Origin of the sequence: Streptomyces hokutonensis (assembly GCF_042751305.1) — a bacterium.
GTDB lineage: Bacteria > Actinomycetota > Actinomycetes > Streptomycetales > Streptomycetaceae > Streptomyces > Streptomyces hokutonensis_A.
In genome coordinates this window covers 337,420-380,184 of record NZ_JBHYWD010000008.1, presented here as the reverse complement: position 1 = coordinate 380,184, position 42,765 = coordinate 337,420, and the positions used below count along the sequence as shown (strand labels likewise).

Genomic DNA, 42,765 nt, shown 5'->3' with positions numbered 1-42,765 from the left:
CAAACAAAACAAAAACACAACCAACACAACAACACTAAAATACACATTCCCTAGATCTAGTCTTCACAGTGTCTCTCCCACCTCCCCTCCCCCCCCCCCCCCGCGCCGTTGGCGCAATCTCAGGAGACACAGTGAGAGAAGCCAGAGTGGAAGGCCCGGCTGGGTCCGTGCCGGGCGGCACCGAAACGGCGGACGCCGAGGAACCGGACCGGGGCGGGACAACCCTTCCGCGCCAAGGCCTTTCGAAGCCTCCGCCCACCCTCCTGAAGGCGGGAACGAGCGCGGCTGTGGCCCTGTGCCTGGCGACGGCCCTGGCCCACGTTCTCCTGGTGTTTCTGCACGTGGCACCCCCGAACCCCCTCTCCCGGCAGTACAGCCGACAGGTCGACGCCTGGGTCTTCCCGCTGTTCGAGCAGAACTGGCGGCTCTTCGCCCCGGATCCGGAGTCGGTCAACCGGCAGATCTCGGCACGGACCAGGCACACCACCCCGGACGGCAGGGTGCACGTGAGCGGCTGGTTCGATCTGAGCGGCGTCGACGACTCGGCGGTGAGGCACGACGTCTTCCCGAGTCACACCGCGCAGAACATGCTGCGGCGGGCCTGGAGTTCGTACCTCGAAACCCATGGCGGTGACGACCGGCCCCGTTCGCAGCGGGCGCTGATGATGCAGAAGTACCTGACCGACATCGCGGCGGACCGCATGACCGACCAGCGCGGCGGCACGTTCGAGTCCGTCCAGTTGCGGGTGATCACCGTGCCCATCGCCGCGCCGGCCGAGGGACCCGGCCCCGGCTCGTCCGCAGCCGCGCCGAAACCTGTCGAAACGCGGTATCTGCCCTGGTGGAAGGTGACCTCCCGTGGAAACTGAGCAGGCACTCGCTGCGGACCGACGTATCCCACGTATCCCCGACGAGGCGGACGCAGGCCCGCCACGCCACGTACCGGAGCGGATCGGTGCGTTTCTCACGTTCCTGACCGAGCAGCCGGTCTCCCTCTACGCGGCGGCCGTTCTGCGCATCGGCTACGGACTCCTCTACCTCGTCTTCCTCCTGCGCGAGTTTCCGCACCGCGACGAGATCTGGGGACCCGGATCACCCTGGACGCCCGACCTGGCCAGGCAGCTCTTCGACCAGACAGGGTGGGCCAGCATCCTCACCCTGTCCGACAGCCGGCCGTACTTCGAGACCTGCTACGCACTGGCCCTCGTCACGTCCGCGCTGTTCATGCTGGGCTGGCGGACGAGAGCGGTGTCCGTGCTGTTCGCCGTCGTGGTGGCGTCGTTCCACGCCAGGGCGATCTTCATGACCGACGGAGGAGACAACCTCATCCTCCTCATGGCCCTCTACCTGGTCCTCACCGCGTGCGGCCGACGCTGGTCCCTGGACGCGCGCAGAACCCGCCTCCAGGGCTCCACGGGGAAGACGGCGAGCAGTTCGGCGGGCCCGGATGCCGACGAGTTCCGGCACCAACTCGCCTCGTCCCGCCGGACCTTGACGGCCGCGCTGCACAACTGCGGCATGTTCGTCATCGCGGCCCAGGTCTGCTTCCTCTACGGATCGGCGGGCCTCTACAAGGTGCAGGGCGCCTCCTGGGGCAACGGAACCGCCCTCCACTACGTCCTGAACCTCGACCTGTTCCGCCCCTGGCCCGAGCTCTCCCTCATGGTGGACGAACACGCCGCACTGATCGCCATTGCCTGCTACCTGACGGTGCTGCTCCAGGTCGCGTTTCCGTTCGTCCTGTTCGGACGGCTCAAGTACCCGGTCCTGACGATGCTGCTCGGCATGCACCTGGGCATCGCCGTCCTCATGGGGCTGCCGCTCTTCTCCGGTGCGATGGTCGTCGCGGACGCCGTGTTCCTGCCGGACCGCTTCTACCGGTCACTGGGACGACTGTGGCGGCGCACAGGCAGGCAGCTGAATGCCCACAAGTGTCGCCCGGTGACCATCAGGTGACCGCTGTCCGTCAGGGGATGTGCGGGGTCGGAGGAAATGATGGGACCAACTGGACAACAAACAACCCCCGGGCCGCTGACCTGGGGGCGAATTCTGGAGCGGGTGACGAGAATCGAACTCGCACTCTCAGCTTGGGAAGCGACGGCGCTTGCGGAGGCGAATAGCTTCTGACCTGGGTGTATGTGCTGTGACGTGACGTCCTACAGGCACGCGGTCGGCTCGGAGGCGCGGGGAGCGCTTCTCACGGGCTGACGGAAGCCGGCTTCCGGAGACGAGCCTCGGTCGGCGAGGTGTCGTTGCCGGAGCACATGGAATCACCGATGTCCCGGCCGTGCGTGGCGGGTCAGGAGTGGTCGAGAGGTCCGCTACTCCGGCACGACGGCTCCGTTGACCGTCTGCCCGGGCGCAGGCACCGGGATCGCGACGGTGACGGCGGCCAGGTGGGCGGCACAAGTCTCACGCTGGTTCCACGTGAACATCACCGTACGGGAGTTGTTCGCGTTCGCCTTCTCGGCCTCGGCGGTGGCGACGACCAGGGGCGGCAACCTTCTCGTCCTCTGCGGCAACTGTGATCCGGAAGGCCGAGTCGAACTACCGGATGGACGAGCATGAGGGCAACGAAGCACGCCGCGCCGCGACCGTGGCGCGGGCACGGACTGGTCACGGGCATTCCCTCGGGGCTGCTGGTCGTCGGTGTGCCGGCGTCCCGTCCCCCGGGGAGCGGAACCGGTGTCAGGATCACCGACATCCACGGGGAGCGGCTGACCGCCGACGGCACCGCCGTGCAGCCGGACGTCGCGCAGCCGACCGGCGTCCGGTTCGCCCGGCATTGACCAGCCCGCCGGTCAGCCTTCACCGCCCCGCAACCGAGCACGACCGCTCTTCGAATCCCGGGCCGGACACTGTTAGGCTGCGCGCCCCGATGTTGTTAAACGTGCAACCAACGCGCACATCATTGCCACGAGAGGGCGGCCGGGGGATGGTCCTCGATGACGCGTCCGCGGAGTTCCACGAGTTCTTCGAACGCCACTACGCCGAACTCGCCCGTCTGGCTTATCTGCTGACCGGCGAGACCGACGCGGCGGACGACCTCGCGGCGGATGCCCTGGTCGCCCTGTGGCAGCGCTGGGACCGGCTGCGGCAGGCCGACCACCCGCTCGCCTACGCCCGCGGTGTGGTGGCCAACCTGGCGAGGGGACGGATCCGCAGCGCGGTGCGGGAGCGACGTCGGATCGCGCTGTTCTGGTCCCGCAGCCCCGAGAAGGTGGACGGGCCGGACATGGCGGCCGTACTGGACGTCCGCGCGGCGCTCGCCCGGCTGCCGTTCCGCAAGCGGGCCTGCGTGGTGCTGCGGCACGCCTTCGACCTGTCGGAGAAGGACACGGCGGTGGCGCTGGGCATATCGGTCGGCACGGTGAAGAGCCAGACCTCGAAGGGAATGGCCGAGCTGGAAAGGATACTGGGCGCACGAGCGGCCGGGGACCTGGTGGCAGGGAGGAGGAACCGGTGAACGAGGAGATCGCCCGTCAGCTGCGCGAGGCCGCCGAGGCCCACCGGCCCGACCGCGCGAGGATGCTGGCCCGGGTGCAACGAGGCATGGCCGGCCCCGCCGTCCGTCATCGCGCGCGGCCGTTCGCGAGGTCCTGGATCAGGGTCGCGCTCGCCGGGCTCGCGGGGCTCGCCGCCGCTGGCATCCTGGCGACCGGCGGCCTCGCCGTCGCCGCCATCGTCGCCACCTCGTCACCGTCGCCCACCGTGACCACGCCTGCCACCCCGTCCCCGACCGTCAGCTCCCCGCACCCGACATCGGCCCGCCCCACCCCTGTCGCGCCGGCCCCGGTCACCACCCCGGGCAGCTCACGCCCGACTCCGCCGACCGCCAGTCCATCACCATCCGCCGGCGAGAGCCAGAACGGACCGTTGTGGTCGGCCGGCTCGGTGGATCCGCAGAGCACCGTCTACTGGACGCAGAGCAACCTCGTCCTCAAGACGACCCAGCCGCTCACCTCGCTCACGGTCGAGATCCGGATCGTGCAGACCGGCGGGGTGAAGAACACCGGCACCTGGCAGACCCTGCCGAGTGATGACTTCACCGTCACCACCCAGGAGGCCGGCGGCACGCTGGTCTACCGCTGGGTCCTCAAGCCGGGCCTGACCGTGCCGGCCGGGAGCCATGAGTTCGCCGCGCAGTTCAACAACGGCACCGGCGCGCGCAGTGCCGCGGGCGACGGCTACCGCGTCGACGGGCAGGATTCGGGCGGCTCCGCGTCGGTCCGGGGAGGGTTCGTCCCGGCCCGGTGAAGGCCGGTGTGCGGCAGGAGGACAAGGTCCCCCTGCCGCACAAGCTCGATGGGAGAACAAGTACCCGAGCCGCTGGTACGGGGTCCAGTCGGCCGGCCCGGCGTTGGTCCCGTCGGCGCAGGTGGCCTCCATGGTGGCCGGCAGGTCGCCGTGGAACTGGGTGGGGACGGTGACGGCGGCTGTGACAAACCTTCCCCCCATCGCGGCAACCTTTGTGTGCGTGGCGGCAACTGGCGGACAACCGGGGCCGGATCAAGGCTCACCGCCAGAAGGACATGCCCTTGTCAGATCAGAACCGCTCTCATCGCCGCCGTCCGGCTGCCCGCCGCGTGCTCGCCGCCGCCGTGGTCCTCGCCGCCGCGGGTGCTGCTGTACCCCTGGTCGCCCAAGCCGCACGCACGCCGAAGGCCCCCACGCCGGCAGGCGCAGCGGCCGACAGCGGCCGCTACTTCGGCACGGCAGTGGCCTCGGGCAGGCTCGGCGACTCGACGTACTCCGCCATTCTCGACCGGGAATTCAACATGATCACCCCGGAGAACGAGATGAAGTGGGACACCACCGAACCCTCCCGCGTTACTTCCGCTCCTTCACCGCCACCAGCCTGAACGGTGCGTGGACCCCGCAGGCCGCCGGCGAGGACAACCCCTTCGCCGGCAAGGCCAACAGCGGCGCCACCTGGACCGACGACATCAGCCACGGTGACCTGGTCCGCGACAACCCCGACCAGACCATGACCATCGACCCCTGCCACCTGCAGTTCCTCTACCAGGGCAAGTCCCCCACCGCGAGCGGCCCCTACGACCGACTGCCGTGGCGGCCGGGTGTCCTCACCCTGCAGCGCTGACCGCTGCTCACCGCCTCGTCGAGGAACCCCAGCCGTGTGCCGGCTGGGGTTCCCGTCGTTCGGGGATCAGACGGAGGCTCGGCGAGGCTTGTCGGGCTGATGGATGTGCTCCTGATCCTGCGCGGCGTGGGCGCCGGCGTCCCGGGCCGCATTCACCTTCCGCCACAGCGACGCATTCATAGACCGGCACGGCCCGCACTCTCCCGGCCGCGCGGTCGAACTCGGCCTCCCCGCCGTCACCTGTCGACACGATCACTCCTTTCGCCAAGGCCGCCTCGGTCGGCGCCCGCACCGACGGCGGCATGGCCGGCGCCGACCGAGGAGTCCTCAGCCCGACGAAGACGACGAAATGCGCCCCCATCGAAGAGATGGGGGCGCATTTGTCGGCTTCACCTACTTGAGTGGTGTACCACCCGAGTTGTGATAGGCGATCGTCTTGTTGAACAGGTTTCCGCCGTCGGTCTCAGGCGTCGTCTGCTCCGTCCACCCCGCACCGAACAGCAGGCCGGCGATGTGGGCGTCCGCCACCTGGTCCATGTGCGAGAAGAACCAGTCCACCTTGTCGTCCTTGTAGTGGTCGGGCGTGTTGTTCTGCGCCATGTTGCCCACGGGGATCTGCCACAGGACGACCGGCTTGCCCACGGACTCGGCCATCGTCTTCCAGAACTTCAGCGAGGCGGCGGCCTTCTGGTCGTTCCAGAAGTGGTCACTGCCGCCGTGAGCCGGCTGTGCGTACCAGCCCGCGTCGCGGTCCGACACATCGGTGGCCAGGAAGTCGGCGTTCTTCGCCCCGAGGTCCGCGTAGTCCGTGATGCACTTCTGGAGGTTGCTCTCCCAGTCGAAGCAGGAGAGGTGCAGCCCCACGGCGGTGTTCGGCGCGTACTTGTGCGCCATCGAGATCAGGCACTGGGCGAGTCCGGAGGCGCTGTTCTCCTGCGATCCGCAGTCCGTCGGATTCGAGGCCTTGACCTGTGCGGGAACCTGGTGCAGATTGCCGAGCGTCCGGGCGAAGCCCCAGAAGTCGGGCTCGAGGTCGATCGCGTCGTGCGACGTGCCGATCTTCTGGAGGAAGAACCGGTAGTCGTTCAGGTACTTGGTGAGCAGGTCGGTCCGGTTGATGGCCTTGACCTCGCCCGGACCGTCGCCCTCGCCCGCCGCGTCCCCGAGGTCCCGCAGCGAGTACCAGGTCCACAGATACTTCTGCGGTCGCGACTTGCCCTGGTAGGTCGCCTTGGCCGCCACGCTGTCCTGCCAGGTCACCTGGTTTCCGGGCGCTGTGCTGGTGCCGCCCCAGCAGCCCCACCAGCTCGACCACTCGGCCTTGCAACGCGACGCCGTATAGGCCTCCGACGAGGGCGCGGGCTGGCTGTGTATGTAGGCGTAGCGCACGTCGAACGGCGCGGCGTTGAACGAGGCGTCGGACATCGAGCCGCCGATGAGCACCTTGTCACTGCCCATGAAACTCTTCGCCGACGTGCCGTTGGTGGCGGCCGGAGACGTCGACGGCGACGTCGGGGTGCTGCTCGGAGCCTGGCTCGCCGGAGCGCTGGCGCCGGGCGTGGGCGTGCTGGCGGAGTTCCCCGGGTTCCCGGTGCCGCCGACGCTGCCGGCCGGGACGAGCTTCCACTGCTGGTTGGCGGCGCTCAGGTCGCGGTTCTGGACGATGTTGCGCCCGTCGGCCTTGGCGGCGTTCTGGACACCGACGGCCATGCCACTGAAGCGATTGACCAAGCGCATGTAGCCGTTCGTCGACTTGGCCAGTTTGAACTGCTGGTTGGTGCCGTTCAGGTCTTTCCACTGCACGACGGCGGAGCCGGCGGTCTTCGACCAGCCGAGGTCGTCCAGCACCTTGCCGGAGTTCCGGTTCTGCAGCCGGTAGTACCCGTCACCCGCGTCGATGAACCGCCACTGCTGGTTGGCGCCGCCGTGACGGCTCCACTGCACCACCGCCGCGCCGTCGTTCTTGGCGGAGGCGCGGTCGTCCAGCACCTTGCCGCTGTTGCGGTTGACCAGCACGTACCACTTCTTCAGGTCCAGGGTCTTCTGCTGCGCCGAAGCCTGGCTGACCACGACAGCCGAGCCGGCCACGACCACCATGGTGAGACCCGCCCAGAGACCCCGGCGCGCGAGCAACCGACGGCCACGATGCTTCGGGCGGCCACCGCGCGCGCCCCCGTCGGCGCGGTGGCCGCCGACGGGGGACGCCACCGATGACGTGGGTGGGCCGGGGACATGTCTGTGCTCTCGTTCCAGGGACACGCCTGTGCTCTCTTTCAGCTGTTGCATCTGACCGACCACCTGGCCGGACAACACCGAGTGGTCCCAGAGGCCGAAAAGGTTGCCGCGAAGAGTCACAGAATTTCCCAGGGTCACCCCGCGTGCCCGCAGCGGCACTGCCATGACGGAGTGGATTCCGACGCGATGCGTCAGATACAGGCCGAGGGCCCCGACGTATGGCCAGGTTGCTTGCCGCCGACGGTGGCCCACGCCCAACACCGAAGTGCGGGGGCCCGGTTCTCAGCGGTGAGCGCGACGGTTCCATGACCGGTGGGCGTGGTTCGGTGTCAGCGTCAGGGGGTTCGGGCCGCAGCGGCGTCGCGGAGGAGTCCGGCGAAGGTCAGGGCGGCGGGGGTGAGCGAGTGGTCGGCCATGCGGACCAGGAGGATGCGGCGGACGGGGGCCGGCGGCTGGAGGGGCAGGACGTTCACACCGGGTCGGATGCCCTCCAGGGCCAGGGTGGGGGCGAGGGCGACGCCGATGCCGGCGGCGACCATGGCCTGGGCCTCCTGGTAGTCGTGGGCCTCGTAGGCGATGTGGGGCTCGAAGCCGACGGCGCGGCAGCCGCGCACGAGGGCTTCGGCCACCGGGTGATGGTCGGCGCGGGTGATCCAGGGGTCGTGTGCGAAGTCGGCGAGTGAGGCGGTGTCGCGGCCGGCGAGCGGGTGGTGGTCGCTGACGAGAAGGGCCGGCGGGTCGTCGAGGAGCGGGGTGACGACGATGTCCTCCCGGTCGATTCGGCTCCAGCCGTAGTCCCACATGAGGGACATCTCGATCTCCCGGTTCTCCAGCATCGTCCAGAGTCCGGCGATGCGGGCGCTGCGGACGGTCAGCCGTACGTCGGGGTGGGCGTCGCGGAAGGCGATCACGGCCTGTGGGAGGAGCGAGGCGCCGACGGTGGGGAAGGTGCCGATGCGCAGGGTGCCCGCGCGCAGGCCGGCGTAGTCGGCGAGTTCGTTCTCCGCGGCCTGCAGTTCGCGTTCGATCCGTTGCCCTCGTTCGGCCAGCGCCCGTCCGGCGTCGGTGAGGGTGACTCCCCGGGCGTGGCGTTCCAGCAGGGGCTGGCCTGCCTCTGTTTCCAGGCGGCTGATCTGCTGTGATACCGCTGACGGGGTGTAGTTGAGGGCGCGGGCTGTCGCGGTCACCGAGCCGCGCCGGGCGACCTCCGTGAACAGCAGGATGCGCCGGACGTCGAGCATGCCGCCACCCCCAGCGTTCACTTCAGCTTAATAGCCATCCAGTTTTCCGAGATTGTACTTCACGCTGCCGTAACCCACCGTGGAGGACACCACGCACGGCGAGACCGTCGGCGGGCTTCCCCTTTCATGGCTGTGAGGAGTCGGTTGTGCTGCGTCTGCAGGGCGAGATGATCCGCGGAGGAACCAGCAAGTGCTGGATCTTCGACCACCGCGACGTGGCCGCCACGGGCGTGGACGTCGATGCCCTCCTGCTCGCCGCCTTCAACGCCGCCGACCCCCGTCAGATCGACGGCGTGGGCGGCGCCTCCTCCACCACCTCCAAGGCCGCCGTCGTACAGGCGTCGGCCCAGGCCGGCGTGGATGTCGAGTACGCCTTCGCGCAGGTGGGGATCGGCGACGAGCGCGTGGAGTGGGCCGGCAACTGCGGCAACTGCGCCACCGCCGTGGCCCTGTACGCCGTCCACCACCATCTCGTGCCGATCACGCCGGACACCACCACCGTCCGCATGCTCAACGTCAACACCGGGGCCCGCCTCACCGGCACGATCCCCACCCCCGCGGGCGTGGCCCCGGAGGAGGGCACGGCCGTGGTCCCGGGTACCTCGGCGCCGGGCGTGCCGGTCCTGCTCGGGTTTCAGGACCCGGCGGGCTCGACGACCGGCCGCGCACTGCCGACCGGCCGGGCACTGGACGAGCTGACCGGCCCGGACGGCCTTGTCGAGGCATCCCTGGTGGACGCCGGCGCGCCGGCCGCGCTGTTCGAGGCCAAGGCGTTCGGCCTCGACGGCACGGAATCCCTCACCGCGTTCGCCACCGCGGTACCCGCACTGACCCTGCTGCGCCGCCAGGCGGCGCTGGCCATGGGCCTGGCCCGCGAGGGCGATCCGGTCAGCCACGCGGTACCGAAAGCGGGCATCGTCGCCCGACCCGCCCCCTATCGCACCACGCAGGGCATCCTCGTCAACCATGACGAGTACGACCTGGCCGTGCGCATGGTCTCCATGCACGCCCCGCACCCGGCGATCGGCCTGACCTCCGCCGTGGCCCTGGCCACGGCCGCCACCACCCCTGGCACCCTCGCCCACCGCGTAGCCCGGCAGACCGCCGACGGCACGCTGCGCCTGGGCACCCCCGCCGGCGTGATCACCACCCTAGCCGTCCCCGCCCCGGACGGCGCGTCCCCCACGGTGCTGCTGCACCGCGCCGCCCGCCGCATCGCCCGAGCCGAACTCCTCGTTCCCGTCCTGGAAGGACGCCCCGCATGAGCCGCAACGACGCCGCCCCGGGTACCGTCGCCCAACCACCGGGCCGCATCCGCCGGATGCTGTCCCACCTCTACATCCAGTGCCTGATCGCCGTCCTCCTCGGCGCCGCCGTGGGCGGGCTGTGGCCGTCCGTCGGCGCTGACCTCAAACCGCTCGGCGACGGCTTCATCGCGCTGGTGAAGATGTTCATCGCACCGATCATCTTCTGCACGGTCGTCCACGGCATCGCCTCCATGGGCAACGCCCGCGCGGTCGGCCGCGTGAGCCTGAAGGCCCTGGTCTACTTCGAGGTGCTGACCACCGTGGCCATGGTGATCGGCCTGGTCGTCGTCAACGTCGTCAAACCGGGCAGCGGTCTGCACATCGACCTCTCGACCCTGTCCACCAAGGGCCTGCCGCCAGAGGCGACCACGGCCCACGAGGGCTTCGCCGCCTTCCTCCTCGCCGTCGTCCCGGCCACCCTGATCAGCGCCCTGACCGGCAACGAGATCCTGCCCGTGCTGCTGGTGTCGGTGCTGTTCGGCTTCGGCCTGCACGCCAGCGGAGAGGCCGGCCTGGGCATAGCCCGGGGCGTCGAGAAGTTCTCCACGGTCCTGTTCACGCTCATCCGCTGGATCATGCGGCTGGCCCCCATCGGCGCGTTCGGCTCGATGGCCTTCACCATCGGCCACTACGGCCTGGGCACCCTGCGCCACCTGGCGCTGCTCGTCGGCTCGTTCTGGCTGACCGCCCTCTTCTTCGTCCTGGTCGTCCTCGGGACCGTGATGCGCCTGAACGGACTGCGGCTGCTGCCCTTCCTGCGCTACATCAAGGAAGAACTGCTGATCGTCCTGGGCACCTCCTCCACCGAGCCCGTACTGCCGCGCATGATGGCCAAGCTCCAGCACGCCGGAGCCTCGAAACCCGTCGTCGGCATCACGCTGCCGGCCGGGTACTCCTTCAACCTCGACGGCACCGCCATCTACCTGACCATGGGCTCGGTCTTCCTCGCCCAGGCCCTCGGCATCCACCTCAGCCTCACCCAGCAGCTGGCCATGCTCGCCGTCATGCTGCTCACCTCCAAGGGCGCCGCAGGCGTCACCGGCTCCGGCTTCATCGCCCTGGCCGCCACCCTCAGCGCCGTCCCGCACGTCCCGCCCGCCGCCCTGGCACTGATCTTCGGCGTCGACCGGTTCATGTCCGAAGCCCGCGCCCTGACCAGCCTGGTCGGCAACGGCGTCGCCACCCTGGCCGTCGCCCGCTGGGAGGGCGAGCTGGACGAGGACCGCGCCAAGGCCGTCCTGCGCGGAGAGATCCCCTACGCCCCCGCCCCCTCCGCGGCGACAGCCGAGCCCGATCCGGCGGAGACACCAGTACCAACCCACGCCCCCGTCCCCGCCGCAGGCTGACGTCGCGGTCCTGACCGACCTCGCCGCCGAGGCGGATGCCATCACGGTGGGCTGCGACAAGTGCGTGCCAGTCAGCGCGCGTGCGGGACAGCACGGGCCCTGCCCCGAGGCAATGGCTCTACCTCAACCCATTGAAGATCCGGCATCCTGTTGACAGCACGGCGGGGCCGCAGGCCGTTGTGGCTGCGGCCCCGCTCGGGTGCCTGGGTCAGGACGGGTCGCCGTACTGGAGGCCCCGTCCGTTGGTGCCGATGTAGACGCGGCCGAAGGTGTCGGGGTCGCCGGTGATGATGCCGAGGCTGCCGATGGCACCCCACTGGTGGGCGCTGTCGTTGACGCGGAGCCAGGTGGCGCCCTTGTCGGTGGAGCGGAAGACTCCGGTGACGTCGTTGACGGTGCCGATCAGGTACAGGGCCTGGTAGTTGGCGCCGGGTGCGGCCTTGCCGAATCCGAGGGCGGAGGCGGACTGCACCGTCTTGAGTGTGGTGAAGGTGCGGCCGCCGTCGGTGGAGTGCAGCAGCCCCTTGTCACCGCCGGCGATCCACAGGTCCCCGTTGATGCCGGGGACGGCGGTGAGCCGGCCGGACGGGAGGTTGGTGGCGCGGGGGGTGAAGGTCGCGCCGCCGTCGGTGCTGGCGTTGAGTGTGCCGTTGGTCAGTGCGTAGAAGGTGCTGGCCGAGGAGCGGTCGGCGACGACGACGGCGTCGGTGCCCAGGCCGCTGACCTTCGACCAGCTCGCTCCCTTGTCGGTCGAGCGGTAGGGGGCCTGGCCTGCTTCGGCCCAGACGATGGTGGAACCGTCCGCGGCGAGGGCGACATGGCCGCTGTTCGCGCTGGGGACCGGTTCGGCGGTGAAGCCGTTCCAGGTGCTGCCGCCGTCGGTGGAGTAGGCCCCGTCCTGCGCGCCGCCGGTGCCGACACGGACCATCACCGTGGGAGCGGACTGGGCGAAGTCGATGTCGGTGCTGCTGCTCATCAGCGGGTCCTTCAGCCGTCCGGCGGGTACCTCGGTCAGGGAGTCGTGGCGGAAGCCGCCCTGGTCGCCCATGGAGGTGATGACGGTGGCGCCGCCGGGAGGAGCGATCGCGTCCGCCAGCGAGGTCTCCTCCAGCCCGCGGGCCCCGGAGGTCCAGTGGCTGGTGCCGCCGCTGTCGGAGGCGCCCGCGTCCTTGCTTCGCCAGATGCCGTTGCCGGTGCCGTACAGCACGTGCCCGGAGTCGAAGGGGTCGATGGCCAGCGCGGTCATCCAGTGCCCGGTGTGGGTGCCGACGTACGGAGCGCCGGAGGCGTCCCGCTGCGACTTGTCGGCCAGCGCCTTCCAGGTCGTACCGCCGTCGGTGGTCCGGTAGATCTCGTCCTCGGGCCACCACCGGTCCAGGGTGGTGACCATCACCGTGGACGGCTTCTGCGGGTCGAGGGCCAGACCGGAGAACCCGTAACCGCCCTGCGAGGGAGAGATGTCCTTCCACGCGCCGCCGGCCGGGGTGTACTTCCACACCGAGCCCGCCGTCGCGTCCATGGGGCCGATGCTGTTGCTGTACGTCAGGTACAGCGAACCGTCACCGGAGACGACACCGTGCTGCGGCATCTGGCCGGTGGGCCGCCCGGAGACGGCCTGCCAGCTGTTGCCGCCGTCGGTGGAGCGGTACAGGGAGGTGTCCTTGTCGTTGACGCCGACGTAGACCGTGTTGCTGCCGGCCGGGCCGTACGTCACGAAGGAGATGCCCGCGCCGCTGCTCGCCCCGTCCTTGACGGGGAACGAGGAGACCTGACTCCATGTCGCGCCGTAGTCGGTGCTGCGCCACAAGCCGTTCTTGCGGGTGCCCAGCAGCAGGGTGCCGTGGTCCGCGGGGTCGATCACGAGCCGCTCGCCCGCCCCCCGGCCGGGTTCGTTGCCGCCCACCTTGAACGGCAGATCGGTCCGCTGGAAGGTACGGCCCCGGTCGGTGGAACGCAGGATCGCGCCGTTGCCCGCCCACTCGTTGGTGTAAGTGCCCGTCGCGAGGTAGAGCCGGCCCGGGTCGACGGGGTCGGTGGCCAGCGAGTCGATGCCCAGCAGGTTCCAGTCCTTCTCACCGAGCCAGTCGGTCAGCGGGATCCACTGCTCGGCCGCGGTGTCCCAGCGGTAGGCGCCACCCATGTCGGTGCGGGCGTACAGCAGACCCTTCTCCTTCTGGTTGAACACCAGCCCGGTGACGTAACCGCCGCCCACCACCTGGGCGTTCTTCCACACATACGGTCCGGCCGCGGCCGTGGTCCGAGTGCTGCCGGTCCCGGACGCCTGGGTCTCGGCCGTTTGCACCAGCTTCCACTGCTGGTTGGTGCTGCCCCTGCCGGGATACTGGATGATCGGCGCGCCCTCGGCCGTGGAGCCTCCGGAGACGTCCAGGACCTGTCCGCTCCTGCGGGAGGTGAAAGTGACGGCGTCGGAACCGCTCACATCGTCGATCCGCCACTCCTGGGAAGTGGCGGAGCTGTCGGTCTGCTGCTCGGCGGCGGCCGCCTGGGCGGTCGAACCGCCCGCTATGCCCAGCACCTTGCCGCTGTTGCGGTTCACCAGCTCGTAGTAGCCGTCCCCGGTGGGTCTCAGCTTCCACTGCTGGTTGGCGGTGTTCTGGTCGGTCCACTGCTGGATGCGGGTGCCGTCGGCGGTGGAGAAGGCGTTGACGTCCATCACCTTGCCACTGCGTACCGAAACCAGCCGGTAGTAGGCATTGCCGTCGATCGTCGCGGCCTGCGAGTCCTCCTGCGCGAACAGGAGATACGGCACGACGACGGCGGGCACGCCGAGCAGCAGAGCGGTGGCGGTCCAGCGACGGCGGTGGCGCCCGCGGCGCCCGCCTGTCGTGGGGTTGTTCATGGGGAGGTGTTCTCCTTGCATGCCGTTCACCAGAAGAGGAGTGAATCCAGGCACGGGGGATGACCGGATCCGACTCCTGGTGGTCACAGACTCCGCACAGGGTTGCCGCGGGCCGGGAACTTTTTCGGTTCACCTCGTGGTGCGGTAGGCGTTGATCAGCGTCCAGGGTGGCGTTGGTGCCCTCGGCGTCGGGACCCAGCCCCGACCGGATACGCGGGCCATCCTCGACACCGCGCTGTCCCGTGCGGACACCGCCGGCCAAGCTCGGTTCGAAGCGCTGCTGTTCCCTGAGCGGAAGGTCGCGCGGCCGGCGGCCACGAGACATGGACCGAGGACATCGAGCGTGCCGTGGTCTGCGTCAGCCGCCAGGACTTCCCCTTCGCCTCGACCTTGCTGAACCGCTGGCTGAGCAGCCGTGCCCCGCACGACCTCGACGACAAGGGCCTGTACCTGTACGGCCGTTCGCTGGTGCTGCTCGGAGATGTACGGCGTGATCAGGGGCGCGATCCTCGGTCCGCTGTCCGCACGCCAGTCCTGCACGAGTGCGCGGCATGTTCTCCGAACTCGACATCCCGCGCCGTCCTGCCCAGATCGAGCTGTCCCTCGCCGTCGTACAGGAGATGTCGGGCCGGCTCGACGCGTCCGCCCGCTGGTACGAGCAGCTCGCCGCAGACGAGCGCCTCAGCAGGCGCGACCGAGCCCGGACACGCTTGTGGATCGGCACGGCCCTGAGCAAGGAGGGAAACAACGCATACGCCACCAAGGTCATGGCAGCCGCCACCCGCGAGTTCGAGGAACTCGGCGAGCCGGAGGACTGGTCGGTCGCCCATCAGAAACCGGCCCTCGCCCATCCACCGCGTACGGGCGCATCCTTCTGTCGGATGCAGCGACCCGGAATGATGGGCTGTCCGTCCGCGACCAGGCGGCACAGGTGGCACGTCAATAGGGGCTGAGCCACCAGCTGCGCAGCATCGAGGGCATCCGAAAGGGCTAGCAGGGATGAGCCAGGGAGTGCCAGTGCCGCAGCACGGTCCAGGTGAGCAGCGGACGGGACGACAGTGCGGGGACCCGAGGCCCGCCGCGTAGTCGTTCGCCGTCGGTTTCCGCTCAGAGAACTCGACACGTAGAAGGGGCCGAGCCCTGACGACATCCGGGCCCCGCCGGTGCCCACGCTGAGTCTTGCCGCACGCGGACCTACCGAGGTTCGTACCCCGCGCGTCGAGACCCGCACACTCATCCCAGGAACCCCGACTCGGAACCCGAACCCCATGGCGCACCCCTTTCCCCAGGCTCAGTCTGGCACCGTGCGTGATCGGAAGCGGTGGTGATGACCGTACTCACCGCGATGTGCGGTTCTCTCGGCAATTCGGTGGCAGGGGCAGCGGGGCCGACGCCCGTGGCGCTTACCGCGGGCGCCGCTTCGGTGGCGTCGGGCCCGGGATGACGTCGAGGTCCATGTGCTCCTTGAACAGGTGGACCAGGTTGGCGCCGTCGAGGAGTTCGAGCCTCCCGTGCTCGTTGGCGAACGCCTCGCTCGCCCGGCCGAACCATGAGGTCGTCACCAGGATGCCCTTGGCCGCACGCTTGTGTTCCACGACGCCGGCGAGAGCGGAGACGGTCTCGAACGGCACCACGTTCTTGGTGCGTTTGGCCTGGATGATGCACAGCCCTTTCATGACCGGGTCCGTGTTCATCGCGACCGCGTCCACACCTTCGTCCTTCGACGGCTGTGTGTTCACGCTGTCCAGGCCGATGGCCTCGAACAGTTGCCGGATGAGGTGCTCGAACTCTGTGGGGGTCAGGTCCATCAGTACGGGGCGGCTGTCCAGGCCGGCCACGACGTCCAGGCTGTCCATGAGGCGGAACTTGGACAGGTCGAACGTGACCAACGGCCTTACCGGCTCCAACTCGTACGGGTTGGGCGAGATCAGTGAACGCAGCCGCTTCAGGCAGGCCCGCGGGTCCACCTGCGTCAGGACCAGCTCACCGAACTCGCCCCGATCAGCCTGGAGCGTGATCAGGCACGGATGGACGTTGCGCCCCGTGGCGCGGTCGATCGTGGCCACATGCCCGTTCAAGGCGACGGACTGGACTACGCCTTCGGTGTCGGCGGCGAAGAGTTCGTGGACGGTACGCAGGGCCGTCTGGGCCAGGATTGACGCGTAGAGTTCCTTGCGCTCCTTGTCCGGCTTCGGGACGGCTGTGATCTCGTCACGGGTCTTCACGTACCGGTACGCACGGGCCGCAGGCACCACGTCTTCCAGTGGTAGGTCGATCTCGATCAGCAAGTCACCGGTGTCCGCCTGAAACGAGACCTGGTGGCTCCTCGGGAAACCGTGCGGATACACGGAGGCTGCCAGGACCTGGTCGGCGAACCATTCGACAGCGTCGACATCCCTGTCCTGGTATGCGTTATGGCGCCCCTCAAGAGTGGCGTTCCACGCCTCGACCCGGGCAGCTTCCTCCCGGTTTTCCTTCTCGTGCTGTGCGCGGGCCTTCTGCAGCTTCTCCGCGCGCTTCTTCTCGTCGCGCGCGTGGTCTCGCAGCGCCCTGTCGAACTGCTTGCGAGCGGCTTCGACCTCCGCGTCGTACCCTTTTCGTCCGAATCCGAGAGCACCCAGCAGCCCCCGTGGCGGCTGCGGCTCGTACTCCTCCCACCTGGGCAAGGGCGCGGCTTTGGCACGGCCCTTGGGCGGTACGAACGGCGCGGGAGTGAACTGCTGCCTTAACCGCTCGAACGTCAGCGGATGCCCGTCCAAGACGGACGTACGCAGCAGCCGGGAAAGCTGCTCGGCATCGTGCTCGGCCACGCTCGTACGGTCGACAGCCTCTTGGGCGCGGGCTGCTTCGTACGCCAGCTTCTCTTCGCGAGCCTTCCGCTTGGCCTCGGCCTCGGCGGCCTTCCGGGCCTTCTCCCGCTCTCTGGCCTGCCTCGCGAGTTCCCGCGCGTAAGGATCGTTCCCGCCCGCCACTGTTTGCCCCCAGCTCAGTGATTGATCGTCAGTTCGCAACGTTCCGCAGTATCCCGTACCAGGTCGATGGCGTCAGCAGGCACTTGCCGAAGGTGCCTTCTGGCGTGCACTGCCCGGCCACTCCACGGCTGAACCTTCCGGCGGCTCCCGATCGCGGTGGAGGCAGTGCTGGATCAGCGTGCGGTGGCCCGGAGGACGAAGGCCGCCATGAAGAGCGAGAGCCCGGCCCCGTGACGAGTGGTGGTGAGCGAGCCGGGTCGTTTGACTGCCTGGCCGACGATGACGGTCTCCGCGCTGGTGACGCTGAGTCCGGCCTGGTCGTGGCTGATGAATCGGTAGAAACTCTCCGGTGTGGGGATCCAGACGGCGATGTGCAGGTCGGACGGTTCGGTGGTGGCGAGGGCTCGGTGCATGGAGGGGTGGGCCGCCAGGGAGCGTCCGACGGCGTCGAGGCGGTCCGGGGCGACGCGCATCATGATGTTGCGTTGATGGTGAGCCCGAGCCGTTTCGGGTCGATGACGATGTTGGTGAGCAACTGGCTGCCCGTGGTCGGGCGGGTGATGCGGCGTCGGAGGGTGGAGTCGGGGTAGCTGGTGCGAGCGGCCCGAGGCCGAGGCGCGTGCGTCGTCGCGCAGTTCCGCCAGGATGGCGTGGTCGGCCTCGTCCAACTCGGTTGCGGTGACGGCCTCTTGTAGGGCCACCGGTTCCGCCGCGGTCAGGACGTCGTGGCGCCAGTCGGTCGCTTCCGAGAAGACGGGGGGCACTGTGGAGGCGGTCACCGAGGTGACCGCCCGGGGAGAGGGGAGCCGACGGAACACCAGGGCGTCGCGGGAGCCGGGCTCGGCCCAGGAGATGGCGTGTATCTCGTCGCCGGATGCGGAGAGGTCGATGAAGGGGGTGTCGTCGAGTGCGGCCAGTACGGCGGTGATGGCGTCGGGTTTGCCCCGAAGCAGCACACCGGTCGAGTCCGGGCCACGCCTGCACTGCAACGACGTCTTAGGCGGGCATGTCGACGGTCAGCCCGGCTGCTTGGGCGGCATCGGCCAGTCGTTTGTCGTACGTGACGAATGAGGTGAGCTGGGAGCGGATGCGGAGAGCCGTTGCCAGGTGGATGGCGTCCAGACTCCGTACGGTCGTCGGTTTCACGGTCTGGGCCAAGATGCGAATGCCGGCATCCAGCTCCACCAACTCGATCAGGTCGAGGACCGGGTGGAGCCGGGCGACGGCTTCCGGGGCGTAGCGTGCCAGGGCTCGCGATGACTCGATCTCCGCCAGAACCGAACTCGTCCATCCGGTCTCCGCCCGTTCGTCGAGCCAGTTGCGCAATGCCTGCGACTCGGATTCGGCGTGGACGAGTTTCACGACGGCGGCTGAGTCGAGATAGATCATCAGCGCTCGTCCTCGCGGCCGCGGGCGATCTCAGCGGCGATGTCGATGCCGTCCGGTTCGCCGAGTGGCATACGTAGGACGGCGCGACGCATTGCGGCAGCCCGTTCTTTGCGTAGAGCGGCTTCGAGTACGGCTTGGCGGATGGCCGCCGAGCGTGAACTGCCGTCATGAGTGAGAACATCGAGAGCGTGCTCGGTCTCCGAGTCGCTGCGGATCGTGATGGTGTCAGCCATGCAATCAATGTAAGACAAAATGTCTTACGCGGCAAGGTCCAGGCTCGCGCCCCCTCCGTGGTAAGGAAACCGCCAGCCGGTCCGGCGGAGGGCACGGCAGGCTGAGGGCTTTCATCGGGGACTGCCGCGGTGGGTGCCATGAAACAGCAGGTCAGTGGCGCGTTTCGGCGACCGGGGTGGTGAGTGGGTGGCCCTCGGCAAGCAACTCGTGCCCTCTGCGTGCCCAATCTCAGGGACCCTCGTGTGCTAGAAAATGCGACAGAGGGCCTCCCACGAAGGAGCCCCAGGCCGCTGACCTGGGGCTTCAATAAGAGCGGGTGACGAGAATCGAACTCGCACTCTCAGCTTGGGAAGCGACGGCGCTTGGGTGGGAAATATGGCTTTGACCAGCACATACGCCTGCTTCTTTGGGGGGCCGTGTGTGGTGGGTTGTACCGCTGTTGACCGTGGTTTTCCGTCCGTATGGGCACGCGAAGGGCACGGAACCTCGGAGGGGCAAAGGGCGACGCTGCTTACGGTGCGACCGCGCATGGGCTGCGCTGTTCCTGGACCAGGCGTTGAAGTGACGTTGCAGCCGCATACGGCACGTCCCTTGCGGTGCGAGGCGATTGCCTCGGCTCGCCCCAGGCATGACGACGGGCACCGGGTCAGTGCCGGGTGTCGGCAGACCAAAGGGTGGTGCCCTGGTAGACCACGCTGACGTCGCCGTCGGTGCCGAAGTACAGATAGGCGCCGTCGTGCCCGGAAGTGGCGGAGCTCCAGACGCCCCAGCTGTCCTTGTCGTAGACGACGAGGTTGCCGTCGGCCTGCATGATGGCGCGATATCCGGTGCCGGTGGTGCCCGAGGACCAGCGCCGGTGGTGGTCCTCGTCGTAGATGACGAGGTTGCCGTCGGTCTCCATCGTCATGGTCGTCCGGTTGGTCTGCCAGGACTCGCCCGGCATCAACTGCTGGTCATGACGCACGGTCAGCGTCGTCCATACGGGCGGGGTCGATGCCGGCTTGCTCGGGTCCGGGGCTGCCGCCTTGCCCGTAGGACTCGTCGTCTTCGTCGCTTGGGTGCCCAGTCCCGCCGAGGGGCTTGATGGCCGTGTGGCCGACGGTGTGGGTGAAGCCGACGAAGCCGAAACGGCGGGTGCCCGGTGCGGGGACGGTGATGTCGAGGCCGTGGAGGAGTTCGCGTACGGCTCGGCGATCGCTGTGCCGCCGGCCCCCGCGCGGGGTTTCGTGTCGGCGGCGGAGTCCGCTTCGAAGGCCGCGCGTGTGGCCAGCCCCGCGGTCACGAGGACGGCGGTACCGGCGAGAGCGGCCCCCACTCTCCGTGCGCGGGTGCGCTTGCCGGTTGCGGCGGTTCGGGACAGGCGGCTGCGGGTGGTCGTGGCACCGGCGGCTTCGAGTGCGTCCGCGAACTCGGCGGCATCTGCCCAGCGCCGCTCCCGCTCGGGGGCGAGGGCGCGTCGCGTCACGCGCCGGACTGGCGTCGGCACCTGGGGGTGCGGCGGTCCGGGCCAGTCGAGTTGTTGCGTCGAGCCCGGCAGGGTCCCGGTCAGCAACTCGTAGGTGAGTACGCCCAGACCGTAGACGTCGGCCCGCTCGTCGACATCGACCAACCTGTCCTCCGGGACCTGCTCCGGAGCCATGTAGCCGGGCGATCCCACGCCCTGTGTCAGTCCCGCGGACTGCGCCAGACTCTTGGCCAGGCCGAGATCGGCCACCAGCAGCCGCTCACGGCCGCCCGACACCGTCTGGAGCAGGATGTTGGACGGCTTGATGTCACGGTGCACGATGCCGACCGCGTGCAGGTCGGCCACGCCCCGTGCGGCCTGCACCGCGAACCGCAGCGCCTGGTCCACGCCCAGAGGCCCCTGGGCCACGCGGTCGGCCAGGGTTCCCCCATCGGCGTAGGTCATGACGAAGTACGGCCGCCCGTCCGGCAGTTGACCGATGTCGTACACCTGGACCACACGATCCGACGCGGCCTGGCGCAGCAGCCGGGCCTCGTCCAGGAAACGCTCCCGGAGATCGGCCCGGTGAACCCACTTCTCCGCCATGACCTTCACCGCGACCGGGGCGTCGAGCAGGTCGTCATGGGCGAGCCAGACCAGACCGAAACCTCCGCGGCCAAGAAGGCGCTGCAGGCGGTGACGTCCGACAGTGACGAGTGTTGACATGAGGGCGGAACTCCAGCGCAGTTGCCGTTCGACATTCGACCGGACCAGGAGGCGGCGGACTCGGCGCCTGCCCACTGCGCCGCCCGTGAGCGACGTCCGGTGCCGGTCACCCCCTCGCGACGCGGAGACGGTGAGGGCACCTTGCCGCGCGCCCGTCCGAGATGCCGGGTCCCACGACCGCAGATGCCTGTGTGTCAGTCTCGCCGCGTGACACAGCCGTGGGCAACGTGCACAGGACCAGCATGATCTCGATTCTTTGGGCACCGGCACAACGACCTTGCCGGTGGCGTGCGTTCACCGATCACGCGCCCTGTTGTGAGGAACTGGAGCCGGGCGTTACTCCGGGCCCGGGCCGAGCATGCGACGCGAGAGTTCCGCGAACTGGAGCAGCTCGGGCATGGTCCGGTGTTTGGAGTAGGCCAGGGCGACCATGCGCGGAGCGACGCCCTCCAGCGTCAGGTAGACGACGTCGTCACGGTGGTAGAAGCCGGCTGTGCCGGCCGGCATGACATAGCAACCGGACCCGAAGGCGACGGTCTGCAGGCATTCCTCGATCGTCGCCGGGAAGCGTCCGGTGTCCCCCTGCGGCGTCACCGGATCGCGCGGGACACGCCCCCGCCACTCCGGTACGTCCCGCGGGTCCTGCAGCAAGGTCATGTCCCGTAGTTCCTCGACGTGCACCGCCTTGAGTTCCGCGAGGGGATGTTCACTCGACAGCGCCACCACACGGGGCTCCGGGAAGAGGGGGACGACCTCGAACATGCCTTCTGGCAAGGGCAGTCGGACGTAGCAGACGTCGACCCGCCCGTCGAGGAGGAAGTCGACCTGGTCGGTGATCGACGTGTGCACGACATCGATGTCGAGTTGCGGCGCCATGCGTGCGAACTCCCGCACGATGGGGGTGACTGTGACACCCGGCATGAAGCCGATGGTGAACTGGTTCACCTCCCGGTTCGCCGTCCGCACCCGCTGCTGCACCGCCTGCGCCATCGCCAGCATCGGCCGGGCGTCCTCCAGCAACTGGTGCCCCGCCCGCGTGAGTACGGTGCCCTGCCGGTCACGCAGGAAGAGGACCACGTCCAGATCCTCCTCCAGTGCGCGGATCTGACGGCTGAGCGCAGGCTGGGTCATGTAGAGACGGCTCGCCGCCCGCACGAAGCTGCACTCCTCGGCCACGGCCACGAAGTAGCGCATCCGGCGTATGTCGAGGTCCATGAGGCTCATCGTAGCCACGCCCATCACGGCATATGCCGAAACGGCTTCAGAATCGAACAGATAGGCATTGGCGCGGTCGCGCCCGACCGGTCCACCATGGTCAGACCGGTGCGAAGGGCAGCAACAGCCGCTGCTGCCACAGCAGTTGTGCACGACGCCCGGCACGCGAGGACAGCCGGCGAGCGCCGTCGATCGAGCGGGCCTTCGCGTGGCAAACGCGGACACGGCCATACGACCGTCTGCTCGCGGAAGCTCGTTCACGCCTTCGGGCATCGGCCCCACGTCGGGCTTGCGGGGCGGATGTGCCCCACGAAAGGAATCACCATGGGATCGCGCCGGCACCGGGGAAGGGCCACGCCGTCCACCGGGCACACCCCGAGCGCTGTGGCACACGACGTCACCGCGTGGCGCTCGCTCCTCTCCCCGGTTCGTGCCCGTCCGTCATGACCGACAGATCCGAGCACGCCGCCGTGGCGACAGCGGCTTTGCGTGACGTCCTGGAACATCTCGACGCCGATGCCGTGGCCCAGCGCATGGAACCCGTTCTTCGCCATACGCCCGAATACGCGCGCTTGGCACGCCATTGTGAGGCTTCCGCTCTTCGTGCCTCGCTGCGCCGGCACGTCGGCCTGCTCCTGCACTGGATGGTGAGGGGCACGCCCCCGGACTCGTACGTCCTGTCCGAGATGTACGAGCGGGCGCGGGAGTGCGCCGTCGCCGGACAGCCGCTGGACGGCGGCCTGTTGCTCCAACGCCGGGGCGTGCGCGCCTTCTGGGACGCCGTGCTCGGCCTCGCCATCGAGGAGGAACGCGCGCAGCCGGCGGACTGGACAGACCAGGGGCTGCGTCACCTCGACAGCTACCTCGACATCGTCACGCGGATGTACACGCAGGCATACGAGGACCAGGCCGACCTGCCGTCCGCGCGAGGCGACCGCCGGGCGCACACGGTCTTCGACCGGCTCTGCGCCGACCTGCCCATCACGGTGGAGGACCAAGAACGTGCCGCTCGGCTCGGCTTCGACCTGACACCTCCGTACGTCCCTTTCGTCGTGCTGCTCGACAAGTCCGCCCCCGCCGAGCGCGCCGAACTGGCGGCCCGTCTGCGCGGCGCCGGAGCCCTGGCCTTCGTCGAGGACGCCCGCGTCACCGGACTCACCAGTCTCACGTTCGACTGGTCCGTGTTCGTGGCAGACCAACGGCTGCTCCTGGCACAGGACTTGCCGACCGGCCGGACCGGCCTTCGGACCGCTGTCGACAATCTGCGTCTCCTGGTCGCTGTCGCGTCGCGGTCCAACCGGCGTGGACGGGTCCGGGTCGAGGATTTCCTGCCCCAGCTGCTCCTGGCGCACTCTCCCGAACTCGCGGACGCGGTGACCCGCCGGGTCTTCGGCCCGCTGACATGCGGGGACAACGGCGCACTGACGGCGACTCTCGCCTGCCTGGCCGAGAACCAGTTCGACAACGCCTCCGCCACGGCCGCCCTTCATCTGCACCGCAACACCCTGCTGTACCGGATCAGGCAGATCGAGAAGCTCACCGGCCTCGCCCTGCAAAGACACAGCGACCGCGCGCTGGTGTGGCTCGCGGTCGTCTGGGCGCAGGTCTCCTCCCGACCGGTCGGATCGCGATCGGTGTCCACCCACTGGCTGTCGGCCGCGCCCAACGGCGCTGACCCGACAGGCACGTTCACTTCAGAAAGCGAGCAGCGATGAGCAGCCACTCGACGGGAGCCCCGGCACGGCTGGTGCCGACGCAGCGCCAGGCCGAAACGGACCGGCGTCCCCCGATCGGCCCGGCAGCCACCGACTCGCCGAGGATCAGACGTCCGCAGAATGCGAGCAGACCGATGCTCCGGCCGCGTGCAGACGTCGTCAGACAGCTGCCCACGACCTCGGTCTCGGTGGCCGTGGACGCCGCGGACCCGGTGACACACGCCGGGTTGGCGGCCGGGCTGAGCCGCGGACCGAAAATGGCGCTCACCACGGTGGCGGAGGCGGACGTCGTGGTGGCCGCGGTCCAGACCGCCGACAACTCCACGCTGGAAGCCCTGCGGAGCCTGCCCATGCCGCCTCCGACACGGATCGTGCTCGTCGTCAGCGACGGCTGGTACGCCGACTTGACGGTGGCGGCCCAGTGCGGAATACGGGCCGTGCTCTGGCGGGCCGAGGCACAGCCACAGGTCCTGATCCGTGCCGTGCTGGCGGTCGCCGCGGGCGAAGCGCTGTTGCCGTCCGCGGTACAGGGCGAACTGCTCGACCAGGCGGACCGCCTCCAGCGCAATGTGCTGGTACCCAGGGGCCTGACGTCGTCCGGCCTGAGCACCCGGGAGATCGACGTACTCCGCCTGGTGGCGCAGGGCCTGGACCTCGCCGAGGTGGCCGACACGATGTGCTATTCCGAACGCAACATCAAGAAGATCCTCTACGGGGTCATCAACCGTCTCGGACTGCGCAACCGCGTCCACGCCGTCTCCTACGCCATCCGCAACAAACTCATATGAGCCTGCCCAGTGGGCCGTGATGGCCTGTGGAAACAGGTCTACGAGCCCGGATCGGGTGGTGTGATCCCGAGGTCGACGCGCATGATGTGGCGCATTTTCCATAGGGAGTCCCACAGCCGGTTCATGCTCTCCCGGGCGGCTTCGACGCTCTCTCCCGGTTCGGCGATACCTCTGTCAAGCCGCATCAACAGACCGTAGAGATCACCAAAATGACGGTTGGCGGTGCTGGCTGCCGCCATGACGGCGTCAGGCAGGACCATCTGGGCCTCCGCGTGACGCAAGCGATGGTCCCGGCGTGATCGGTCCAGTTCTGCCCGCAGTTCCTCGGTCACCTCGTCCCTGTCCAGAGCATGGACGAGCTTCGTCATCACGTTGACGAAGTCGCGAGTGCCGGCGTTGAGAGCGGCGTAGCAGGTGCGCCGCGTTTCGAGCTGAGTCTGTCGAGTGACGTATTCGCGCTCATCCGCCTGGAGTTGTCTCGCATGCTGCAGCTCACGGTCCCTGGCGCGGTTGGCGCTGCGCTGGGTGAGCAAGGCGGACGCGAGGGTGCCGCCGATCCCCAGAATCACGACCATGATCTGGCTGATTGAGCTACTCATACCGCCCCCGGCTCCGTTCGGCTCGCCGGGACTTTACCCACCCGGGTCAGGCGTGCCGCCCGCCCTGGGGTTCCCCGCGTCATTGCGAGAGAGCGGTGGCGCCTTCCGGCTGCTCGGACGTCTCGCCCTGTCCGCGGAACGACAGCAGGCGTGAGGGAAGAAGCCAGAGGCAGGCAAGGGTTCCGCCGATCGCACCGACCCACAGCGCCACGGGGATTCCCGCTGTCGCGGCGATGAGGGCACCGGCGACCGAGCCCAGCGGCCGGAGTCCGAAGCTCACGGTCTGGTACGCGCCCCGGGTCTGTGACCGGAGGTGTGGGGGCACCACCAGCGCGAACACGGAGCCGACGGAGATGTCCTGAACGGACTCACCGACGCCGCCCAGCAGTGTCGAGGCCAGGACCAGGGTGAAGACGAGGCTGCCGGTGGCGCCGACGGCGGGGATCACGAGGAGCGGAGCGTGTGACAACACGCAACCGACCAGGAGCATCCGGCCCAGGCCGATGCGGCGGGCGAGCCGGGAGGCCAGCGCCGCGCCGGCGAGTCCCCCGATGGCCTGCACGCTGAAGACGAACCCGATCTGGGCGCTGGTCAGGGACAGCTTGTGGACGTAGTACCAGACGAGCACCGACAGGAAGAGCATGTTGAAGAAGTTGCCGGTGGCGGTGACCGAGAGGGCGGTTCTGATCAGCGGATTTCGCCGGATGAAGGCCAGACCCGGCCGCCGGTCACGGCTCTGCGGGGAGTCGGGTTCGTGGTGGCGCTCGACCGGGCGCAGCCGGAGGAGGAACAGGGCGGCCGTGACGGCGGTGCCTGCGTCCACTCCTACCGCTGCCGGTACACCCGCGAGCTGGACCAGCAATCCACCGATGGCAGGACCGGCAAGGATCGCGGCGGTCTGGCCCGTGTAGGAGGCCGCCTGCCCTGCCACGTAGAGCTCGGACGGCAGGGTGGTGGCGAACAGGCCGCTCTCGCTGACATTCGACAGCACCGAGCACAGGCCGATGACGGCCAGGACGAAGGCCAGTTGGATGAGCGAGAGCACGCCGAAGGCCGTTGCGATCGGCACGCTGCTCAGGGCGGCGACCCGCAGGAGATTGGCACCGGCCAGGAGTCTGCGGTGGTATCCCGTCCGGTCGGCGTAGGAGCCGGCCGGTATGGCCAGGAACAGGCTCGGGAGCCAGATCACGGCCGACAGAACCGCGCTTTGGACGGCGTCGGCGTCCAGGACCTCGATCGCGGCCAGCGGCAGGGCCACCGAGGAGATGGCATCGCCCAGGGCGGCCAGAGTGGTGGCGGACCAGAGTTTTCTGAATGCGGAATGGCGCAGCGGCGCCGGCATCGTAGGACGTGGGGCCCGCAAGGTGATGGATCCTGTTTCTCGCGATGGTGGATATTGCGCGGAATGCGCGACCGCTCCGGAACCGATGAAAGGGAACCGGAGCGGTCGGTCGATTTACCAGGAGTGCTGCTTCTTCATTTTTTCACCTCCGATTCTCGTCAACTCCCTTCTATTGGGGAGTCGCTGAGAAAATTATTGAGGAATTCGTCGAATACCGCCAATGCCGATGATGTCGCCGCTCATGCCGAATGGGCATTGACCTTTCAGAGGACCAGATAGAGAGTGAGCAAGGTGGTGCCCGTGACCGCGACATAGATCTCGAAGGCGACGCGGAGGGCCGCCGGGGCATTGCGTAGCTCCATGAAGTGCAGGCCGACCAGGCGTACCTTGATCAGCGCGATCGCCACGACCGCGCAGCCGATCGCGGTCGACGTGCTGCCTTCGATGCCCAGCAGCCAGCTCGACAGCGTGGCCAGGACGAGTGCCGGAAAGACCCACATGTGTCACGCCACCAGGTAGAAGAGCGGGAAGAGGACGAGCCAGAGCAGGTCCACCATGTGCCAGTACGCAGCCGCCCCCTCGGCGACCAGCAGGTGGCCCGGGCTCAGGGCCCGCCGACGGGACAGGACGACGAGGACCGTCAGGGCGCCTATCCCGATCGTCAGGTGGGCCAGGTGGATTCCGGTGAAGACGAAGTAGTACATGAAGAAGTCGTTGCTGCTCGGTGTATGCCCGTCGCGAATCACCAGCGCGTATTCACAACCCTTGACGGCGGCGAAGCCGAGCGCGCACAGAAGCGCCCATGGCAGTGTTCGCGCGGGTCTGCCGGATCGCAGCTGTCGCAGCCCGCGGGCCACCAGCGCCGAGGCGGTCAGCAGGAGCAGAGTGTTCAGCAGTCCCAGGTCTGGATGGAGGGCCTGTTGGGAGGCCCGGAACATCCTCGGGTGGCGGCCGTGCAGTACCGCGATGAAGCCGAAGAACACCGAGAACATGATCATGTCGCCGAGGAGGAAGATCCACAGACCCGGCTCGCCAGGGATGTGGCGGTGGTGCGGGGGTGCCGAGTGCTCGGTCTCGGCCGCGGTGGCGGTCATGCCACGGGTTCGAGGACGGCCGGGGCCCGGTCGTCGTCCACCCGGCTCGCGGCCCGCACCATCAGGTACGTCATGACGAGGAACCAGGCGCCGAAGGCACTGGCCGCGACCCAGAACGAGAGGATGCCGTTCCAGGCGAAGGGACCGGTCTTGAAGTAGGTCAGCAGGATGCTCGGCAGGAAGAGGAAGGCCATCCAGAAGTTCAGGTACGCGGCCCAGCGGGGCAGAAGCGGCGTGGGGCGCTTGTCGGCCAGGATCGCCACTCCGACCACGGTGGCCTGTCCGATCGCCGGAAAGGCGTTCATGACCAAGCTGATCCAGCCCAGGTCGTTGAGCGCCATCGTGATGTCGGGCGAGCGGTCCGGCCGGTAAGCCGTCGCGGTGAAGATCAGGACCGGTACGAAGATCGCGGCCACATTCGCGGCACCACAGACGAGTTGTATGGCAGCCAACGGCGCCAGCCGCGAGTCGATACGCCGGATCAGACTCGACAGCGCCGCGACGAAGGGGGCGGTCGCCACCGCGCCGACGAGCATGACCACGAGGCCGGTACGGATCGAGTTGGCGTGGTCCGTATAGAAGGCCGCCACCCGCTCCGCCGACCAGTTCGGCGCCATCGGCGGTATCCAGTGGGCGATCAACAGGGCAGCGAAGAACAGTGCGATGAACAGGTAACCGAAGCTCGCGCAGGCGATCAGGATTCGGCGGGACATGGTGGAATTTCCTCGTTCCGGAAGGGACGGGTACGGAGCGGGTTTCGCCGCTCGGACCTGAGGACGTGGTGAGGCAGCCGGCCCGGCGATCGACTTGGAAAGGGCCGCCGGGCCGGGTGCCATGAGGTTCGGGGCTCGGCGTCCGGCCGATGCCCTGGTTGCATCAGGCCGGTGCGCTCAAGTACGGGAACTCGGCGCGCAGCGTCCCAGTGGCGTAGCCGGCGTCCAAGCCCATGGAGACGGGAGCGTTCAGCACGATCTCGAACATCGCTTCGGGAACGGACTCGGTGAGTCCCCTGCCGTTGCGGGCCTTCGCACCGAAGCCGGCTTCGGTGCCCACCTGGTAGTGCAGGACGTCCGGGAAGATGATGTCCCGCGTCGCGGCGCCGTAGCCCTGCGGATCGGAGTGAGTGTCGTTGGCGGACACGAGAGCCGCGACCTTCCGGCGTACGAGGTCTCCGTAGTTGGCGAGGTCATCCCGCGGATCGGTGGCGTTGTAGTCGTCGAAGCCGGCCTCGGTGACGTCGAACAGCGTGCTGACGAGCGGCTTCGCGCACCGGTTGATCTGCAGCCAGCCACCGTGGTGGTCGTCCAGCGCGGTGGTGGTCCAGAGACCGATCGTGTCCGATCCGACGAGGTCGTCAGGTACTTCGAGGACGATGGCGGTCACGTTGGTGCCGGCGAACAGGTTCGAGGCCCGCTGCGGGTCGAACGCGGAGAGGTCCACCGCTTCGCCGTTCCGGAGCGCGGTCACGACCGCCGTGATGACGGTGCCGTCGAGGTAGAACGGGTCTCCGGCCCGGCCGACGAAGGCTTTGAGGCCATCGGGCGTGGTGACGATCTCCTCCGTACTGCCGGTCGCCACGGGAGTCCCCGGGGCGTTGCGGTCGGCGGCCTCGGCACCAGTCAGCCGGTCGAGCACCCAAGCCTGCCGACCGTCGGGTTCGGGCGCGAGGAATCTGAACCGGAACGTCAGATCCTGCACGGCGTCGTTGTCGGTGTCGATGTGGAACTCGTACAGCGCCTCGGGGTGGAAGCCCTTGTCGGCCGACACCGGGTTGGTGTTCATGACGAAGACGGTGCCGTTGCGCCCTTTGAACAGGTAGACATCGCTGATGTCCAGACGAGGGTCCTGTTTCGCGGCGGCTGAATCCTGGTGGTGGGACATCGAGGGGCCTTTCGTGAGGGATGGGCAGGGCAAGGCATGGCGATGCCTCGCCGACTGGGAGTTGGTGTGCCGTCGTTGACGCGCGCTCCGTCTGAGCGGCTCCGGCTCGACGATCGCTGCGCTCAGGCGCGCAGGGTCCTCGCCACGCAGTGCGTTACCGCAGCCGCGCCGGGACCCCGAGGTCGAAGTGGGGCACGTCGAACATCCTGGCCCGGGCCGATCACGCGGCGCCAATGCCTATCCGGGGGTTCGGCATGCCGGTCCGGCATCAACCCTCTTGCGGGCACGTGGAGTTGCCGACGAGGTTCGCGATTTTGGGATGGATCACGGTCAGGGCGCTACGCCCCGGTTGTGCCAGCTGAGCGCATACGCGGCCTGGCGGGCACGCATCAACTCTCCGAGGGGCCGATGCTCGGTGGCCGCGATCCACGGGTTGAAGCTGCTCTTCTCGACGGCCTCGGCCAACGCCTCGTCAGGTGCTTGCCGAGGAAGGCACAGGCGCGCCACGGTGAGCCACGGCGCGTCCCAGCGGACCGAGGAGTCCTCGATCGGCGTGCGCCGCTCGTCCTCGAAGAACTGGGCTTGGAAGAGGAACTCCAGGTCGTCGTCGGCGAGTCGCCCGAAGATGTCGGCGGCGAGATCCTTGCGTGCTTCTTTGTTGACCGCTGTCGAGGCGGCGCACAGCTTCAACCGCGCGGCGTAGTCGCCGAACGTGATGGGCATGATGCTGAAGAAGTCATGCGTGGCGAATCCGCTGAACGGTTTCGCCATGTCCCGGAAGTTCACGACAGCGCTGCGTGTGAGCTGCGGCTTCGTAGCGACCTTTCGAAGCGCGGCGCCGGGCGCACTCGTAGAGAGATCGACGATCCCGACGACGTCCGCACTACCGCTGACCTTCAGGGTCTCCTGACTGACCAGGGTGAAGTTCTGCTCGACGCCGGTGGACGACGGCGTAGAGGCGCCGAGCACCTTGATCGCGAAACCGCGGATGTCCGGAGCCCGGTCGAGGGAGAAGTTTCCATTGGACAGCCGAACATGTGCTTCAAAGGCAGAAGGAGTGGCAAAAATCCCTTGCCGCGCATATTCGGGAAGATCTCCTTCCACCGCGAGGACAGCCTTCAGGGCGGCCACTCCGTTGCGATGCAGAGCTCTCCCGTGGCCCTGCTTCTTCAGACGTTTGCGTTGCAGTTCAGTGAAAACGCGCGCCTGGTCGGCGTGCCGGGTGCTCTCGTCGGGCAGAAAGACTTCGCGCCATTCAGTGCTCGGCATATGAAAACCTTCTCGATGTTCGGGCCTGTCGTCGGCGGCGACCACATAGTCATAGGCAGCCATCTCTCCCCCGCTCACCAGCGCCTGAGAGCCCGACCGGGCAGGGTTGTTCCGCCTTCCACCGAGCTTTGCGGCCCACGACATGTCACGCCAATGCCGATTGCCCGAACCGTCATGCCGATCGGGCATGACGCCTGGAAGCCCCAAGTCATGCCTGTCGGCCGTTGACGCTTCTACGTCGAACCGAGCGCCGCGATCACAATCTTGGCGAACTGGTCGATGGACGGCATCTTCCGGTTCTTGGCGTACGCCAGCGCCACCATGCGCGGGGCGACCCCCGCGAGCTGGACGTAGCGGATGTCGGGGCGACGGTAGAAATCGGCGAGGCCGGCCGGGACGACGATGAACCCGGTGCCGGACGCGACAGCTTCCAGGCTCTCCTCGATCGAGGTGGGCCGGTCGGCTTCCCGACGGTCGCGCACCGCTGCCGCGTGGAAGCCGGTTCCACGCCACTCCGGTACGTCATCGGAGTCCTGCAGCAAGCGGTACGGCGTCAGCTCCGCGATGTCGACGATCTGCGCCTGCGCCAGCGGATGTTCGTCGGAGAGTGCCGCGACGCGCGGTTCGGGGAACAGGGGAACAATCTCGAAGGTGTCGACCGGCAGCGGCAGCCGGACGAAGCAGACGTCGACACGGCCGTCGAGCAGATAGTCGACCTGGTCGGTGGGCGCCGTGTGCAGCACCTGCACATTGACCTCCGGCGCCAGCGCCCGGAACTGCCTGACGATCGGCGTGACTATGACCCCTGGCATGAAACCGATGGTGAAGTGGTGCCCCTCACGGCTGGCGAGGCGGACCCGCCGCTGTAAAGCCAGCGATGCCGCGAGCAGTGGCCGTGCGTCCTCCAGCAGCTGACCACCGGCCGGTGTGAGCGCCGTACCCAGCGGACCGCGCTGGAGCAACGACGCTCCAAGATCGTCCTCAAGGGCGCGGATCTGCCGACTCAGCGCGGGCTGCGTCATGTTCAGGCGTTCGGCGCCACGCACAAAGCTGAGCTCTTCGGCAACCGTCACGAAATAGCGGAGACGCCGGAGATCGATATCCATGACGGCCATGTTAGCCACGCTGCTTTTCCTGTCGAACTGCCTGCCGGAAAAACTCCTTGGGCTTTGGTGATGCCCAACCGGCATAACTTCTTCGCGAAACGGCATTGGCGCCACTCGGCATCCACGGCCATGATTGGCTGACATAAAGTGGCCACCGAAGTCTCCGGTGACGTCCATTCAAACCGGACTCCTTCAGCACGAAAGACCAGGCGAATAGTCGGCCCGGTACAGCCGGTACTCCCATTGCGGGCTGGGAGCCTCCGATCATCTGAGGCCGGTGGACCGCCGCAGCGCCGCCTGAAGCAGACGGTCCACCAGGTCTCCGTACCCGATGCCGCTGGCCTGCCACATCTGCGGGTACATCGAGACGGGGGTGAAACCGGGCATGGTGTTGATCTCGTTGATCACGAATTGTCCGTCCTCGGTGAGGAAGAAGTCCGCGCGGACCAGGCCCTCGCAGGAAGCCGCCTCGAACGCCTTGAGTGCCAGTCGGCGCACCTCATGGGTCTGGCTGTCGGTCAGTGCCGCGGGCACCACTCCGGGGGTGGAATCGAGGTACTTCGCCTCGAAGTCGTAGTACGCGTGTGCGTCGGGCACCGGGATCTCGGCCGGCACGCTGGCCCGCGGTCCATCGGGGAATTCGAGCACGCCGCACTCGATTTCGCGACCCTGCACCAGGGCCTCCACGATGATCTTCGCGTCGTGTCGGTGCGCCTCCGCGATCGCGTCCTCCAGCCCCTCCCTGCCGTCGACCCGGGTGATACCGATCGAAGAGCCGGCGCGTGCGGGTTTCACGAACAGCGGCCAGCCGTACGCGTCGGCGAAGCCACTGATCCGCGCGCGGGCGCCCGCCGCGTCGGAGTGCCACTCGCGGGGCCTGATCACCAGGTACGGCCCGACCGCCAGACCGAACGCGCTGAACACCCTCTTCATGTACTCCTTGTCCTGGCCGATCGCCGAGGCGAGAACGCCCGCGCCGACGTAGGGGATGCCGGACAGCTCCAGCAGGCCCTGCACAGTGCCGTCCTCGCCGTACGGTCCATGGAGTACGGGGAAGACCACGTCCGCTTCGCCGAGGACCTTCGGCGCCGCGCCGCGTTCGCCGCGGACGACTGTCCGATCGGTCGGGTCGACGGAGACCACGATGTTGCCCCGGTCCGTGTCCGCGAGCTGCTCGACCGTGGGCTGCCGCCGGTCGACCATCACCATGCGCCCAGGATCGTCCGACGTCAGGACCCACCGGCCGTCCCGGGTGATGCCGACAGGCAGGACGTCGTACTTCGTCCGGTCGATGGCTCGCAGTACGGCCCCTGCGGTCACGACGGAGACGCCGTGCTCGGAGCTCCGGCCACCGAAGAGAAGTATCACCAGCGGCCTGCGGCGGGATCCGGACGGAGGGGAGGCGGATCGTTCGGTCATGGTTTCTGCTTCCTTCGCTGAGCGGCGCCGCCCTCCCGGTCGGAAGGACGGCGCCGCACGTCGGTGGACCGAAAAAGGTCTCGGTTGTCCGGTCAGCCGGTCAGTGAGGATCGGGAGACGGGGAAGTCGAAGTAGGTGGACGGGTAGGGCTCGGCGGCGAAGGTGAAGTGCCACCATTCCTCGGCGAGATTCACGAATCCGAGTGACTCCAGCTCGTCCTTGAGCAGCAGTCTGTTGCTGTGCTGGACTCCCACGATGCGCGGGTCGAGGGTGTGCGCGAGCGTGTCGAAGCAGTCGTATCCGGTGCCCATGTCGATCGAGTTGTCCGGGAACCTCTGCGCGGCCGGCGCGTAGCACGGTTCAAGCTTTTCTCCGGGGACGTAAGGACGCGTCGGGTGGGCCGGCAGCTTCACGAGCGTGAGGTCGATCGTGCTGCCGCGACTGTGTCCCGATTTCGCCGCGATGTACCCGTCGGTGAATAGGTTGGCCTTGTCCACCTGCGGATAGAACTCGTCCTTCATCGTCAGGTCGGTCAGGTCCTGCGCCCAGTCGACGAACTGGTCCACCGCGCGCTGCGGCCGGTAGCAGTCGTAGACCTTCAGCGTGTAGCCCTGCGCCAGGAAGTGGCGCTCGGCCTTCGCCAGGGCCTGCGCCGTCGGGGCGGTGACGATGCACAGCGGTTCGACATAGCCGTTTATCGGCGTGCCGATGAAATTGTGGGGGGTGGCGTAGCGGATGTCCTGCAGAATCGCGGGGGCCACGTCGTGGAGCGCCACGAAATCGGCGGGCGCCGTACTGTCCGTGTCGGCAGCCTGTGCGGTGACCGAGGTGCTCGCAACTGTGCCGAGGACGGCCGCCAGAAATGCCAGCAGCATGGGTGCGCGTCTGCGCGCGTTTTTGATTTTCACTATGCCGTACCCCTACTTGATATATGGGCGGAGAATTTCCCCAGACCCGCGAACGGCGTCAGCGAGAGCGCCATGACGAAAATACCGAAGAACAAGGTGCAGTGCAGGAGACCGTATTCGCCGACGAGTAAACCCGTGACCAGTACCGGAACGCACATCGACGTATAAGTGATCGTGTAGATGGCGGCCATCAGGCCCGCCCGTTCCGTCGCGAGGACGTTCGCCGTCACCAGACGGACGCCGCCCTGGAACGCGGGGCCGAATCCCGCACCGGCCACCGCGGTCCCCACGTACAGAGTTGTGGATGAGTCGCGGTGCGCGGCCAGCAGCGTGACGGCCACCCCCGTCGTCAGAAGCAGGGAGCCGCCCAAGGCCGTCCGGCCGGCGTCCCCATGCCGCGTCAGCAGCACTGCCGGTACCGCACTGGCGGTCAGCAGGGACACGATCAGGCCGTCGGCGGTCGACGACGCCGATCCGGTGATGCCCTGGACCAGATCGGGTCCGAGGGACAGATAGAAACCGCCTAGAGCCCAGACAGCCACGAACACGGGTGCGGTGACAAGGAGGGCTCGGCGGCTGGACCGGGGAGCGCGGATCCGCGGTCGCACCGAAAGCCAGGCTCCCGGGCTCGGCAGCCTCGATTCCGGGAGGAAGGCCAAACCCAGCATCTGGACGGCCAGCGCGCTGAACAGCAGCGTGTACACGCTGCCGAGGTGAGCCGGAATCAGGTCCATGAGCAGGCTCGTACCGAGCGTCCCCGACGCCATGCCGATGAGCGGAGCGACGCTGACGAACAGGGGCCCCCACCGTTTGGTCACGTCGAGCAGGGCGGCACCCAGCGCACTCGTCGCGGCACCCGTGGCCAGCCCCTGGAGCGTCCGGGCGAGGATCAGCGAGGCCACACCGCCGGCCTGCAGGAAGAGCAGCATGGACAGTGCTTCGAGGGCGAGAGCGACGCCGATGACCGGCCGCCGGCCGACATGATCGGAGAGCGCCCCGACGGTCAGGAGCGCGACCAGGACGCTCAGGCAGTACACGCCGTAGACCACGGTGACCGTGCCGGAGGAGAGGTGCCAACTCGCCTGGTAGACGCGGTAGAGCGGAGTGGGCGCACTGGAGGCGGCAAGGAACGTCGTCAGCACGGCGGATAAGAAGACAGCCGACCTTCGGTGAGAAACCGCATGGTCGGCCCGCCTGCCGGGCCGCCTGTCCCTTGCCTCGGACTGGACATGAAGCTCTTCGAGCATCGTTGTTCGGCTCTCTGTACGGGAAGGGCGGAACGGGAAGAGCGAGCGGCAACCCACAGGGCGCACGTCACTTGGCCTGTCGACAGGCCGCGCTCTCCATGACTCCGACGCCGAAGGCGACTCGACGGGCATCGGCGCGGCCTCCCACCGAGGGGGACCGGGGGAGGCCGACGTGGACCAACGTAGGGGTCCGGGTGACGTGTTCACGGCTGCCGTGGCGCATCGGGTACCAACAGGACCTCGACAGGGGCCGAACAGACACTGCGGCACGGCAGTTGTGCGAATGGCGTGTCGGGGAGCTGGGCACATGCCGATCCGGCATCAGAACGGCCCGAGTCGGTATCGGCGATATCGGCGGAGCCTGACCGAGAATCGGCGGGCGGGGCGGGTCCGCCTCTGTCGCCCGCCGACCCGCTGACGTCCGAGAGGGCCGGCCTTCGCCAACGCCTCCAGCCCAGGTCCAGGCTCCGCAACCCCGGAGGGCGAACGTCGAACATGACCGACCTCAGCATCGGCCACGGTCCCATCGGCCTCATGGAAGAGGAGGAAGTCACCTATCCGGTGAGCACCGTGCTCACGCTTCAGCGCGAGCGGACGGCGTCCTTGCTCCGCGCCCTGCGCAGTCAGCATGTGCTGCCCGCCCGGACTCATAACTGGGGCTCCGAGCGGGCTTACGGCGCGCTGCTGCACGAGGCCGGCACTCGCCTCGCCGTCCTGGACGTACCCGGGGCGCAGTGGAGCGACGGTCTTGAGCAACGTGTGCGCGCGCTCAGCAACATCTCATCCGTGGTCGTGCTCGTACCCGATCACACGGATTCCGTAGGGCTTCTCCTGGCGGGCGCCGCCAACGTCCTCCTCCGCGACTCGCCGCCCAGGGAACTCGCGAGCAGAATCACCGCGGAGCGGCGATGGCTGGACATGAGACCCACGCGGCAGCGGCAAGCCGAGGATTCGCCAGCGTTCCGTGAGGTCGGCCTCCAACAGCACTCCCAGCAGGTGCTGTTCGAGGTCCTCTGTTCCGCCTCGCGGCCCTGGTGCTGCCACGACCTGTGCCTGCTGCTCGGTACCGCCGGGGAACCGATGAGCCGCCGAGCGCTGCACGGCAGGATCGTACGGCTCGACGAGCGCCTCGCACGGCGTGGACTGTCGGTCGACTGCACGACCCAATGGGGGCGCACGACGTTCATGGGCGTCGTCGAAAAGGCCCGGGAAACGCCTGGGCCGGCGAAGCGCGGCAGGCACTGAAGTGACGACTGAACGGCTCCTACGGACCCGGAGCTCGATGCGACAGCCCGGACCGCCCACTGCCGACCGAGGCGAACAGACCGACGGAGAGACGAAACATGGACGAGCGAGCGGCGACTTCCGGCGAAGACACGGAACCGGAGGAGTCGGAGGAGGCGGTCCGGGCCGCGCTTCTGGACGCCTGGAGGGCAGGGGGCGGCGGAAGAGACGGACGGGAGGCGGGAACATCGTCGCGTCCGGTGCCATGGGCCCTCGCGCGCTCTTGTCCGAGCAGGTCCGGCCCCCACCGGAGACTTCGAGGGATCCCACCACAGGGCGGCCTACCGGGTGCGTGAGCACGCTTCGGCAGGCCGCCCTCGACGCAGTGTCAGGTGGGCAGGTTCCACCTCTGGTTGACGGCACCGGTGCAGCTCGCGATCTGGAGCTGCGTGCCGGCGGTGGTGTAATTCGCGGTGGCATCAAGGCACTTGCCGGACTGCGGGTTGTAGATCGTGCCGTCGGCGCGCGTCTGCCAGGTCCCGCCGCCGGAGCCGTCGCAGTCGTCCAGCTCCACGGCGGTGCCGTCGGCCGTGCCTCCGCCCTTGACGGCCATGCACTTGTTCTCCACCGTCAGCGTGCCGTTGAGGTTCAGCGTCCACTGCTGCGAGTTCGTGTCGTTGCACCAATACAGCTGGATCGGGTTGCCGTTCGTGGTGTTCCCCGAGCGGTTGTCCACACACATCCCGGCGGAGTTGCTGAGGGGGCCCGTCGGGTTCTTCTCGTTGGTCAAGGAGAACCCGGTGTTCGCCGTCAGCACCGCGTAGGACAGATCCGAGCAACCGAGGTCGGACGACTTCACGGTGGTCGGCACGGTCGAGTTGGCCGCCGTGGCTGCCGTCCAGCCGCCGCCGTAGGAGGACTGGTACTGGAGTCCCGTGGTCTGGTACGCCGCGCCCTTGGTCTCCGCGCAGTACTGGCCCTCACCGGTCGTGGGGTCGTAGTTCGTGTAGACCTCCATCATGTCCCAGCCGCCGCCGGAACTGCCGAGCTTGCTGGTGTTCGCGCTCTGGAAGAAGGGCTCCCAGGCGTGCGTGTCGTAGTTGTAGAGGTACGAGGTCCACTCGTTGGTCGTCGCATTGGTCTGGATGTCCTGGACCGAGTACGACGGCCGGCCGTTCACCTTCTTGGTGTAGGTGTCCAGGAAGGCGGAGTCGGCGACCGTGGTCTTCGCCCAGCCCGGGGCTGCCGCACACCAGTCCCACGCGCCGACCCAGATCGAGCTGCGGAAGTAGATCGTGGTCATCTCGATGCAGCTTGCGTAACTCGGGTCCAGGGTCGGCGCGTAGACCGTGTCGTCGCCGGTGACCGGGGCCGAGAGGTTCACGCTGTGCGTGGCCTGCGCTCCGTGCATGGTTCCGCTGGTCGGGGAGACGCCCCAGGAGGCGTGGAACTTCCCCGTCCAGGAGGACAGGGCGCTCGTGGTGGCATCCGCGGCGGACGGCGCGTCCTCGGCGACGCCGACCGAGCCGACGTGCCCGGCGAAGTTGAGCTCGTAGAACCGCCGGGAGACCTCGGCAGGCAGTTCCTTCCGAACCGCCGACCCCGTCTTGCCGGGGACCACGTGCTCGCTGTGCAGGGCACCGGGCGCGGGTGAGCCGGAGTCCGGCTGGGCGGGAGCGGCTGCTTCGGAAGCAGGTGATCCGGTGGTCAGCGCCAGCACGGCGACGACTCCGACCAGGGCAGAGCCCAGCTTGTGTATGCGCACTACTTGTCCTATCTGGATGTACACATGACGGCGCCCGAGAACGGGGTGTGCCGTGACCGTTGTGGCCGGCCCGGCGGTCCGCCGCTCAGCCGAACAGGGCCGAGATGGTGACGGGGGAAGACGAGGGCTGCCCACCGCTCAGTGCTCGTGCACCTCGTTCGTCGCCTCGATCTGCTTCCACGACTTGGGCCGAACCGGAAGGGAAGACCTGCCGACCGCGGCGGGCACCGCCGGCTTGGCCGGCTTGAAGAGCCATGTGTCGAACAGCGCGCCCAGCTCCCTGCGGGACACCTTCTTGGCGTACCGCTGGAAGGTCCACGACCGACGCGTTGCTGTAGGTGTGCTTCTGCGGCCCCCCTCGGGGGGCCGCAGAAGGGCCGGGTCCGGGTCTCCAGCGCGAAACCGGTGGGCACGTCCGGCACATGGCCGCCGAGCGCGTCGTACGGATGGGGAACCATCACCACGCCGACTCCGGCTCGTTGGCCGTGACCGCGCCGTCCGCCGTGTGCAGCCAGGCGGTGAATCCGTATGCGTGCTTCGACGCGGGTGTCTCGCTGTAGCGCACTACGACGGTGATGTCCGCGCCCTGGTCCAACCCCGTCCTGGGAGTCCCCGCCAACTCGTCCGTGCCGACTGGTACTTCAGCCGCAGGTCGTAATGGGAGACGTCGTATCCACCGTTGCTGTGGGGCGGTGGCGAGCGCGCTCGGAGCGATGAGTCCGTAGTGCACTGAGGCTCCAAGTCATGGATGAACGGCAGGGGTTCGAACCCTGTGACATCAGCTGTCGGCGTGCTGACGTCACAGGCTTCACATGATCGTCGGCCGGTCACCGGGACGACCGCAGTCCTGTGGCGACCGTGCCCGTTCGTACCCGTCGCAGTGCCTCATTCTCTGTATTTCCGCGCACTTAAAACGTCAGGAATTCGGTGCTGGAAATGTCGTTCGCCGGCTCATGCCGGATCGACATGGACGGGAGCGGGATTGGCATTAGCGTTCCGTCGAAGCGACCGCCATAGTTGATTTGGCGAAGCGCCGCAGGCCGCAAGAGAAAAGGTTTCCGTGTTCATGCGGACCATGGCGCTTCCTCTGCCGATTCGGCTGGACAACTTCGAGAGGAATAACAACAAATGAAGTCCACCGTTCGAATCAAAACGCTGGTGGCTGCCGGGCTGGTGAGTGGCGCGGTCGTAGCCTCGCTTGCCGTGACGAACGCGAGCGCCGTCACGACCAGGGCGAACGATCACGCCGTCGCCTCGCAGACGGCGCACCGCGCGAAGCCGACGGTGGTCCTGGTCCACGGGGCGTTCGCCGACTCCTCCAGCTGGAGCAGCGAGATCGGCTACCTGCGGCAGCAGGGCTACCCGGTCCTCGCGATCGACACCCCGCTGCGCGGCCTGGCCTTCGACAGCGCCTATGTCGAGGCGCAGGTCAAGACCGTCAAGGGTCCCGTGGTGCTGGTCGGCCACTCCTACGCGGGAGAGGTCGTCAGCCAGGTCGCCGCGACGACGTCGAACGTCAAGGCCCTCGTCTACGTGGCGGCTCTCATCCCCAAGGCGGGAGAAGCCGCCGGCTCACTGATCGGACAGTTCCCCGGGTCGCAGCTCGTTTCGGAGAACTTCCGCACCGTTCCGCTGCCCGGCGGTGACACCGACGTGTACCTCAAGGCGGACAAGTTCGGGACCGTGTACGGCAACGGGCTGTCGAAGTCGGCCATCAGCGTCGCCTCGGTGACTCAGGAGCCGGTCGCCCTTTCGGCCTTCACCGACAAGGCCACGGTGAATCCGCCGGCGAAGACGCCGAAGTGGGCGGTCATCTCGACGGAGGACCACGCTGTGCCGACGGCCGCCCAGAAGTTCCAGGCCAACCGGGTGGGCGCCCACATCACCTACACCCGCTCGGGACACGACGTTCCTTCGATCAGCCCGGGAGCGGTCGACCGCGCCATCGTCGCCGCCGCCAACTCCGTGCACTGATCCGTCCCAGTAGCAGGGCGCCTGTTTGATCGGCGCGGGGCTTCTGCGGCTGTGCCATGGGCTTGCTTCGCCGTCGTACCGGCACACGCGATGCCCCCACGACCACGCAGGACGGGGAGGGACTCGCTACCGCAGGCCGCGCTCCGCGCGCACTCCGAGGGCAGAAGGGCTCCCGCAAGCATCCGGCTTGCGGGAGCTCTTCGTCCCATAAGGGAAGCGGCGATACCCGCAGACCGAATTCGGCCCGCTTCAATTCGGCGAGTTTATTTAGTCAGTAGCCATGACCTCGCGATTACGCTGAAGTCGACTTGGAGTGTGTAGCGGTCGGCGGCGCAGGAAATGGTGGTGTGTTCGCGTAGGGCGATGCGCTGACCCGCGAAAGCGCCGCTTCGGTTCTCACGAGGGACAGCCCGGAACTCATGGCGGAGGTCGGCTGCTCCGTTTGATCGGGCCCATGGCTGCTCGACAAGTGATGGTCCGACGGCTGCTCACAGGCCGGTGACGGGCTGTCCGGTGAGCGCTTGGGCGATCTGCCAAAGCTGTCCGCCGCGGGACGCCTTCACGAGGACGACGTCGCCGGGCGGAGGATGGACGCCAGATGGGACGCGAGCGGGGTCGACTCGTGGGGGACCACCTGCACTCGGGGCACGCGGGGGGCGCGGAAACCGCACATTGGACTGGACAGCAAAGAACCCCCGGGTGATCGACCCGGGGGTTTCGCACGGAGCGGGTGACGAGAATCGAACTCGCACTCTTAGCTTGGGAAGCGACGGAGCTTGCTCGCCGACTACTGTACTGACCTGTGGAAACGTGAGGTCAGGCCCCGTGAGCGGGTCGGGATCGCACCTTTGGTGGCCGTTGTCGTCCGCCCTGAAGGGCACGGATGGGGCACGCGGTTGAAGCGAGGTCGATGCGGGCGCCTTCAGCGGGACGTCGACGTGTGTTCCACCGAAGGCTTGCTGAGCGGTGGCCTGACGCTTTGCTCGGGCGACGCCTCAGGTATCCATAGGCCGGGAGCCTCTGCCGGGCCCTGACGGTGAAGAGATGTCTCAGTTGGGCATGTCGACGGTCAGTCCGGCTGCTTGAGCAGCATCGGCCAGTCGTTTGTCGTACGTGACGAAGGAGGTCAGCTGGGAGCGGATACGGAGAGCCGTTGCCAGGTGGATGGCGTCCAGACTCCGTACGGTCACAGGTTTGACGGTCTGGGCCAAGATGCGAATGCCGGCATCCAGCTCCACCAACTCGATCAGGTCGAGGACCGGGTGGAGCCGGGCGACAGCCTCCGGGGCGTAGCGCCCAAGGGCCCGCGACGACTCGATCTCCACCAGAACCGAACTCGTCCATCCGGTCTCGGCTCGTTCGTCGAGCCAGTCGCGCAAAGCCTGCGACTCGGACTCGGCGTGGACGAGTTTCACGACGGCGGCCGAGTCGAGATAGATCATCAGCGCTCGTCCTCGCGACTGTGGGCGATTTCCGCGGCGATGTCGATGCCGTCCGGTTCACCAAGCGGCATACGCAGGACGGCGCGACGCATCGCGGCGGCCCGCTCTTTGCGTAGGGCGGCTTCGAGCACGGCTTGGCGGATGGCTGCCGAGCGTGAACTGCCGTCATGGGTGAGAACGTCCAGAGCGCGCTCGGTCTCCGAGTCGCTGCGGATCGTGATGGTGTCAGCCATGAAACCAATGTAAGACGATCTGTCTTACATGGCAAGCCTGAGACTGCTGTCCCCTTCACAGTGCAGGAAAGCGCCAGTTGGTCCGCAGGGGGCGGCAGGCTGAGGGCTCTCATCGGTGACCGCTGCGGTGAGTGTCATGAAACGGCAGGTCAGCGGCGTGTTCCGGCAGTGGGAGTGGCGAGTTGGTGGCACTCGGCAAGCGCTCGTGCCCTCCGCGTGCCCAATCTTCGGGTGCCTTGTGCGCCGGAAAATGCGACTGAGAGCCCGCCATGAAAGAGCCCCAGGCTGCTGACCTGGGGCTTCGAGGAGAGCGGGTGACGAGAATCGAACTCGCACTCTCAGCTTGGGAAGCTGATGTTCTACCACTAAACTACACCCGCGTAAGACGCCGGTTGAGCCGGTGTCGAATGCCCGCTCACTCTACCTCATGCCTGGCTGGCGGCGCTGAAGCCGTGGGGTGACGGTCGTGTTTCGGAGGGTGGACGCGGCTGCGGGGGACCGGAGTTGGGGCGTACGGTGGAGGCGTGGAAGAGGGTCCGGGTGGGACGGAGTGCCGCCTGGAGAGTCGTTCCTTTCATCCCGTAATGTGGCATTTGGCGTCCGGCGAGCAGCAGCCGGACGCGGCTCTTGGGGTAGGGTCTCATTGTCGTGTTTGAGCGCACCGTGGTACGTTTTGCCGATGGGGACGT

37 protein-coding genes, 1 tRNA gene and 4 pseudogenes are annotated in these 42,765 nt (G+C 68.0%); 14 read left to right on the top strand and 28 right to left on the bottom strand.

The genetic code is table 11. The features are described from left to right. The first annotated feature begins 131 nt into the window (after positions 1–131). On the top strand, positions 132–869 hold the full coding sequence (locus tag ACFXC1_RS23535) for a DUF5819 family protein (RefSeq protein WP_381245475.1): 738 nt from the start codon (positions 132–134) through the stop codon (positions 867–869). Further along, positions 859–1,956 carry an HTTM domain-containing protein gene (locus ACFXC1_RS23530; RefSeq protein ID WP_381245473.1) on the top strand — a complete coding sequence of 366 codons (1,098 nt, stop codon included), beginning with the start codon at positions 859–861 and terminating at the stop codon, positions 1,954–1,956. The genes ACFXC1_RS23535 and ACFXC1_RS23530 overlap by 11 nt, the downstream gene beginning before the upstream one ends. Before the next feature lie 365 nt (positions 1,957–2,321). On the opposite strand, the gene ACFXC1_RS23525 is transcribed toward ACFXC1_RS23530, so the two are convergent. After that, complete coding sequence (locus ACFXC1_RS23525) at positions 2,322–2,501, bottom strand: hypothetical protein (protein ID WP_381245471.1); 180 nt, start codon at positions 2,499–2,501, stop codon at positions 2,322–2,324. Positions 2,502–2,564: 63 nt separating this feature from the next. On the opposite strand from ACFXC1_RS23525, the gene ACFXC1_RS23520 reads away from it, so the two are divergent. From ACFXC1_RS23520 to ACFXC1_RS23510, 3 genes are all read left to right on the top strand, one after another. After that, positions 2,565–2,789, top strand: a complete 225-nt coding sequence (locus ACFXC1_RS23520) for a hypothetical protein (protein ID WP_381245469.1) — start codon at positions 2,565–2,567, stop codon at positions 2,787–2,789. A 146-nt stretch (positions 2,790–2,935) separates the two neighbouring features. Further along, positions 2,936–3,466, top strand: a complete 531-nt coding sequence (locus tag ACFXC1_RS23515; protein WP_351748532.1) for a SigE family RNA polymerase sigma factor — start codon at positions 2,936–2,938, stop codon at positions 3,464–3,466. Next, complete coding sequence (locus ACFXC1_RS23510) at positions 3,463–4,257, top strand: hypothetical protein (RefSeq protein ID WP_381245467.1); 795 nt, start codon at positions 3,463–3,465, stop codon at positions 4,255–4,257. The genes ACFXC1_RS23515 and ACFXC1_RS23510 overlap by 4 nt, the downstream gene beginning before the upstream one ends. Positions 4,258–4,317: 60 nt before the next feature. Here ACFXC1_RS23510 and ACFXC1_RS23505 read toward each other — a convergent pair. Beyond that, positions 4,318–4,458 (bottom strand): annotated as a pseudogene (locus tag ACFXC1_RS23505) (hypothetical protein); the annotation flags it as partial. Positions 4,459–4,532: 74 nt separating this feature from the next. On the opposite strand from ACFXC1_RS23505, the gene ACFXC1_RS23500 reads away from it, so the two are divergent. Continuing rightward, positions 4,533–4,862, top strand: coding sequence for an endo-1,4-beta-xylanase (locus tag ACFXC1_RS23500; RefSeq protein WP_381245465.1), 330 nt, complete (start codon positions 4,533–4,535; stop codon positions 4,860–4,862). Further along, positions 4,829–5,101, top strand: a pseudogene (locus tag ACFXC1_RS23495) (non-reducing end alpha-L-arabinofuranosidase family hydrolase); the annotation flags it as partial. The gene ACFXC1_RS23500 and the pseudogene ACFXC1_RS23495, both read left to right, overlap by 34 nt. A 393-nt stretch (positions 5,102–5,494) precedes the next feature. Here ACFXC1_RS23495 and ACFXC1_RS23490 read toward each other — a convergent pair. Both ACFXC1_RS23490 and ACFXC1_RS23485 read right to left on the bottom strand, forming a co-directional pair. After that, the gene (locus ACFXC1_RS23490) at positions 5,495–7,198 is read right to left on the bottom strand and encodes an RICIN domain-containing protein (protein WP_381245463.1); all 1,704 of its coding nucleotides are present in this window, start codon (positions 7,196–7,198) and stop codon (positions 5,495–5,497) included. Between the two features lie 473 nt (positions 7,199–7,671). Next, a complete protein-coding gene (locus tag ACFXC1_RS23485; RefSeq protein ID WP_381245545.1) occupies positions 7,672–8,577 on the bottom strand; it encodes a LysR family transcriptional regulator in 906 nt (301 codons plus the stop codon). Positions 8,578–8,723: 146 nt separating this feature from the next. Between ACFXC1_RS23485 and ACFXC1_RS23480 the strand changes: the two genes are divergently transcribed. Together ACFXC1_RS23480 and dctA are read left to right on the top strand one after the other, a co-directional pair. Then, on the top strand, positions 8,724–9,842 hold the full coding sequence (locus ACFXC1_RS23480; RefSeq protein ID WP_381245461.1) for a PrpF domain-containing protein: 1,119 nt from the start codon (positions 8,724–8,726) through the stop codon (positions 9,840–9,842). Further along, positions 9,839–11,230: a C4-dicarboxylate transporter DctA gene (gene dctA, locus ACFXC1_RS23475; protein ID WP_381245459.1), complete on the top strand. Its 1,392-nt coding sequence runs from the start codon at positions 9,839–9,841 to the stop codon at positions 11,228–11,230. The genes ACFXC1_RS23480 and dctA overlap by 4 nt, the downstream gene beginning before the upstream one ends. Before the next feature lie 208 nt (positions 11,231–11,438). On the opposite strand, the gene ACFXC1_RS23470 is transcribed toward dctA, so the two are convergent. Next, positions 11,439–14,090 carry an RICIN domain-containing protein gene (locus ACFXC1_RS23470; protein WP_381245457.1) on the bottom strand — a complete coding sequence of 884 codons (2,652 nt, stop codon included), beginning with the start codon at positions 14,088–14,090 and terminating at the stop codon, positions 11,439–11,441. A 151-nt stretch (positions 14,091–14,241) separates the two neighbouring features. On the opposite strand from ACFXC1_RS23470, the pseudogene ACFXC1_RS23465 reads away from it, so the two are divergent. Continuing rightward, positions 14,242–15,036, top strand: a pseudogene (locus ACFXC1_RS23465) (hypothetical protein). Between the two features lie 457 nt (positions 15,037–15,493). Here ACFXC1_RS23465 and ACFXC1_RS23460 read toward each other — a convergent pair. The 6 genes from ACFXC1_RS23460 to ACFXC1_RS23435 form a co-directional block, all read right to left on the bottom strand. After that, the gene (locus ACFXC1_RS23460; protein WP_381245455.1) at positions 15,494–17,062 is read right to left on the bottom strand and encodes a restriction endonuclease; all 1,569 of its coding nucleotides are present in this window, start codon (positions 17,060–17,062) and stop codon (positions 15,494–15,496) included. Positions 17,063–17,235: 173 nt separating this feature from the next. After that, positions 17,236–18,018 (bottom strand): Lrp/AsnC family transcriptional regulator, encoded by a 783-nt coding sequence (locus ACFXC1_RS23455; protein ID WP_381245453.1) that lies wholly within the window; start codon positions 18,016–18,018, stop codon positions 17,236–17,238. A 40-nt stretch (positions 18,019–18,058) separates the two neighbouring features. Next, positions 18,059–18,451, bottom strand: a complete 393-nt coding sequence (locus tag ACFXC1_RS23450) for a type II toxin-antitoxin system VapC family toxin (protein WP_200679579.1) — start codon at positions 18,449–18,451, stop codon at positions 18,059–18,061. Next, positions 18,451–18,684: a hypothetical protein gene (locus ACFXC1_RS23445; RefSeq protein ID WP_381245451.1), complete on the bottom strand. Its 234-nt coding sequence runs from the start codon at positions 18,682–18,684 to the stop codon at positions 18,451–18,453. Before ACFXC1_RS23445 ends, ACFXC1_RS23450 begins: the two co-directional genes overlap by 1 nt. A 647-nt stretch (positions 18,685–19,331) precedes the next feature. Continuing rightward, positions 19,332–20,855 carry a protein kinase domain-containing protein gene (locus ACFXC1_RS23440; RefSeq protein WP_381245449.1) on the bottom strand — a complete coding sequence of 508 codons (1,524 nt, stop codon included), beginning with the start codon at positions 20,853–20,855 and terminating at the stop codon, positions 19,332–19,334. 336 nt (positions 20,856–21,191) lie between these two features. Beyond that, the gene (locus ACFXC1_RS23435; RefSeq protein ID WP_200679577.1) at positions 21,192–22,070 is read right to left on the bottom strand and encodes a LysR family transcriptional regulator; all 879 of its coding nucleotides are present in this window, start codon (positions 22,068–22,070) and stop codon (positions 21,192–21,194) included. A gap of 443 nt (positions 22,071–22,513) precedes the next feature. Between ACFXC1_RS23435 and ACFXC1_RS23430 the strand changes: the two genes are divergently transcribed. Beyond that, positions 22,514–23,785: a PucR family transcriptional regulator gene (locus ACFXC1_RS23430; protein ID WP_381245447.1), complete on the top strand. Its 1,272-nt coding sequence runs from the start codon at positions 22,514–22,516 to the stop codon at positions 23,783–23,785. Between the two features lie 134 nt (positions 23,786–23,919). After that, entirely contained in the window at positions 23,920–24,573 is a 654-nt protein-coding gene (locus tag ACFXC1_RS23425; RefSeq protein WP_019070435.1) for a response regulator transcription factor, read from the top strand. A gap of 38 nt (positions 24,574–24,611) precedes the next feature. Here the strand turns inward: ACFXC1_RS23425 and ACFXC1_RS23420 are convergent, their stop codons facing one another. The 11 genes from ACFXC1_RS23420 to ACFXC1_RS23370 all read right to left on the bottom strand — a co-directional run bounded on the left by ACFXC1_RS23420 (position 24,612) and on the right by ACFXC1_RS23370 (position 35,333). Next, entirely contained in the window at positions 24,612–25,172 is a 561-nt protein-coding gene (locus ACFXC1_RS23420; RefSeq protein WP_200679575.1) for a hypothetical protein, read from the bottom strand. A gap of 79 nt (positions 25,173–25,251) precedes the next feature. Continuing rightward, complete coding sequence (locus tag ACFXC1_RS23415) at positions 25,252–26,514, bottom strand: MFS transporter (RefSeq protein ID WP_381245445.1); 1,263 nt, start codon at positions 26,512–26,514, stop codon at positions 25,252–25,254. A 263-nt stretch (positions 26,515–26,777) separates the two neighbouring features. After that, a complete protein-coding gene (locus ACFXC1_RS23410; RefSeq protein ID WP_381245443.1) occupies positions 26,778–27,014 on the bottom strand; it encodes a cytochrome C oxidase subunit IV family protein in 237 nt (78 codons plus the stop codon). 3 nt (positions 27,015–27,017) lie between these two features. Then, positions 27,018–27,608, bottom strand: a complete 591-nt coding sequence (locus tag ACFXC1_RS23405) for a cytochrome c oxidase subunit 3 (protein WP_019070431.1) — start codon at positions 27,606–27,608, stop codon at positions 27,018–27,020. Then, on the bottom strand, positions 27,605–28,321 hold the full coding sequence (locus tag ACFXC1_RS23400; RefSeq protein ID WP_019070430.1) for a hypothetical protein: 717 nt from the start codon (positions 28,319–28,321) through the stop codon (positions 27,605–27,607). The genes ACFXC1_RS23405 and ACFXC1_RS23400 overlap by 4 nt, the downstream gene beginning before the upstream one ends. A gap of 163 nt (positions 28,322–28,484) precedes the next feature. After that, complete coding sequence (locus tag ACFXC1_RS23395; protein ID WP_381245441.1) at positions 28,485–29,489, bottom strand: DUF4331 family protein; 1,005 nt, start codon at positions 29,487–29,489, stop codon at positions 28,485–28,487. 330 nt (positions 29,490–29,819) lie between these two features. Continuing rightward, the gene (locus ACFXC1_RS23390; RefSeq protein WP_381245440.1) at positions 29,820–30,821 is read right to left on the bottom strand and encodes a catalase family protein; all 1,002 of its coding nucleotides are present in this window, start codon (positions 30,819–30,821) and stop codon (positions 29,820–29,822) included. A gap of 170 nt (positions 30,822–30,991) precedes the next feature. Next, positions 30,992–31,864: a LysR family transcriptional regulator gene (locus ACFXC1_RS23385; RefSeq protein ID WP_026178816.1), complete on the bottom strand. Its 873-nt coding sequence runs from the start codon at positions 31,862–31,864 to the stop codon at positions 30,992–30,994. A 264-nt stretch (positions 31,865–32,128) separates the two neighbouring features. Beyond that, complete coding sequence (locus tag ACFXC1_RS23380) at positions 32,129–33,283, bottom strand: D-alanine--D-alanine ligase family protein (RefSeq protein ID WP_381245438.1); 1,155 nt, start codon at positions 33,281–33,283, stop codon at positions 32,129–32,131. Positions 33,284–33,375: 92 nt separating this feature from the next. Continuing rightward, positions 33,376–34,158 (bottom strand): M15 family metallopeptidase, encoded by a 783-nt coding sequence (locus ACFXC1_RS23375; protein ID WP_381245436.1) that lies wholly within the window; start codon positions 34,156–34,158, stop codon positions 33,376–33,378. 32 nt (positions 34,159–34,190) lie between these two features. Next, positions 34,191–35,333: an MFS transporter gene (locus tag ACFXC1_RS23370; RefSeq protein ID WP_381245434.1), complete on the bottom strand. Its 1,143-nt coding sequence runs from the start codon at positions 35,331–35,333 to the stop codon at positions 34,191–34,193. A 600-nt stretch (positions 35,334–35,933) separates the two neighbouring features. Between ACFXC1_RS23370 and ACFXC1_RS23365 the strand changes: the two genes are divergently transcribed. After that, a complete protein-coding gene (locus ACFXC1_RS23365) occupies positions 35,934–36,683 on the top strand; it encodes a hypothetical protein (protein ID WP_381245432.1) in 750 nt (249 codons plus the stop codon). 367 nt (positions 36,684–37,050) lie between these two features. Here ACFXC1_RS23365 and ACFXC1_RS23360 read toward each other — a convergent pair whose 3' ends face one another. The 3 genes and pseudogenes from ACFXC1_RS23360 to ACFXC1_RS51215 all read right to left on the bottom strand — a co-directional run. Then, complete coding sequence (locus ACFXC1_RS23360) at positions 37,051–38,427, bottom strand: RICIN domain-containing protein (protein ID WP_381245430.1); 1,377 nt, start codon at positions 38,425–38,427, stop codon at positions 37,051–37,053. A gap of 138 nt (positions 38,428–38,565) precedes the next feature. Then, complete coding sequence (locus ACFXC1_RS51220) at positions 38,566–38,718, bottom strand: hypothetical protein (RefSeq protein ID WP_463294000.1); 153 nt, start codon at positions 38,716–38,718, stop codon at positions 38,566–38,568. Between the two features lie 169 nt (positions 38,719–38,887). Continuing rightward, positions 38,888–39,120 (bottom strand): annotated as a pseudogene (locus ACFXC1_RS51215) (M1 family peptidase); the annotation flags it as partial. Between the two features lie 510 nt (positions 39,121–39,630). Here ACFXC1_RS51215 and ACFXC1_RS23350 point away from each other — a divergent pair. After that, the gene (locus ACFXC1_RS23350; protein WP_158697196.1) at positions 39,631–40,401 is read left to right on the top strand and encodes an alpha/beta hydrolase; all 771 of its coding nucleotides are present in this window, start codon (positions 39,631–39,633) and stop codon (positions 40,399–40,401) included. A gap of 1,049 nt (positions 40,402–41,450) precedes the next feature. Here the strand turns inward: ACFXC1_RS23350 and ACFXC1_RS23345 are convergent. The 3 genes from ACFXC1_RS23345 to ACFXC1_RS23335 form a co-directional block, all read right to left on the bottom strand. After that, positions 41,451–41,843, bottom strand: coding sequence for a type II toxin-antitoxin system VapC family toxin (locus ACFXC1_RS23345; protein WP_019070419.1), 393 nt, complete (start codon positions 41,841–41,843; stop codon positions 41,451–41,453). After that, a complete protein-coding gene (locus tag ACFXC1_RS23340; RefSeq protein WP_201052849.1) occupies positions 41,843–42,076 on the bottom strand; it encodes a hypothetical protein in 234 nt (77 codons plus the stop codon). Before ACFXC1_RS23340 ends, ACFXC1_RS23345 begins: the two co-directional genes overlap by 1 nt. Before the next feature lie 309 nt (positions 42,077–42,385). Beyond that, positions 42,386–42,456: transfer RNA gene (locus tag ACFXC1_RS23335), tRNA-Gly, on the bottom strand. Positions 42,457–42,765 lie beyond the last annotated feature (309 nt).

Coding starts and splice junctions, on each gene's coding strand:
- ACFXC1_RS23520 (WP_381245469.1), top strand. CDS start 2,565: ATGAGGGCAACGAAGCACGCCGCGCCGCGACCGTGGCGCGGGCACGGA.
- ACFXC1_RS23515 (WP_351748532.1), top strand. CDS start 2,936: ATGGTCCTCGATGACGCGTCCGCGGAGTTCCACGAGTTCTTCGAACGC.
- ACFXC1_RS23500 (WP_381245465.1), top strand. CDS start 4,533: ATGCCCTTGTCAGATCAGAACCGCTCTCATCGCCGCCGTCCGGCTGCC.
- ACFXC1_RS23490 (WP_381245463.1), bottom strand. CDS start 7,198: ATGGTGGTCGTGGCCGGCTCGGCTGTCGTGGTCAGCCAGGCTTCGGCG.
- ACFXC1_RS23485 (WP_381245545.1), bottom strand. CDS start 8,577: ATGCTCGACGTCCGGCGCATCCTGCTGTTCACGGAGGTCGCCCGGCGC.
- dctA (WP_381245459.1), top strand. CDS start 9,839: ATGAGCCGCAACGACGCCGCCCCGGGTACCGTCGCCCAACCACCGGGC.
- ACFXC1_RS23470 (WP_381245457.1), bottom strand. CDS start 14,090: ATGAACAACCCCACGACAGGCGGGCGCCGCGGGCGCCACCGCCGTCGC.
- ACFXC1_RS23450 (WP_200679579.1), bottom strand. CDS start 18,451: ATGATCTATCTCGACTCAGCCGCCGTCGTGAAACTCGTCCACGCCGAA.
- ACFXC1_RS23445 (WP_381245451.1), bottom strand. CDS start 18,684: ATGGCTGACACCATCACGATCCGCAGCGACTCGGAGACCGAGCACGCT.
- ACFXC1_RS23440 (WP_381245449.1), bottom strand. CDS start 20,855: ATGTCAACACTCGTCACTGTCGGACGTCACCGCCTGCAGCGCCTTCTT.
- ACFXC1_RS23435 (WP_200679577.1), bottom strand. CDS start 22,070: ATGGACCTCGACATACGCCGGATGCGCTACTTCGTGGCCGTGGCCGAG.
- ACFXC1_RS23430 (WP_381245447.1), top strand. CDS start 22,514: ATGACCGACAGATCCGAGCACGCCGCCGTGGCGACAGCGGCTTTGCGT.
- ACFXC1_RS23425 (WP_019070435.1), top strand. CDS start 23,920: ATGCTCCGGCCGCGTGCAGACGTCGTCAGACAGCTGCCCACGACCTCG.
- ACFXC1_RS23420 (WP_200679575.1), bottom strand. CDS start 25,172: ATGAGTAGCTCAATCAGCCAGATCATGGTCGTGATTCTGGGGATCGGC.
- ACFXC1_RS23415 (WP_381245445.1), bottom strand. CDS start 26,514: ATGCCGGCGCCGCTGCGCCATTCCGCATTCAGAAAACTCTGGTCCGCC.
- ACFXC1_RS23410 (WP_381245443.1), bottom strand. CDS start 27,014: ATGTGGGTCTTTCCGGCACTCGTCCTGGCCACGCTGTCGAGCTGGCTG.
- ACFXC1_RS23405 (WP_019070431.1), bottom strand. CDS start 27,608: ATGACCGCCACCGCGGCCGAGACCGAGCACTCGGCACCCCCGCACCAC.
- ACFXC1_RS23400 (WP_019070430.1), bottom strand. CDS start 28,321: ATGTCCCGCCGAATCCTGATCGCCTGCGCGAGCTTCGGTTACCTGTTC.
- ACFXC1_RS23395 (WP_381245441.1), bottom strand. CDS start 29,489: ATGTCCCACCACCAGGATTCAGCCGCCGCGAAACAGGACCCTCGTCTG.
- ACFXC1_RS23390 (WP_381245440.1), bottom strand. CDS start 30,821: ATGGCTGCCTATGACTATGTGGTCGCCGCCGACGACAGGCCCGAACAT.
- ACFXC1_RS23385 (WP_026178816.1), bottom strand. CDS start 31,864: ATGGATATCGATCTCCGGCGTCTCCGCTATTTCGTGACGGTTGCCGAA.
- ACFXC1_RS23380 (WP_381245438.1), bottom strand. CDS start 33,283: ATGACCGAACGATCCGCCTCCCCTCCGTCCGGATCCCGCCGCAGGCCG.
- ACFXC1_RS23375 (WP_381245436.1), bottom strand. CDS start 34,158: ATGCTGCTGGCATTTCTGGCGGCCGTCCTCGGCACAGTTGCGAGCACC.
- ACFXC1_RS23365 (WP_381245432.1), top strand. CDS start 35,934: ATGACCGACCTCAGCATCGGCCACGGTCCCATCGGCCTCATGGAAGAG.
- ACFXC1_RS23345 (WP_019070419.1), bottom strand. CDS start 41,843: ATGATCTATCTCGACTCGGCCGCCGTCGTGAAACTCGTCCACGCCGAG.
- ACFXC1_RS23340 (WP_201052849.1), bottom strand. CDS start 42,076: ATGGCTGACACCATCACGATCCGCAGCGACTCGGAGACCGAGCGCGCT.